This is a genomic window from Ureibacillus endophyticus, from assembly GCF_003628435.1.
In the GTDB taxonomy this organism is placed as follows: domain Bacteria; phylum Bacillota; class Bacilli; order Bacillales_A; family Planococcaceae; genus Ureibacillus; species Ureibacillus endophyticus.
In genome coordinates this window covers 1-57,671 of sequence record NZ_RBZN01000014.1, presented here as the reverse complement: position 1 = coordinate 57,671, position 57,671 = coordinate 1, and the positions used below count along the sequence as shown (strand labels likewise).

Sequence of the window (57,671 nt, the reverse complement as noted above, 5' to 3'; positions counted from 1 at the left end):
GTGTAACCACCTTGACGGTCAGTATAACGTGGTGCAACATCATTAAATAACTTTTGAAGTGCAAATGAAGTTGTTTCGTTACCTTCTTCGTCAGTAGTTGTTACTACTTCACGACGGATGAATGCAGCCGCTTGGCGACGAGCATGTAAGTCTCCACGCTTACCTAAAGTAATCATTTTTTCAACAACTGAACGTAATTCTTTCGCACGTGCTTCTGTTGTTTCGATGCGTTCGTTAATGATTAAGTCAGTAGCTAAATCACGTAATAACGCTTTACGTTGAGAACTTGTACGACCAAGTTTTCTGTAACCCATGGATGTTCCCTCCTTTATTTCAAAACTATCTATATAGATATAAATACTTGATTAGTCTTCTTTACGTAGTCCTAATCCAAGCTCTTCTAATTTCGCTTTAACTTCTTCTAGTGATTTACGACCAAGATTACGAACTTTCATCATGTCGTCTTCTGACTTATTCGCAAGTTCTAATACCGTATTGATACCAGCGCGTTTTAAGCAGTTGTAAGAACGTACAGAAAGATCTAGTTCTTCAATCGTCATCTCTAAAACTTTCTCTTTTTGATCCTCTTCTTTTTCGACCATGATTTCAGCAGTTTGTGCCTCATTAGTTAAGCCTACGAAGATGTTAAGATGCTCAGTTAAGATTTTAGCTCCAAGCGAAATCGCCTCTTTTGGACCGATGCTACCATCTGTCCACACATCAAGAGATAACTTGTCGAAATCAGAATTTTGTCCGACACGAGTGTTCTCCACTTGAAAATTAACGCGTGAAACTGGAGTGTAAATAGAGTCGATCGGGATCACGCCGATACTTAGATCCTCACGTTTGTTTTGATCAGCAGGAGTATAGCCACGGCCACGACGAGCATACATGCGCATACGTAGATGACCATTTTTAGCGATTTGTGCAATGTGTAGGTCTGGATTTAAAATTTCTACGTCACTGTCATGTGTTATATCTGCAGCTGTAACAGTCGCCTCACCTTTCACGTCAATCTCAATAACTTTCTCTTCGTCAGAGTAAATTTTCAGTGCCAGTTTTTTAATATTAAGAATGATTGAAGCAACGTCCTCTACAACACCTTCTACAGTAGAGAATTCGTGTAACACGCCATCAATTTGGATTGATGTAACAGCAGCTCCTGGTAAAGAAGACAGAAGGATACGACGTAAAGAATTACCCAAAGTGTTTCCATAGCCGCGTTCAAGCGGTTCTACAACAAACTTACCATATTTGGAATCTTCGCTGATCTCAACAGTTTCAATCTTTGGTTTTTCAATTTCGATCATTCAATTTACCCTCCTTCAAAACATCGAATGTATAGGTTCATAACATCATAATAGTCAAAAATTGTTGACTTTATAAAATTTGCACAAGATTTTTGTTTTGTACAAGCAATGATGAACTCAAATTAAATTTGAGATGCACCCATTACACACGACGACGTTTTGGCGGACGGCAACCATTATGTGGAACTGGAGTAACATCTTTAATTGCAGTTACTTCTAGTCCTGCAGCTTGAAGTGCACGAATTGCAGCTTCACGACCTGCACCAGGACCTTTAACAGTTACTTCCAACGTCTTCAGACCATGTTCAAGGGATGCTTTTGCAGCAGCCTCTGCAGCCATTTGAGCAGCAAATGGAGTAGATTTACGAGAACCTTTGAAACCAAGCGCACCAGCACTTGACCAAGATACTGCGTTACCTTGCATATCTGTAATCGTTACGATTGTATTGTTAAATGTAGAACGAATGTGTGCAATACCAGATTCGATATTCTTTTTCACACGACGTTTACGAGTTTGTTGTTTACGAGCCATGTTAAGAAGGAACCCCCTTTACTTATTATTTTTTCTTGTTCGCTACAGTTTTACGAGGACCTTTACGCGTACGCGCATTGTTTTTCGTATTTTGACCACGAACAGGTAAACCACGACGGTGACGGATACCACGGAATGAACCGATTTCCATCAGGCGTTTAATGTTAAGTGAAATTTCGCGACGTAAGTCACCTTCCACTTTGTATTTATCTAATTGTTCACGGATTTTGTTTAACTCATCTTCAGTAAGATCGCGAACACGTGTGTTTTCGTTAACACCAGCGTCAGCTAATACTTTTTGAGATGTTGTTTTACCAATTCCGTAGATGTAAGTTAATGAAATTACCACGCGTTTGTCACGAGGAATATCAACACCAGCAATACGTGCCATACTTTAAGTGCACCTCCTTCTAATTAACCTTGTTTTTGTTTGTGTTTAGGATTTTCACAGATTACCATTACTTTACCGCGTCGGCGAATTACTTTACATTTTTCGCAGATCGGTTTCACAGATGGTCTCACTTTCATCTAACCCAACCTCCTTAATAGTCCGGAGTGCAAAAGATTATTTAAAACGGTATGTGATACGACCGCGAGTTAAATCATATGGAGATAACTCGATAGTAACCTTATCTCCTGGTAAAATTCTAATAAAGTGCATACGAATCTTTCCAGATACGTGTGCCAGCACTGTGTGCCCATTTTCTAATTCTACCTTAAACATCGCGTTTGGCAAAGTCTCAACAACTGTTCCTTCGACTTCAATTACATCGTCTTTCGCCATCAATCCTGTCTCCCTTCTATATGCAATTCCCAATTCTCTAACTTACACGACATAGAGAACTATTGCAACTGTTTTCTTCCAGTAAGAAGCAACTACATTATAAACTTGGATTGTGAGAGATGTTCGAAAGACGCTCGTCTGGTTTCGCTTCACACAATCCAGGAACGACTAACCGCATTCGGAAAAGTCTTGGATGAGAGATTCATACCCTTTATACAGATGCTTCCACGAAACCCTAACACTTATTCAAAAGTTGATAAAAATTCCACTTTCGTTTCAGTGTATACCGGGCACAATATGCTTTTGCAACTCTCAAAATAATGTTTTAATGTTGCCCTCCGCACGTCTCCCAAGTAAAGCAGTTTGACTTTCGCCTAATGCCGGGTATCAGCTGCGGCTGCCCTGTAATAAAAGAGCGTCAAGATCAGCAAACACTTTATTAATGTCTTGCTGTCCATCTATATTTGTTAACACACCTTTAGCTTGGTAAAAATCAAGTAAAGGCTGAGCCTGATTCATATTTACTTCCAGACGGTTTGCAACAGTTTCAGGATTATCGTCCGCACGTGTATATAATTCGCCACCATCTTTATCACATTTACCTTCAACCGCTGGAGGGTTAAATAATACATGATATGATGCACCGCAAACTTTACAAATACGACGACCACTTAGACGTGCAACCAGTTCATCTTTTTCAACTTGGATATTAATTGTATGTTCAATTTTTTTCCCTAGTTCTTCTAAGATGTTATCCAGAGCTTCCGCTTGAGGAACTGTGCGTGGGAACCCGTCTAATAAGAACCCTTTTTCGCAATCTTTTTGTGAAAGTCGCTCACGAACGATGCCAATCGTAACTTCATCAGGAACTAATGCTCCTTGGTCCATATACGATTTTGCTTTTAAACCAAGTTCTGTGCCATCTTTAATTGCAGCACGGAACATGTCGCCTGTAGAAATATGAGGGATGTCGTACTTCTCAACAATTTTGTCTGCTTGAGTACCTTTACCAGCACCAGGCAAACCCATTAAAACGATATTCATACGTTTTGTCTCCCCCTAATACTGCGGGTTAAGGAAACATATCGTTTCCTAAAACCTGCATATTATTTCATAAAGCCTTTGTAATGACGTTTAACTAATTGTGATTCTAACTGCTTCATTGTTTCTAAAGCAACCCCGACTACGATAATAACACTAGTACCACCGATTTGCGCAGTAGCAGGTAGGTTCATGAAATTAATAAATAGTATCGGTAACACAGAAATTACAACTAAGAAGATAGCACCAACAAATGTTAAACGGTATAAAACTTTAGTTAAGTATTCTTGTGTATCATTTCCTGGGCGGATACCAGGAATATATGCACCTTGTTTTTTCAAGTTGTCAGTCAAGTTTTCAGGATTCACTTGAATAAATGCATAGAAGTATGTGAATAAAACAATCAATGCAATATAGATAATCATTCCAACAGGTTTAGTATAATCAAACGTGTTTTGAATGAATGTAGTGACATCATTTTGACCGAAGAATGTAGCTAAAGTTCGAGGTGTAACAATGAAGGCAACAGCAAAGATTACCGGAATAACACCAGCCGCATTTACTTTTAACGGCAAGTGAGTTTGTTGTCCACCGACTTGAGCAGTACGTCCCGCAACTCGTTTTGCATATTGAATCGGTATTTTACGCAACGCTTGTTGGAAGTAAATAACACCGACTACAACAGCTAGCATAATCAAAGCAAGTATTACTAGGATTGCAATTTTAATAAATAGCTGATCACCAGCATCCTCGATTTGTTGTGCATAAATTTGGTTCACAGAAGTTGGAAGTGCAGCAACAATACCCGCGAAGATAATGATTGAAATACCATTTCCAACACCATGAGAAGTTATTTGTTCTCCTAACCACAGTAGGAAAGCCGTACCACCAGTTAAAACAACAGCAATTGTTAAATATGATAAAACACTTGTGTCTTTAATTAACGAACCACCATACATTTGATTAAAACCAAACGACATAGCGAAAGCTTGTATGAATGCTAAAACAACAGTTAAATATCGTGTAAACTGTGCAAGCTTACGGCGACCAACATCACCTTGTTTTGCCCATTCAGCAAACTTTGGTACTACATCCATTTGTAGAAGTTGAACAATAATTGAAGCAGTAATGTAAGGCATAATTCCCAATGCAAAGATCGAGAAGTTTGACAGTGCACCACCGCCGAATGTATTAAGGAAGCCAATCAAATTAAATTCATCGGCTACCTTTAATACTTCTGAGTCAACGTTTGGTACCGGAATAAATGTTCCGATACGAAAAACGATTAACATTAAAAGAGTGAAAATGATTTTATTTCGTATATCTCGAACGCGCATGAAGTTTGAGATTGTTTGAAACATTAAATCACCTCAGTTGTTCCGCCAGCGTTCTCGATTGCTTCTTTAGCTGAAGCAGAGAACTTATGAGCTTTCACAGTAAGCTTTTTATTAAGAGTTCCGTTACCTAGAATCTTAATGCCAGCTTTTTCACTGCTAACAACTCCAGTTTCTAATAATAATGCAGGTGTTACTTCTGCACCATCTTCGAAACGATTTAATGCATCAAGGTTCAGGATAGCGTATTCTTTACGGTTAATGTTCGTAAAGCCGCGTTTTGGTAAACGACGGAATAATGGGTTTTGACCACCCTCGAATCCAGGGCGAACACCGCCGCCAGAACGAGCGTTTTGACCTTTATGTCCTTTACCTGCAGTTTTACCATTACCAGAACCGATACCACGACCAACACGGTTACGTTCTTTACGTGAACCTTCAGCTGGTTTTAACTCATGAAGTTTCATATTAGTGGCACCTCCTTGTTCAAAGTTTAAATATTATTTTTCGTTAACAGTAACTAAGTGAGCTACTTTAGTAATCATACCACGAATAGCAGCGTTATCAGCTTGTTCTACAGTAGAGTTTACTTTGCGTAAACCTAATGCTTCAATGATTTTACGTTGCCCTGGTTTTGTACCGATCAAAGATTTAGTAAGGGTAATTTCTAATTTGTTTGCCATTATAATTCCCCCCCTTAACCTAATAGTTCTTCCACTGATTTACCGCGAAGTTTTGCAACTTCCTCTGCGCGTTTTAATTCGTTTAAACCTGCGATAGTTGCACGCACCATGTTGATTGGTGTGTTAGAACCAAGAGATTTTGAAAGAATATCAGTTACACCAGCAAGTTCAAGTACTGCACGTACAGGACCACCAGCGATAACTCCAGTACCAGGAGCTGCAGGTTTGATTAAGATTTGACCTGCTCCGAAGCGACCAACCACGTCATGTGGAGTTGTTCCACCAACAAGTGGCACTTCGATTAAGTTTTTCTTCGCGTCTTCAACAGCTTTGCGGATTGCATCTGGAACCTCTTGAGCTTTACCAGTACCGAATCCTACATGGCCGTTTTTATCACCTACAACAACTAGTGCTGTAAAGCGGAAGCGACGTCCACCTTTAACAACTTTTGCAACGCGGTTAATCGTAACTACGCGTTCTTCAAGTTCAAGTTTGTTTGCGTCAATGCGACTCATGAAGTATGTCCCTCCTTCTTATTAAAATTCTAAGCCGTTTTCACGTGCAGCTTCTGCTAAAGCTTTTACACGTCCATGATATAAGTAACCACCACGGTCAAATACAACAGCAGTAATATTTTTTTCCGCAGCGCGTTTAGCGATTGTTTCACCGATTTTAGCTGCAGCTTCTACATTGCTACCTGCACCCTCAAAACCTTTTTCTTGAGTTGATGCACTAACAAGTGTTACGCCAGCAACATCGTCAATAATTTGCGCATAGATGTTCTTGTTTGAACGGAATACGTTTAAACGTGGACGCTCAGCAGTACCTGAGATTTTAGAACGAACACGCGCATGACGTTTTTTACGAACTTGATTTTTATCTTGTTTCGTAATCACAGAGGTCACTCCTTTCTAACGCTTCTAAGAGCATTATTTACCTGTTTTACCTTCTTTACGACGTACGTACTCACCTTCATAACGAATACCTTTACCTTTGTATGGCTCTGGTGGGCGAACGTCACGAATGTTAGATGCAAATGCACCAACACGTTCTTTGCTAATACCTTTAACAACTACTTTAGTGTTTGAAGGAACTTCAACTTCTAGACCTTCTTCAGGTGTGAACTCTACTGGGTGAGAGTAACCTACGTTAAGTACAAGTTTTTTACCTTGTAATTGCGCACGGTAACCGACACCGATAAGTTCTAGAGATTTAGAGAATCCTTCAGAAACACCAGTTACCATGTTAGCTAATAGCGCACGAGTTGTACCGTGGATAGTACGGTGTTCTTTTGATTCAGAAGGACGTACTACAGTAACAACGTTTCCTTCTTGCTCAATTTTCATATCTTTATTGAATTGACGAGTTAATTCGCCTTTAGGTCCTTTAACAGTAACTGTGTTGTCATCAGCAACAGTCACAGTAACGCTAGCTGGAACCTCGATTGGTTTTTTACCTACACGAGACATTTAGTTGCACCTCCATTCATATATTACTAATTACCAAATGTAAGCTAAGATTTCTCCGCCAACTTTTTTAGCACGTGCTTCTTTATCAGTTAATACACCTTGAGAAGTAGATACTAAAGCGATACCTAAACCATTAAGTACTTTTGGTACTTCGTTTGTTTTAGCGTATACACGTAAGCCAGGTTTTGAAATACGTTTTAAACCAGTGATAACACGTTCGTTATCTCTTCCATATTTTAAGAAGATACGGATGATACCTTGCTTATTATCTTCAACATACTCAACGTCACGAACGAAACCTTCACGCTTTAAGATTTCAGCGATTTCTTTCTTTAAATTAGAAGCAGGTACTTCTAATTTTTCGTGACGAACCATGTTCGCATTACGGATGCGAGTCAGCATATCTGCAATTGGATCTGACATTGTCATTGATTTTACCTCCTTCCCAATTTCGGGGATTACCAGCTTGCTTTTTTAACGCCAGGAATTTGTCCCTTATATGCAAGTTCACGGAAACAAATACGGCAAAGTTTAAATTTACGATATACTGAGTGTGGACGGCCACAGCGTTCACAACGTGTATATTCTTGCACTTTAAACTTTTGCTTACGTTGTTGTTTAACAACCATTGATTTTTTAGCCACGTTTTCGCCCTCCTTGTTTTATTACTTTTGGAACGGCATACCGAATTGTGTCAATAACTCGCGAGCTTCTTCGTCAGAATTCGCAGTTGTTACGATCACGATGTCCATACCGCGTACTTTTGAAACTTTATCGTAATCGATTTCAGGGAAAATTAATTGTTCCTTAACACCTAAAGTGTAGTTACCGCGACCATCGAATGATTTTTTAGAAACACCGTGGAAGTCACGTACACGTGGTAGTGCGATAGAAATTAATTTGTCCAAGAATTCATACATACGTTCACCACGTAATGTAACTTTTGCACCGATTGCCATACCTTCACGTAAGCGGAAACCTGCGATCGATTTTTTAGCTTTAGTTACAACTGGTTTTTGACCAGTGATGATTGTTAATTCTTCTACAGCAGCATCTAATGCTTTAGAGTTTTGTACAGCGTCACCAACACCCATGTTGATTACGATTTTTTCAACTTTTGGCACTTGCATTACTGATTTATATCCAAATTTGCTCATAAGAGCTGGAGAAACTTCTTTTGTATATTTTTCTTTTAGGCGGCTCATGTTCGTACCTCCCTTCTCAATTTACTTATTAGTCGATTACTGCACCTGATTTTTTTGCAACACGAACTTTTTTGCCGTTTTCGATTTTGTAACCTACACGAGTCGGCTCGCCAGATTTAGGATCGATTAGCATTACGTTCGAAACGTGGATTGCTGCTTCTTGGCTTACAATACCACCTTGAGGATTTAACTGGTTAGGTTTAACGTGTTTTTTAACAATGTTTACACCTTCAACAAGAACACGGTCTTGTTTTGGGAAAGCAGCTAAAACAACGCCTACTTTACCTTTGTCTTTACCAGTAATAACTTTTACTTTGTCACCCTTTTTAACATGCATTATGTGTCGCACCTCCTTGATTGGTACTCTCATGAAATTAAAGAACTTCTGGAGCTAATGAAACGATTTTCATGAAGTTGCTATCACGTAATTCACGAGCAACAGGCCCGAAAATACGAGTTCCGCGTGGTGACTTATCGTCTTTAATGATTACGCAAGCATTTTCATCAAATTTGATATAAGTACCATCTTTACGGCGTACACCAGATTTTGTGCGAACGACAACAGCCTTAACAACGTCACCTTTCTTGACAACGCCTCCTGGTGTTGCTTTCTTAACTGTAACAACTACGATATCACCGATATTAGCAGTTTTACGGCCAGAACCACCAAGCACTTTAATTGTTAAAACTTCACGTGCACCTGAGTTGTCAGCAACTTTCATACGAGTTTCTTGTTGGATCACTTAGGTTACCTCCCTTCGGAATTTAAATGTTTCCGAAATGTTATTAAATAATAACCGCTTTTTCTACAATTTCCACTAGACGGAAACGTTTAGTAGCTGATAGCGGGCGAGTTTCCATGATACGAACGATATCACCGATTTTCGCTTCGTTTAACTCATCATGAGCCTTGAACTTTTTAGAGTATTTTACACGTTTTCCGTATAATTTATGTTTCTTATAAGTTTCAACAAGAACAGTTACTGTTTTGTCCATTTTATCTGAAACGACACGGCCTGTGTAAACTTTGCGTTGGTTACGCTCAGTCATTATTTCAAACCTCCTTATCAGTTATTTGCGCTGATTTCTCTTTCACGAATCACAGTTTTCATGCGCGCAATCGCTTTACGAACTTCACGAATGCGAGCTGTGTTTTCTAATTGACCAGTCGCCAATTGGAAGCGAAGGTTGAAAAGCTCTTCTTTCAGTGATTTCACTTTTAATTCAATTTCAGAAGTGGCAAGGTCACGGATTTCATTAGCTTTCATTAGATTCACCACCAGTTTCTTGACGTTTAACAATCTTACATTTCACAGGAAGTTTGTGTGATGCTAAACGAAGTGCCTCACGAGCAATCTCTTCAGATACGCCTGCAACTTCAAACATTACTTTTCCTGGTTTTACTACTGCTACCCAACCTTCTGGAGAACCTTTACCAGAACCCATACGTACCTCTAGAGGCTTTTTAGTATATGGTTTATGTGGGAAAATTTTAATCCAAACTTTACCGCCACGTTTCATGTAACGAGTCATAGCGATACGGGCAGATTCGATTTGACGGTTAGTAACCCAGCTAGCAGTTGTAGCTTGTAGGCCCCATTCACCAAATGCTACTTCTTTACCGCCTTTAGCTTCACCACGCATGTTACCACGGTGTTCACGACGATATTTTACGCGTTTTGGTAATAACATAATTATTTGCCTCCTTCCACAGAGTTCTTCTTCGTAGGAAGGACTTCACCACGGTAGATCCATACTTTAACACCTAATTTACCATAAGTAGTGTCAGCTTCTGCGTGAGCATAGTCGATGTCAGCACGAAGAGTATGAAGTGGAACAGTTCCTTCGCTATAGTGTTCAGCACGCGCGATATCAGCGCCACCTAAACGTCCAGATACTTGTGTTTTAATTCCTTTTGCACCAGCACGGATTGTGCGTTGGATTGCTTGTTTTTGAGCACGGCGGAATGATACGCGGTTCTCAAGTTGACGAGCGATGTTTTCTGCTACTAAACGAGCATCAAGATCAGCTTTTTTGATTTCTACGATATTAATGTGTACACGTTTACCAGTTAAATCGTTAAGGTATTTACGTAAGTTTTCAACTTCTGTACCGCCTTTACCGATTACCATACCTGGTTTCGCTGTGTGAATTGTAATGTTTACGCGGTTTGCTGCGCGTTCGATTTCTACTTTAGATACAGATGCATCTTTTAAAGCAGCTTCGATATATTTACGAATTTTAATATCTTCGTGAAGTAATGTCGCATAGTCTTTTTCAGCGTACCATTTCGACTCCCAATCACGAATAATACCAACTCGTAGTCCTATTGGATGTACTTTTTGACCCACGGATTAACCCTCCTTCTTCTCAGATACCACAAGAGTGATGTGGCTTGTGCGTTTATTAATTGCGCTTGCACGTCCTTGTGCACGTGGACGGAAACGTTTTAATGTTGGACCTTCGTCAACAAAAACTTCAGAAACAACTAGGTTGTTTACATCTAATTCATAGTTGTGCTCAGCGTTAGCAACTGCAGATTTTAATACTTTCTCAACGACTGGAGACGCCGCTTTTGGAGTATGACGTAAAATTGCAACTGCTTCACCTACTTGCTTACCTCGGATTAAGTCTACTACTAGACGCACTTTACGAGGAGCGATACGCACTGTGCGAGCGATAGCTTTAGCTTGTGTCATTAGGATTTACCTCCTTCCAAAATTAGCGTCTTGTTTTCTTATCATCTGCACCATGACCTTTATAAGTACGTGTTGGTGCGAATTCGCCTAACTTGTGACCTACCATATCTTCTGTCACGTATACAGGAACATGTTTACGTCCATCATATACAGCGATTGTTAATCCGATGAAGTTCGGGAAGATAGTAGAACGGCGAGACCAAGTTTTGATAACTTGTTTTTTCTCAGAACTCTCTTGTGCTTCAACCTTTTTCATTAAGTGGTCATCGACAAAAGGTCCTTTTTTCAAGCTGCGACCCATTTAGGAACCTCCCTTTCGTGACTCACCACGGCACGACTAGCGAACCGTAGTACAATCACATTATTTTTTGCGAGAACGAATAATTAACTTATTAGTTTTGTTTTTCTTCTTGCGAGTTTTGTAACCAAGAGCTGGTTTACCCCATGGTGTCATTGGAGATTTACGTCCGATTGGAGAACGTCCTTCACCACCACCGTGTGGGTGATCGTTAGGGTTCATTACAGAACCACGAACTGTTGGGCGTTTACCTAACCAACGAGTACGACCTGCTTTACCAATGTGGATAAGTTCGTGTTGTTCGTTACCAACTTGACCGATTGTTGCACGGCAAGTAGCAAGTACTAGGCGAACTTCACCAGATTGTAGACGGATGATTACGTATTTGCCTTCACGACCAAGTACTTGTGCAGAAGTACCAGCAGAACGTACTAATTGACCGCCTTTACCAGGTTTTAACTCGATGTTATGGATTGTTGTACCCATAGGAATGTTTGCAAGTGGTAATGCATTACCTACTTTAATATCAGCATCTGGACCAGAAACGATTGTTTGACCAACTTCTAATCCTTTTGGAGCTAAGATGTAACGTTTTTCACCGTCAGCATAGTTGATTAATGCGATGTTTGCAGAGCGGTTTGGATCATATTCGATTGTGGCAACGCGTCCTGGAATACCGTCTTTAGTACGTTTAAAGTCGATGATACGGTATTGTTTCTTGTGGCCACCACCGTGATGACGAACAGTAATTTTACCTTGGTTATTACGACCAGCTTTGCGTTTTTTTGGTGCTAATAATGACTTTTCAGGCTTATTAGTTGTGATTTCCGCAAAGTCAGATGACGTCATATTACGACGACCATTTGAGGTTGGTTTATACTTTTTAATCGCCATTTATTTTCCCTCCTTCTTGAAAGTTAAAATCTACTTCATTATGTGAATTAGATATCAAAAATTTCGATTTCTTTGCTATCAGCAGTTAATTTAACGATTGCTTTACGACGTTTGTTTGTGTATCCGCCGAATTTACCAACACGTTTGAATTTACCTTTGTAGTTCATGATGTTAACTTTGTCAACTTTTACATCAAAGATTTCTTCAACTGCATCTTTAACTTGAGTTTTGTTCGCACGAACGTCAACTTCAAAAGTGTATTTTTTCTCAGCCATAAGCTCAGAAGAACGCTCAGTAATGACCGGACGTTTTAAGATATCACGTGCTTCCATTATCCAAGCACCTCCTCAACTTTTTCTACTGCAGCTTTAGTGAATACAACTTTCTCGTGACCTAATAGATCAAGAACGTTAATTCCGTTAGCTGTTAAAACAGTTACACCTGGGATGTTACGAGCAGATAATGCTACGTTTTCATTTAAATCAGCTGTAACGAATAATGCTTTTGTATCGATGTTTAGGTTACCTAAAATTGATACGAAATCTTTAGTTTTTGGTGCATCTAATTGTAATGCATCAAGAACTACGAAGTTTTGTTCTCCTACTTTAGCTGATAAAGCTGATTTAAGAGCTAAGCGACGAACTTTCTTCGGTAATTTGTAGCTGTAGCTACGTGGAGTTGGACCGAATACGATACCACCACCGCGCCATTGTGGAGAGCGGATTGAACCTTGACGTGCACGACCAGTTCCTTTTTGACGCCATGGTTTACGACCACCACCAGCAACTTCAGAACGGTTTTTTACTTTATGATTACCTTGACGTAGAGAAGCGCGTTGAGCGATTACTGCGTCGAATAATACTGCTTCGTTTGGCTCGATTCCGAAAATCGCATCGTTTAATTCGATTTCACCAACTGAAGCACCTGTTTGACTAAGTACAGATACCTTTGTCATTCCTGTTTCCTCCTTTCTTCGAGAAATTATTTAGATTTTACAGCTGTTTTAACTGTAACTAATGCTTTTTTAGAACCAGGAACATTACCTTTAACAAGTAGTAAGTTACGCTCTGCATCAACTTTTACGATTTCTAAGTTTTGGATTGTAACTACATTTCCACCCATTTGACCAGGTAATTTCTTTTGTTTGAATACGCGGTTCGGAGCAACTGGACCCATTGAACCAGGACGACGGTGGTAACGAGAACCATGGGCCATAGGACCACGAGATTGTCCGTGGCGTTTGATAACACCTTGGAAACCTTTACCTTTAGTAACACCTGTTACGTCTACTACATCGCCTTCTGCGAAAATTTCTACTTTGACTTCTTGACCAACTTCGTATTCTTCAACGTTTACGTTGCGGAATTCACGAATGAAGCGCTTAGGAGCAGTATTCGCTTTTGCTACGTGACCTTGTTCAGGTTTGTTTGAAAGCTTAACGCGCTTATCTTCGAAACCAACTTGGATTGCTTCGTAGCCATCAGTTTCAACAGTTTTCTTTTGAAGTACTACGTTTGCAGGAGCTTCAATTACTGTTACTGGGATTAAATCACCATTCTCAGCGAAAACTTGAGTCATACCAATTTTTCTACCTAAGATTCCTTTAGTCATTTGTCACACCTCCTGTGATATTTAAAAAGTTCTATTTGTTTTTACCATTAAAGTTTGATTTCGATATCAACGCCAGATGGTAAATCAAGTTTCATTAACGCGTCAACAGTTTGTGGTGTTGGGTTAATGATGTCGATTAAACGTTTATGCGTACGCATTTCGAATTGTTCACGAGAATCTTTGTACTTGTGAACCGCACGAAGAATTGTGTACACAGACTTTTCAGTTGGTAACGGAATCGGACCTGATACACTTGCACCTGAACGTTTAGCAGTTTCCACAATTTTCTCAGCAGATTGATCTAAAACACGGTGATCATACGCTTTTAAACGGATACGAATCTTTTGTTTTGCCATTATTTTCCCTCCTTCTCGCCTATTTTCTAGACATTCTCCACGAAAATTTCCCACACACGCGCCATGGCAAAGCGGCCGGGTGTGTCGGCAACCTCTCGCTTCATCGCAGTCAAAGACCAACATTCAACATTATATACAATAAAAAACGAATATGCAAGTCTTTTTTACATATTCATTTTTATTGTTTGTTTTTACATTTCGCTTTTTTCAAGCCGATATTTAGTATATAAGAATTTATAATGTATATCAATTAAAATCTACATTTTATTTTATGGTAATTCGAGTTTCGTTTTCCTTTTAAATGTAATGCTATAAAACGAACATTACTGCAATCCAACCAAAGATAACTAACGGTATGTTGTAGAAGATAAATGTAGGTACACAAGTATCCCAAATGTGATTATGCTGTCCGTCTACATTTAAACCTGCTGTTGGCCCTAAAGTTGAGTCTGATGCAGGAGAACCAGCATCTCCTAACGCTCCCGCTGTTCCAATCAGGCATATGATTGCGAGTGTACTTAAGCCAAGTTCTAAACTTAAAGGAACAAATATTGCAGCTATAATAGGAATGGTTGCAAAAGATGATCCAATACCCATCGTAATAATCAATCCAATTATAAGCATAAGCAATACTGCTAAGCTGACATTGCCATTTAATATACTTAAAGTCTCCTCAACTAATGATTCAACATCGCCTGTTGCATTAATAACTGAAGAGAACCCGTTAGCTGATATAATAACAAAACCGACAAAGGCCATCATACGCATTCCATCTGAGAGTATTACATCAGCTTCTTTCCATTTTAATGTGCCTGTAATATAAAGAATGAGAATCCCACTTAAAGCTCCTATAATCATAGAATCAGTATATATCTGTATAACTACTGCACCTATTAACGAAAGAATCGTAAATAGAATGTTTTTCTTGCTTACAATGACTTGATTCGCTTCTTGCTTAATATCCTTTTGAGTATATTTACGTGGTTTACGATATAAGAACATAGCTAAACCTAACCCAAAAATCATTCCTAATGCAGGTATCGCCATTGCTTTAGTAAAATCCGATCCTGCTATTTCTAAACCTGATAATCCAATTTGAGTAGCCACTATATCTCGATAAATTGCACCGAACCCATATGGTAGGAACATATACGGCATTACTAAACCGAATGTTAAGATACACGCTATTAAACGACGGTCCACTTCGAAATGATTTAAAATCTTTAATATAGGTGGAATTAATAATGGAATAAAGGCGATATGAATTGGAATTAAGTTTTGAGAGAAGATTGCCATTAATAGGATGAAGAAGAAAATAACCGCTTTTGCTAATGCTTTATTTTCAGAATCTCCTTTTGTTCGTACAATCTTCAAAACACCCTTGATAAGTAAATCTGGAATTCCCGTTTTTGATATGGCAACTGCAAATCCACCTAGTAAACCATAACTTAAGGCTACTTGTGCACCTCCACCTAATCCATCGTTAAAGGCAGCTATTGTTTCAGTAATCGATAACCCGCCTGTTAGCCCACCGATAACACCACCAATTACTAACGATAAGACAACGTTTACTCTGAGTAAACTTAACACTAACATTACGACAACTGCAATTATCACAGAATTCATAAAATATCCCTCACACTTTCATTTGCTAAACTGCTAAACTGACAACGTGTTAAAGTGTAACTGCTCAATTATCTAAAGTCAATGTAAAGAAAATCCACTATAAATTCCTGAAATATTCGGAATTTATAGTGGATTTCTTCTATTATAATGATTCTCTTACAACCCTTTTATAATATTGAATAGATAATATTGCAAACACCATATACATTGCAACATATAAACAGATTGTGATGACTAATGGTGCAACAAGTTCTGTTCCAAATAGCCACCAGCCAGATTTAACTGCAAAGTAACTATGGGATAATCCAATAACTAATGGTACTCCGAAATTAAATGCTTGCTTTGCATAGATCCCTTTCATTATATGTGAAGTTGAATAGCCAATCTTACGTAAGATTACATAAGAAGATTTTTCATCATCCGCTTCTGCCATTTGTTTAAAATAAAGAATACTTCCGGTAGTTATTAAGAAGGCTAATCCTAAGAAGGCTGTGACGAATATCGTAATACCTAAGCTAGCTACGTTCTCTTTTCGTTCTTCTTCAAAAGAATTGATTATGATACTGTATTCATTATCTAACATTACCTTTCTATCTTCAGAGAACTTTTTATAAAGCACTTCAGCCTTTTCCATATCATCTTTATCTTTAAGGTTAATACCTATTTGTGAATGAATATTTACTTGAGCTTTATTTTGCTCTTCAATCTCTTTAAAGAGATTATCTGGTACAACTAAAATTGGACTAGCATCTGAAGCATATTGTGATAACACGTAATCTTTACGAATATCTGTAATGTGCAGAGGAATTTCCGTTTCTCCGGATTTCACATTGACATCAACATCTTTTTGAAGCGGTAAAACTTCCGACAACACATTAGCATAGCTCGTTATCAACGCTTCCCCTTCTTTTAATGAAAAGTTCGGTTCTATTTGATGAAAATCACTAAGCGATACGACAGCAGTATCTACCTCTCCGTTAAATAGTAAAGGGCTATCCTGTAAATTTTCCGAAATCAAATCTTTAAGATTTAACTTTACATTGGAAATTTGATAAGTATCTTTTTTAAAATCAATTCCTTCTTGATATAAGGCATCTAAGAACTCTATACCTTGGTCGTTAAGTAAAATATAGTCATATGGTGATGCAAACCGTGCATTGGAACCTGATGAGTAATAAGCAATATAAGCTAAACTCATAATTCCTACTGCAAGTCCTGTTAAAGTTGTAATTAACGTTAAGGATTTTGAATTACTTTTCATTTTATGCATAATCGGTGTTACGGCTAAAACATCTGTTATTCGTAAATGTCCACTTTTACTAGCACGAACAATATTCATAATGAGGGAAACAGAATATCTAAAAAATAAGAACGTCCCTAATATTGTAGAGCCTAGTATAACGAGCATGTGTAAAAACAGATTATTATAAACACTCGCTTTTTCTACGTTAAATAACATTGTAGATTGATAATAGCCATAAATGATAAGCGCAACACCGATTAACCCCATTACCATCTGAAATATACTAAACCCTTTTATACGTTCGTCAGCTTTTTTTGCTGCAGTAAATAATGATAACAAAGATAACCTTCTAATCATCCATAACATTTGCAATAAAATAATTATAAGCAAAACAGAAAATAATAGTGCTGATTGTTGGAAAGCATCTAAGGAAAACTTTAATTGTACGATCATATCAATTTCTAATATCTTTAATAAGACCATTGCAAAAAAGCGTGAACTAAAATAGCCAATTACCATCCCTATCATTACTGCGAGTGAAAATAAAATGATGTTTTCTAAAGCAATTAAACGAAAAACTAAACCTTTCGTCATTCCAATTAATTGAAATAATCCAATTTCTTTACTGCGTCTTTTCATAAAGAGCTGGCTTGCATATAAGACAAAGAACGTGACGATAAAATATAATATATATGACGCTGCTTCAAAACCGGCTGTAGCTGTACCACTCTTTTTAAGCGCTTCTACTACTGATGGATTATACTGCAATGTCGTAAAGGAAAAGCATAATGTCACACTAAATATCAGTGCAAAGAAATATAAATAATATTGTTTAACGTTTTTCCTCATACTTCTAAATACTAACTTGCTAAGCGTCATACCCATCACCACCAAGCACACTTTGCGTATTTAATATTTGTTGGAATAATTGCTGACGAGTTTTATCACCTTTATATAATTCAGTATAGATTGCTCCATCCTTTAAAAATAGAACACGCGAACAAAAGCTAGCTGCCACCGGATCGTGTGTAACCATCATAATCGTTGCGTTTTTTTGTTGATTAATTGTTTCTAAATTTGTTAATAGCGCATTTGCTGATTTTGAATCTAGTGCCCCAGTTGGTTCGTCTGCAAAAACTAAAGTAGGATTCGCAATAAGTGCTCGTGCTGCAGAAGTTCTTTGTTTTTGTCCACCAGAGATTTCATTCGGATATTTATTTAAAATATCTGAGATGCCTAAAATTCCAACGAGTTCTTTTAGTCGACTTTCCACTACCGCTTTTGGCTGTTTACTTATCGATAACGGCAATAATATATTTTCCTTTACAGTTAAAGTATCAAGTAAGTTATAATCCTGAAAGATAAAACCAAGTTGTTCACGTCTAAAATTGGCTAATGCCTTTTCCTTCATCCCTCTTAAATTTTGTCCATTAATTTCAACAATACCTTCTGTTGGGTGATCAATGGAACATAGTACATTTAATAATGTTGTTTTCCCTGATCCAGAAGGACCCATGATTCCAACAAACTCTCCTTTTTGAACTTCTATATCAATACCCTTCAAAACTTCTTGAGCTGTTGATTTCTTTCCATATACTTTTCTTATTTTTCTACCGATTAAGACTGACAAACTTTTTCGCCCCTTTCTTTAACTATTTTCATTTTACAGTCGTTTCAACTTATCTTCCTTCGTTTAAGATGACAAAATAAAAAGGTAGGTGACGATTTTGTCATCTACCAAGTAATTTTCCATATTCATTTTCAGTAGGGAAAACTAAAGTAAACATTGTACCTTCATCTCTTTTAGAATGAACTGTAATTTGAATACCTAGCTTTTGCGCAGCGTTTTTGGCAAGATATAGACCCATGCCTGTTGATTGCACAGACTCACGTCCAATTGTACCAGTATAGGATTTATGAAAGATACGTGGTAAGTCTTCTTGTAGTATACCAACACCATAGTCTTGAAAATGAAGCAAAAGGTGTCCAGTATCATCTACTGATGTGAAAATATCGATATTTTCATTCTGATGACTATACTTTATCGCATTGGATAAAATCTGGCGTACTATAAAGGCTAACCATTTTTTATCGGTTGTAACTTCTTCTTCTAACTCTTCAACTTGAAAACCTATCCCTTTTTCCATACACCATGAATGAAACTCTCGAATCTCTTTATATACAATAGTGCGTAATGTCACCTTTTCTAATCGATTATCTTTTTCTATAAAAGCTAACCTCGTATTATGTAATTGTTGATCCAATAATAAGTGAATTCGCATCCATTCGTTTTCAAGTTTCTTTCGTAAACTTGTATCTTCTATTTGTTCAACCACTAACTTCATAGCTGTTAATGGTGTCTTCATTTCATGGACCCATGCTAATAAATCCTCTGAGTCCTCCTGAAGTTGAACTTTTGATTGATTTAATAAAAATTCTTTTTCTTCTAAAATAGATAACATTTCCTCTAAATATCTTTTTTGAAATGGTGAGAATCCAACATTTTCAGACAGGAGATCATATCTGTTCGACAAATTTCCCAGGAAATTTGTCAACTGATGTACTTCTTTTATATACCGCCAAAATAGGAACAAAACTGTAACAGATATGGTCAAGATATTAAAATAGCCTAAAGATATTCTAGAAAAGCCATAATCCAAGTAAAATAAAAGATTTATACATACCAGCAAGCCTACTATAAATAGTATCCATGTAATTCTTTCTCTTATAAATAATAAGAACATATGTCACCTCTATAATGTGATTGCCATATACCCTAGCCCCTTCTTAGTGACAATAACATTTTTCATTCCAATCTCTTCAAGCTTTTGTCTAAGTCGATTTACATTCACAGACAAAGTATTATCATTCACAAAGCGTTCATCATCCCATAACTTACGCATTAATTCATCCCTGGAAACAATTTTATCTATATGCTGTAAAAGTATTCGCAATATAAATAATTCGTTTTTTGTTAATTCACATGATTTATCATTATACATGATAACACCTTTAGTATAGTCGACAGTGGCCCCGTTCCATCTTGTTATTTCACTTTGCTCCTCAACATAATCATAAGTTCTACGGAGAATAGCTTGTACCTTCGCTAAAAGAACTTCCATGTGAAAAGGCTTTTGTATGAAATCATCCGCCCCCATTTGCATCGCCATTACCATATCCATCGGGTGATCACGCGAAGACAAGAAAATAATTGGCACCTTCGAAATTTCTCTAATTTCCCTACACCAATGAAAACCATCATATGCGGGAAGCTGTATATCTATAATGACTAATTGCGGCTTTATTTCTATAAAGGAGTCCATAACTTTATGAAAATCTAAAGGCCCTTCTACTGTTAAGTTCCACCCATTAAAACGTTCTTTTATCATTTCAAAAATAGAACTATCATCTTCAATTAAAAATATTTTCAAATTGCTCATTCCCTTCATAGAGATATGAATCTTCCTATAAAATCCAATTTTATTATACTATACTGTTTCAGATTCATCATAAAGGAAGGTTTTTATCCCGATACATCATTTTAAATGTATAATAGATTGAAAGAGTACTAACCAACGAGTGAGTCAATTATGTCGTAAAGGAGTTGCATCTTTTGGATATACGTCAGATTGAATACTTTTCGGAAGTTGCTAAACATTTAAGCTTCACAAAAGCCGCTTCAACTTTACATGTTTCACAGCCTTCTATCAGTAAGGCTATTCAAAATTTAGAAGCTGAACTGGGTGTCCCTTTATTTTATCGTTCTTCAAAACAATTAGAATTAACCGATGCTGGACGGGCAGTATTAGTAAATGCACAACATGTACTTGAGGCATTTAAAAATTTACGTTCAGAGTTAACAGATATAATGGAATTAAAAAAAGGACAAATTCGGATTGGTATCCCACCAATCGTAGGTTCCGAATTCTTTTCAAAATTGGTGAGCCAATATAAAGAGCAGTACCCTTATATCGAGCTTATCTTAACAGAGGTTGGCTCAAAAAAAATCCGTGCGGGTGTTGAAGCGGGTGAATTAGATATCGGGCTTATCTGTAATTTAAGTGTGGCAAATGAAAATTTAGAAGCAATCGGGATACTAAAAGATCCATTAATGCTAATTGTACATCGGGATCATCCACTGGCTAATCGCCCTTCTGTTCACTTAACTGAATTGGAGAAGGAATCCTTTATTATTTATCGGAATGATTTTACATTGTATGACCGAATTATAGATGAATGTTCGAAAAGCGGATTTTTCCCAACAATTGCATGTGAAACTTCACAAAAAGACTTAATCATAGAAATGGTTGCCGCAAAGCTTGGCATTGCGCTATTACCAAAAAGAATTTGTGAAAAAATACAATACGATACTATTGTGTCGGTACCTTTTAAGGAAGAAAAAATCTTCTTAGAGCTCGGAATGACGTGGAAGAAAAATAAATATCTATCCTTTGCTGTAAAGGAATTTATAAATTTAGCTCATGATTTTATTAAGCAGTAAGAGGCGTCTGAAAAGAGCGATTGAGCGTTTTTTTACGATTGTCGCTATCGGCTATCGTCACATATAAATTGCATTTAAGAAGGGCTATGTTAAAATTCAAATGAAATTTTAACATAGCCCTTTAATTTTATCTAATTAGTTTGCAACTACTGTACCATACTTTGCTTTTGCTTCTAAACGTTTTTTGTGTAAAATTGGCTCTGTATAACCATTTGGCTGTTCATAGCCTTTGAATACTAAGTCACATGCTGCTTGGAATGCAACTGACTCTTCAAAGTTTGGCGCCATTGGACGGTATTCAGGATCATCTGCATTTTGCCCATCAACCACTTTTGCCATGCGTTTCATTGTCTCTAATACTTGCTCTTTAGTACAAATACCATGGTGTAACCAGTTTGCAACGTGTTGACTTGAAATTCGTAACGTTGCACGATCTTCCATTAGACCAATATTGTTAATATCAGGTACTTTTGAACAACCTACTCCTTGTTCAACCCAACGAACAACATATCCTAATATACCTTGAGAATTGTTGTCTAACTCTTGTTGGATTTCTTCAGGACTCCAGTTTGTAGTAGGTGATACTGGGAATTGTAAAATTGCATCTTGGAAATCTTCTGAGCTAGATAATCCTTTTTGAACATCTTTAACATTTAATTGGTGATAATGTGTTGCATGTAATGTTGCTGCTGTAGGTGATGGTACCCAGGCTGTATTTGCACCTGCTTGTAAGTGACCAATTTTTTGATTTAACATTTCTGCCATTAAATCTGGCATTGCCCACATACCTTTACCAATTTGAGCACGACCTTGTAATCCACAGTCAAGACCAACTGTTACATTTGATTTCTCATATGATTGTAACCAAATAGAAGTTTTCATTTCATTTTTACGAATCATAGGTCCAGCTTCCATAGATGTATGGATTTCATCACCTGTACGATCTAAGAATCCAGTGTTGATGAATACTACACGGTCTTTAACTTCTTTAATACATGCTTTTAAGTTTAAAGATGTGCGACGTTCTTCATCCATTACACCAATTTTTAAAGTGAAGCGTTCTAAACCTAGTAAATCTTCGACACGTTCAAATAGTTTATTAGCAAATGCAACTTCTTTTGATCCATGCATTTTCGGCTTTACAATGTAAATTGAACCTTTTTGAGAGTTTTTATATTTCCCTGAACCTAAAATGTCGTGTTTTGCAATTAAGCTAGTAAACACACCATCTAAAATACCCTCTGGAACTTCGTCACCATTTTTATCTAGAATTGCGCTATTTGTCATTAAGTGACCTACGTTTCGAACAAACATTAATGAACGTCCTGGAAGTGTAATTGTTTCACCATTTAATCCTGTGTATGTACGATCAGGATTTAACGTACGTGTCATTGTTTTTGAGCCTTTTTCAAACGTTGCGGATAAATCACCTTTCATTAAACCTAACCAGTTGCTATATACTAGTACTTTATCTTCCGCATCAACAGCAGCAACAGAATCCTCACAGTCCATAATCGTTGTAATAGCAGATTCAAGTACGATATCTTTAATACCCGCAGCATCTGTTTTTCCAACTGGATGCTCACGATTAAATTGAATTTCAATGTGAAGGTCATTATTTTTAAATAATAAAACAGTTGGTTCTTCAAGTGAACCTTGGTAACCTACTAATTTTTGCTCATCAACTAGACCTGTAGATTCTCCATTTGCTAAAGTAGCCACTAGTTTATTATCAATAATTGAATATTTCACAATATCAATATGAGATGCATTCTTTAATGTAATTGCTTCATCTAATAGTTGTTTAGATTTAGTAATAACTTTTTCACCACGAACTGGGTTGTAGCCTTTACCGATAGTAGCACCGTCTTCTTCACTAATTGCATCTGTGCCATAAAGTGCATCATATAAACTTCCCCAACGTGCATTTGCAGCATTAATTGCATAGCGCCCATTATTTACAGGTACAACTAATTGTGGACCCGCTTGTACGGCAATTTCATCATCCACGTTCTCTGTCGAAATTTTAAAGTCTTCTACTTTTGGCTCAAGGTATCCAATTTCTTGTAAGAAAGTTTTATAATTATCAAAATTAAAGTTTTCTTTATTTTCTTTGTGCCAGTTATTGATTGCTTCTTGTATTTCATCACGTTTTTCTAACAACGCTTTATTTTCAGGTGTTAAGTCATGGATTAGCTGATCAAGTCCATTCCAAAACTGTTCCTGCTCTACTTTACTACCTGGTAATGCTTGATTATTAATAAAATCATATAGAACTGAAGCTACTTTAAGATTCCCCACTTGAATGTAATTTGTCATGAACATATCCCCCAATATATACAAGATTCAAGAAAGAGGTCATTTCCTCTAACTTTGCTTAGTCATAATTATAATAGGAAGACGGTACATAAATGAAATACATATTTTGAATATTCATTATTCTCTTTAGCTATAGTATAGAAACGATAGAAGAAAATTGAACAAAAAAAAACATCCTACAGGCGTCCCCATAGGATGTTTGTATTAGCAATAAGCTAAAATTATTTTTGGATAGAAGATACTACTCCAGCTCCAACAGTACGTCCACCCTCACGGATAGAGAATTTTGTACCTTCTTCAAGAGCGATTGGAGAAATTAATTCTACGTTCATTTCAATGTTGTCGCCAGGCATAACCATTTCTACGCCTTCTGGTAAGTTGATAACACCAGTTACGTCAGTTGTACGGAAGTAGAACTGAGGACGGTAGTTAGAGAAGAATGGAGTATGACGTCCACCTTCTTCTTTTGATAATACGTAAACTTCAGCTTTGAAAGTAGTGTGTGGAGTGATTGAGCCTGGTTTAGCTAATACTTGTCCACGTTGTACTTCTTCACGTGAAATACCACGAAGTAAAGCACCGATGTTGTCACCAGCTTCAGCATAGTCTAATAATTTACGGAACATTTCAACACCAGTTACAGTTGTTGATTTTGGCTCGTCAACGATACCAACGATCTCAACAACGTCACCAACTTTAACTTGACCGCGTTCTACACGACCAGTTGCAACTGTACCACGACCAGTGATAGAGAATACGTCCTCTACTGGCATCATGAATGGTTTGTCAGTTTGACGTTCTGGAGTTGGGATGTAGTTATCTACAGCGTCCATTAATTCAACGATTTTTTCTTCCCATTCTGGTTCACCTTCAAGAGCTTTTAAAGCAGAACCTTTGATTACAGGAACATCGTCACCTGGGAAATCGTATTCAGAAAGTAAATCACGTACTTCCATTTCTACTAATTCTAATAATTCTTCGTCATCAACCATATCACATTTGTTTAAGAATACTACTAAGTAAGGTACACCTACTTGACGTGATAATAAGATGTGCTCACGAGTTTGTGGCATTGGGCCGTCAGCAGCAGATACTACTAAGATACCGCCGTCCATTTGAGCAGCACCAGTGATCATGTTTTTAACATAGTCAGCATGTCCTGGGCAGTCAACGTGTGCATAGTGACGAGTAGCAGTTTCATATTCTACGTGAGAAGTGTTGATAGTGATTCCACGCTCTTTTTCTTCTGGAGCGTTATCGATATCAGCGTATGATTTTGCTTCCCCACCCATTTTTTTAGAAAGAACTGTAGCGATAGCAGCAGTTAAAGTAGTTTTACCATGGTCAACGTGTCCAATTGTACCAACGTTAGCATGCGTTTTCGAACGGTCAAATTTTTCTTTAGCCATTAGAGTTAGCCTCCTAAATATGTGTTTATTATTTTTTTTAGAATTTTTATATGTTATAACTGCTGGCTGGAGGGCCCTTCACAGCCAGTCAATCATAGCTTACAAATTATTTATACTTGAAGCAAGATGAAATTTCAATTATTCACCTTTATTTTTTTTGATGATATCATCTGCAATTGATTTTGGAACTTCTTCATAGTGATCGAATACCATTGAGAATACACCACGACCTTGTGTAGCAGAACGTAATGTAGTTGCATATCCGAACATTTCAGAAAGTGGAACCATTGCACGAACAACTTGTGCGTTACCACGAGCTTCCATACCTTCTACACGACCACGGCGAGAAGTGATGTTACCCATGATATCTCCAAGATATTCTTCAGGAATTACTACTTCTACTTTCATTACTGGTTCTAAAAGAACAGGGTTACATTTAGAAGCTGCAGCTTTTAATGCCATAGAAGCAGCGATTTTGAACGCCATTTCGTTTGAGTCAACATCATGGTAAGAACCATCGAATAATTTCGCTTTGATGTCGATTAATGGGTAACCAGCAACTACACCGCGATCAAGCGCGTCACGAAGTCCTGCTTCAACAGCTGGAATATATTCACGTGGTACTACCCCACCAACGATTGCGTTTTCAAATTCGAAACCTTTACCTTCTTCGTTTGGAGAGAATTCGATCCAAACGTCACCGTATTGACCACGACCACCAGATTGGCGAGTGAATTTACCTTGAACTTGTGCAGAGCTACGGAATGTTTCACGGTAAGAAACTTGTGGAGCACCTACATTACATTCAACTTTAAATTCACGTTTCATACGGTCAACTAGGATATCAAGGTGAAGTTCACCCATACCTGAGATGATTGTTTGACCAGTTTCTTGGTCTGTATGAGCGCGGAATGTTGGGTCTTCTTCTTGTAATTTTGCAAGAGCTTGTCCCATTTTGTCTTGGTCCGCTTTTGATTTTGGTTCTACAGATAAAGAGATAACTGGCTCTGGGAATTCCATAGACTCTAAAATAACGAAGTCTTTTTCGTCACAAAGAGTGTCACCAGTAGTAGTATCTTTAAGACCTACAGCAGCAGCAATATCACCAGCGAATACTTTTGAAATTTCTTCACGAGAGTTTGCGTGCATTTGTAGGATACGACCTATACGTTCACGTTTACCTTTTGTAGAGTTTTGTACGTATGAACCTGATTCTAAAATACCAGAGTACACACGGAAGAATGTTAATTTACCAACATAAGGGTCAGTCATAACTTTGAATGCAAGCGCTGCGAATGGCTCGTCATCGCTAGCATGTTTTTCAACTTCTTCACCAGAGTCATTAACACCTTTAATAGCTGGGATGTCAGTTGGTGCTGGTAAGTAGTCGATTACTGCATCAAGCATTAATTGAACACCTTTGTTTTTGAATGCAGTACCACAAATAACTGGGTAGAATTGAACTGATAGAGTAGCTTTACGGATACCAGCTTTTAATTCTTCGATAGTGATTTCTTCACCAGCAAAGTATTTCTCCATTAATTCTTCATCTAATTCAGCAACTGCTTCAACTAACTTTTCACGGTATTCTTCAGCTTGTGCTTTATATTCTTCTGGAATTTCACGTTCTTGGATATCAGTACCAAGGTCGTTTCCGTAGAAGATAGCTTTCATTTCAACTAAATCGATAATTGCTTCGAATTGATCTTCAGCACCGATTGGTAATTGAATTGGGTGTGCATTCGCTTGTAAACGGTCATGTAGAGTTCCTACAGAATATAAGAAATCTGCACCGATTTTATCCATTTTGTTAACAAATACGATACGTGGAACACCATAAGTTGTAGCTTGGCGCCATACAGTTTCAGTTTGTGGCTCAACACCAGATTGAGCATCAAGTACTGTTACTGCTCCGTCAAGTACACGTAATGAACGTTCAACCTCTACTGTGAAGTCTACGTGTCCTGGTGTGTCGATGATATTTACGCGATGACCTTTCCATTGAGCTGTTGTCGCAGCAGAAGTGATAGTGATACCACGTTCTTGTTCTTGCTCCATCCAGTCCATTTGAGAGGCACCTTCGTGAGTTTCACCGATTTTGTGAATCTTACCAGTGTAATAAAGGATACGCTCAGTTGTTGTTGTTTTACCAGCATCAATATGAGCCATGATCCCAATATTACGTGTATTCTCTAATGAGAATTCGCGTTTCATAGGAAATTTTCTCCTTCCATATTGGGTATAGACTAGTGTTGAAATATATATTTAAACCTACGTACTAGCTTGCCGCTAGCACGTAGTTTAAATTACCAACGATAGTGTGCAAATGCTTTGTTTGCTTCGGCCATTTTGTGCATATCTTCACGTTTCTTAACTGAAGCACCTGTATTGTTAGAAGCATCTAGGATTTCGTTAGCTAAACGCTCTTCCATAGTTTTTTCACCACGAAGACGAGAATAATTAACTAAATAACGAAGACCTAAAGTAATACGACGTTCTGGACGAACTTCAACCGGTACTTGGTAGTTAGAACCACCAACACGACGAGCGCGTACTTCAAGAACAGGCATTACATTATTTAATGCAGCTTCGAATACTTCTAAAGGTTCTTTACCAGAACGTTCTTTAACTAATTCGAACGCACCGTATAAAATCTTTTCAGAAGTACCTCTTTTACCATCAATCATCATTTTATTGATTAAACGAGTTACTAGTTTTGAATTATAAATTGGATCTGGTAACACGTCACGTTTGGAAACAGGACCTTTACGAGGCATGTGTTTTCCTCCTTTCAGAAATATTAACCATTTTAAGTAGTACTAAGTTGCTAAATGAATGTTTCAATTCTTTTTGAATGGTTGCGCGCATTAAGATCTCCACTCAAAATTCTTTGATTGTTCTATAGCTTCTTGCTTTTAATTATTTTTTCTCTTTAGGACGTTTTGTACCGTATAAAGAACGTGATTGCATACGGCCGTTTACACCAGCAGTATCAAGAGCACCACGTACGATATGGTAACGTACCCCTGGTAAGTCTTTTACACGTCCACCGCGGATTAATACTACGCTGTGTTCTTGTAAGTTGTGACCTTCACCAGGAATGTAAGCTGTAACTTCGATTTGGTTAGTTAAGCGTACACGAGCGTATTTACGTAACGCTGAGTTTGGTTTCTTAGGTGTCATTGTACCTACACGAGTACAAACTCCACGTTTTTGTGGGGAATTAACATTTGTTAAAGATTTTTTAAAGCTGTTATATCCCTTGTTTAACGCAGGTGAATTTGATTTCGTTACTTTGGATTTACGAGGCTTACGTACCAATTGGTTAATTGTAGGCATCGGTTTTTCCTCCCTTCATTTATTCCTTGTTAATACCACACATCCAGGTGGTTCATTTTTAGGGTAAAAACAAAGTCTTTGTGTTTACCACACAAAAACTAACTTGCAGCGATTGCAACAATCGCAGCACCAACATGAATACCACAAGCTTTGCCAAGTTCTTTTTTAGACTCAACGAGACTCACTGGTACGCCGACTTCTTTTGCAAGAACAATCACTGGATCGGTTACCCAATTGTCTGCATCAAGTGCAACAAAAAGCTCTTTCACTTGACCAGCACGAATTGCTTTCACTGCTTGCTTTGTACCTATGATTGTTTTACTAGCCTGTTTAACTTTATCATAAGACATTTTCATATCCTCCGAAGTACAGACAGTTAACTATCAACCTTAAGTATATTAACACTATCAATTTAAACTGTCAAATATTTTTTATGAATTTCCTCGAGAGATTTAAAAATCTCCCGAGAAAATTATTAATTGTTTATTCTACTGAAGCAAAATCTTCACTTAGATCCATTGGGTCTTCTTCAATTTGAATTTGACGATAACGTTGCATACCAGTACCAGCAGGAACTAGTTTACCGATAATTACGTTCTCTTTCAGACCTAATAGCTCATCGCGTTTACCTTTAATAGCGGCATCCGTTAACACACGAGTTGTTTCTTGGAATGATGCAGCAGATAAGAACGATTCAGTTTCAAGAGAAGCTTTTGTAATACCAAGGATAACAGGGCGACAAGTTGCAGGGATTTTCCCATTAACAATTGCTTCTTTGTTCGCTTCTGTAAATTGATGGATATCAAGTAATGAACCTGGTAATAACTCAGTATCACCTGCTTCAATTACACGTACTTTACGTAACATTTGGCGTACCATTACTTCGATATGTTTATCGCCAATTTCTACCCCTTGCATACGGTATACTTTTTGTACTTCTTTTAATAAGTACTCTTGAACAGTAGCTACGTCTTTTACTTTCAATAATTGTTTTGGATCGATAGAACCTTCAGTTAGAATTTGACCAGGTTTAATCGTATCACCTAATTGTACTTTTAAGCGTGCATTGTATGGCGCTTGGTACTTACGTGTTTCAATTTCACCTTGAATCGTTAATTCTTTTAATCCTTCTCGAATTTCCTCTATTTCAGAAACTACCCCTGAAATTTCAGAGATAACCGCTTGCCCTTTTGGATTACGCGCTTCGAAAATCTCTTGGATACGTGGAAGACCTTGTGTAATATCGTTACCAGCAACCCCACCAGTATGGAACGTACGCATTGTTAATTGCGTTCCTGGTTCACCGATAGATTGTGCAGCAATAATACCAACAGCTTCCCCTACTTCAACCTCTTCACCTGTTGCTAAGTTAATACCATAACATTTTTTACATACACCATGTTTTGTATTACATGTGAAGGCAGAACGAATCGTCACTTCAGTGATGCCTGCATTTTCGATTACACGTGCAGCATCTTGAGTGATTAAGTCATCACGGTTAAGAATTACTTCACCAGTCTCTGGATGACGAATTGTTTTCTTCGTATGACGACCAACAATACGCTCTTCTAGAGTTTCGATAACTTCTGTTCCTTCCATTAAAGCACCAATAGTTAAACCACGATCTGTTCCACAATCGTCTTCACGTACAATAACATCTTGTGCAACGTCTACTAAACGACGTGTTAAGTAACCAGAGTCGGCAGTTTTTAAGGCTGTATCAGCTAAACCTTTACGAGCACCGTGAGTAGAGATGAAGTACTCTAATACCGTTAAACCTTCACGGAAGGAAGATTTAATTGGAAGTTCGATAATACGACCAGCTGGGTTGGCCATTAACCCACGCATACCTGCTAACTGAGTAAAGTTTGATGCGTTACCACGGGCACCAGAGTCACTCATCATGAAGATTGGGTTTGTATCTGGTAGAGAGTCCATCAGTTTACCTTGAATTTCATCTTTTGCCGCAGACCAGCTTGAAATTACACGGTCATAACGTTCTTCTTCCGTAATTAAACCACGGCGGAATTGAACCATTACTTTATCTACTTTTTTCTGTGCTTCTTCTAGAATTTCAGTTTTCTCAGGTAATACCACGATGTCAGAAATCGCTACTGTAATACCAGCTTTTGTAGAGTATTTGAAACCTAGATCTTTCATTCGGTCAAGCATTTTTGAAGTTTCAGTAATGTGGAATCGTTTGAATACTTCTGCGATGATTTGACCTAAGAATTTTTTACGGAATGGGCTAATTGGTTTTACGTTTTCAAAGTGTTTTCTTAACACTGCTTGACGTTGTAACTCAATTTTTTCGCTTTCATCCGCGTTTTTATATTCATCTAATTGTTCTAGTTCTTGTAATGTTTCTTCATCGATTGTTAACGATGCGAAATATTTTTCTGGTGTTTCTTTTTCTAAGTTTGTTGAAGTAGGTTCATTAATGAATGGGAATGATTCTGGTAAAATTTCATTGAAAATTACCTTACCTACTGTAGTTAATAAGAACTTATTATTTTGTTCTTCAGTAAACGTTGGGTTATTTAATGAACTTGCTTTAATTGCAATACGAGTGTGTAAATGCACTTTCCCGTTTTGATATGCAATTAATACTTCATTTGGTCCGTAGAAGATAGAACCTTCACCACGGGCACCCGCACGTTCTAAAGTTAGATAATAGTTTCCTAAAACCATATCTTGAGATGGTGTAACTACTGGTTTACCATCTTTCGGGTTAAGGATATTTTGTGCCGCTAACATAAGTAGACGAGCTTCCGCTTGTGCTTCAGCAGATAATGGAACATGGACCGCCATTTGGTCACCATCGAAGTCAGCGTTATAAGCTGTACATACAAGTGGGTGTAGACGAATCGCACGACCTTCTACTAATGTTGGTTCGAAAGCTTGGATACCAAGACGGTGTAATGTCGGTGCACGGTTTAGTAAAACTGGGTGCTCACGAATTACATCCTCTAATACGTCCCAAACCTCATTGTGTAAACGTTCAATTTTACGTTTTGCAGATTTAATGTTGTGTGCTAAGCCACGCTCAACTAGTTCTTTCATTACAAATGGTTTGAATAACTCAATTGCCATTTCTTTTGGAAGACCACATTGATACATTTTTAAGTTTGGACCTACTACGATAACCGAACGACCAGAGTAGTCTACACGTTTACCAAGTAAGTTTTGACGGAAACGACCTTGTTTCCCTTTTAACATATGTGATAACGATTTTAATGGACGGTTACCAGGACCAGTAACAGGACGACCACGACGACCATTGTCGATTAGTGCGTCAACTGCTTCTTGTAACATACGTTTTTCGTTTTGTACGATGATGCTTGGTGCACCAAGGTCTAGTAAACGTTTTAAACGGTTATTACGGTTAATAACACGACGATATAAATCGTTTAAGTCAGAAGTTGCAAAACGTCCACCATCTAATTGCACCATTGGACGAAGCTCTGGTGGAATTACAGGTAGTACATCTAAAATCATCCATTCTGGTTTGTTTCCAGAGTTACGGAATGATTCAATTACTTCTAATCGCTTAATTGCACGTGTACGGCGTTGACCTTGTGCAGTTTTAAGCTCTTCTTTTAAAGCAACTGTTTCTTCTTCTAAATCAATTTGTTCTAGAAGTTTTTTAATTGCTTCTGCACCCATTGATGCTTCGAAGCCATTTCCGAATTTTTCACGGTATGCACGATATTCTTTTTCAGAAAGTAATTGTTTCTTTTCTAGTGAAGATTCACCAGCGTCGATTACAACATAAGATGCAAAGTAAATTACTTCTTCTAAAGCACGTGGAGACATATCAAGGATTAATCCCATACGACTAGGAATACCTTTGAAGTACCAAATATGTGATACAGGAGCAGCTAGTTCAATATGGCCCATACGTTCACGACGAACTTTTGCGCGTGTTACCTCAACGCCACAACGGTCACAAACTACGCCTTTATAACGAACACGTTTGTATTTACCGCAGTGACATTCCCAGTCTTTTGTTGGTCCAAAGATACGTTCACAGAACAAACCATCTTTTTCTGGTTTTAATGTACGATAGTTAATTGTTTCAGGTTTTTTTACTTCTCCATATGACCAAGAACGAATTTTATCTGGTGAAGCTAAACCAATTTTCATATATTCAAATTCATTAACGTCTATCAAGGAGCCTACCTCCCTTTAGTATAAGTCCTTTAACGACTTTCCGAAGCTCAACAATTAATTGTTTTATTTAAAAAGGGCAGGCAGTATATTACTCCTGCCCTACTAACCGATTATTCAGCCGTTTCTACAGCGTCTTCTTCTTTAGGTAAAATATTTAATGCATCAGTTGGTTGAAGTTCATCTTCATCATCAAGATCACGAAGTTCGACTTCTTCATCATTGATTGTAAGCATCTTCACATCTAAACCTAGAGATTGAAGTTCCTTAATTAATACTTTGAATGACTCAGGAACACCTGGTTCTGGTACACTTTCACCTTTAACAATTGCTTCATACGTTTTAACACGTCCAACAACATCGTCAGATTTAATTGTTAAAATTTCTTGTAATGTATAAGCGGCACCATATGCCTCAAGTGCCCAAACCTCCATCTCACCGAAACGTTGACCACCAAATTGAGCTTTACCTCCAAGTGGTTGTTGCGTAACTAATGAGTATGGTCCAGTTGAACGAGCATGAAGTTTATCGTCAACCATGTGAGCAAGTTTAATCATGTACATGACACCTACAGAAACACGGTTGTCGAATGGTTCACCAGAGCGACCATCATAAAGAATTGTTTTACCATCACGGTTCATACCCGCTTCTTCCATCGTTTCCCAAACATCTTCTTCGTTCGCACCATCAAATACTGGTGTAGCCATATGAACACCTAAATATCGAGCTGCCATACCTAAATGAAGCTCTAATACTTGTCCGATATTCATACGAGATGGTACGCCTAGTGGGTTTAACATGATGTCTACAGGTGTTCCGTCTGGCATAAATGGCATATCTTCTTCAGGTAAAATACGTGAGATTACCCCTTTGTTACCGTGACGTCCGGCCATTTTGTCCCCAACGCGGATTTTACGTTTTTGAACAATATAAACACGAACTAATTGGTTAACACCTGGTGGTAATTCATCGCCATCTTCACGATTGAATACTTTAACATCAAGAACGATACCGCCAGCTCCATGAGGTACACGTAACGAAGTATCACGAACTTCACGAGCTTTTTCACCGAAGATTGCATGTAATAAGCGTTCTTCAGCAGTAAGTTCAGTTACCCCTTTAGGAGTTACTTTACCTACTAAAATATCGCCATCACGCACTTCAGCACCGATACGGATAATACCGCGATCATCTAGGTTACGAAGAGCATCTTCCCCAACGTTTGGAATGTCGCGAGTGATTTCTTCAGGCCCTAGTTTTGTATCACGAGATTCTGATTCATATTCTTCAATATGAACTGAAGTATAAACATCATCTTTTACAAGACGTTCGTTCATAATAACGGCATCTTCATAGTTGAAACCTTCCCAAGTCATGAAGGCAACTAATACGTTACGACCTAAAGCAAGTTCGCCTTTTTCCATTGAAGGACCATCAGCTAAAATGTCTTTTGGTTTTACGCGATCGCCAACTTTAACGATTGGACGTTGGTTGATTGAAGTACCGTGGTTTGAACGAGTGAATTTTTGAAGTTTGTATTTCACTAATTCACCTTTTACTTCTTTACCATCAATCTCTTCGATACGACGAACATGAATAGAACGAGCTTCAACATGTTCAACAATACCGTGATGTTTATTAACTACAGCAGCACCTGAATCACGTGCATCTACGTGTTCCATACCAGTACCAACGAATGGTGCTTCAGGGTTTAATAAAGGAACCGCTTGACGTTGCATGTTCGCTCCCATTAGGGCACGGTTAGAGTCATCGTTTTCTAAGAATGGAATACATGCAGTAGCGGCAGATACTACTTGCTTAGGTGATACGTCCATGTAGTCCACACGTTCTCTTTTGAAAACAGTGTTGTCACCACGGAAACGACCTAATACTTCTTCGTTCGCAAACGTACCATCAGGATTTAATGGTGAGTTTGCTTGTGCAACAATGTAGTTATCCTCTTCGTCAGCAGTTAAGTAATCAATTTGATCAGTTACACGACCTGTTTCAGGGTCTACCTTACGATAAGGCGTTTCAATGAAACCAAATTTGTTTACTTTTGCATAAGATGATAACGAGTTAATTAAACCGATGTTTGGACCCTCAGGAGTCTCGATTGGACACATACGACCATAGTGAGAGTAGTGAACGTCACGTACTTCCATACCAGCACGTTCACGAGTTAAACCACCAGGCCCTAATGCAGAAAGTCGGCGTTTATGCGTTAATTCTGCTAATGGGTTTGTTTGGTCCATGAATTGCGATAATTGAGAGCTACCAAAGAACTCTTTAATTGATGCAATTACAGGTCGGATGTTAATTAATTGTTGAGGAACGATTGAAGCTGTGTCGTTAATAGACATACGTTCACGAACTACACGTTCCATACGAGATAAACCAATACGGAATTGGTTTTGTAATAATTCCCCAACAGAACGTAAGCGACGATTTCCTAAATGGTCAATATCATCCGTATTTCCTACGCCATATAATAAGTTGAAGAAGTATGACATTGAAGCAATTACATCAGCAGGAGTAATATTTTTCACTTCTTCATCAATATAAGCGTTTGAAATTACGTTGATTTCTTTTTGCGCTTCATCATTTGGAGCATAAATTTTAATTGATTGAATCGTTACATCATCTTCTAATACTCCACCTACTTGAGATAAAGTACGGAATCCGATGCCATTCTCTAAATAAGGAATGATACGGTCTAATGTACGACGATCTAACGTTGTACCTTTCTCAACTACAATTTCTCCAGTTTCAGGATCAACAAGTGTCTCTGCAATCGTTTGGTTAAATAAACGATTTTTAATATGAAGCTTTTTATTCATTTTGTAACGTCCAACGTTTGCTAAATCATAACGTTTAGCATCGAAGAAACGTGAATATAATAAGCTCTTAGCACTTTCTACTGTAGGTGGTTCACCTGGACGTAGACGTTCGTAGATTTCTAATAATGCTTTTTCAGTGCTGTCAGTATTATCTTTTTCAAGGGTATTACGTAAGTACTCGTTATCACCAAGAATATCGATAATTTCTGCATCTGAACCGAAACCTAATGCACGTAAAAGTACTGTTACAGGTAATTTACGTGTGCGGTCAATACGTACATAAACGACATCTTTCGCATCTGTTTCGTACTCTAACCAAGCACCACGGTTTGGAATTACTGTTGCACCAAAGCCTTTTTTACCGTTTTTATCTGTTTTATCATGGAAGTAAACGCTCGGTGAACGAACTAATTGCGAAACGATAACGCGTTCGGCACCATTGATTACGAACGTACCTGTTTCTGTCATCAATGGGAAATCACCCATGAAGACATCTTGTTCTTTTACTTCGTCTGTTTCTTTGTTATGAAGACGTACTTTTACACGTAATGGTGCAGCATAAGTAACGTCACGTTCTTTACATTCATCGACATCATATTTAGGCTCACCTAATGTATAATCGATGAATTCAAGAGATAGATTACCTGTAAAATCTTCGATTGGAGAAATGTCACGGAACATCTCTCTCAATCCTTCTTCAAGGAACCACTCGTAAGATGCTGTCTGAATTTCAATTAAATTCGGAAGCTCCAGCACCTCTTTAATACGCGCAAAGCTTCTACGCTGGCGGTGTTGTCCGTACTGAACTAGTTGACCTACCAACTCATTCACCCCTCATTAAAGCGATTATAGGTCTTTGCAAAACCAACTAAATAGTGTATGATTTCGAAAGACAAAAAGAAAACGAGTCTTTTCTTAGACGTCATTTTCGGTTAAACTTAACTTATTCATGGCAAGTATACCCACTGAAATGGCGTTGCATACAAAAGGGCAAACTCCCACAAAATAATATTTTTGCATTTTATTATGTTATCATAGCCGATTTGTCAAGTCAATAATTTATACATTCCATTATTTTTTGGCACGTATAATCCAATATCCCTTTTTCTTCTCAACTACTTCAACTTCTGCAAATTTTTCTTCTAAATGAACTACCGATGATGGCGCCCCTTGTTTCTTTTGAATTACAACCCACAATTCTCCACCTTGTGCTAATTTCTCATAAGCACCATCATAAATCTTAAAAACAGTATCTTTTCCTGCTCGGATTGGCGGATTTGTTAAAATTGCAGCGACTTGTAAATCATTCTCTACTTCAGCTAACCCATCACTTTCAAAAATTCGTACATTTTGAATTCCGTTTAATTGAGCATTCTTTTTCGCTAATGAAACTGCACGCTCATTAATATCCATCATATAAACAGTACGTTCTGGGTTGTCTTTAGCAATTGATAAACCAATTGGTCCATATCCGCAACCAACATCCAGTATTGCACCATTTAAATCAGGCAACTCAAAAGTTTCTATTAACACACGGGATCCAAAATCTACTTCGCTTTTACTAAACACTCCTGTATCCGTTTCAAATAAAAACGAATACCCTCGTAATGTAAATTTCCATTGGCGTGGTTTACTTTCAGTTTGAGGCTTCTTTGAATAATAATGTTCAGACATCTACGTGCCCTCCTCAAAGAAATGAAGAAAGCCCGTCAAAATAGACGAGCTTTCTTTATTTATTGAAAATAAGGTAAGAAAGAAATTATTTAACTTCTACTGAAGCGCCAACTTCTTCAAGTTTAGCTTTAATTTCTTCTGCTTCTTCTTTAGAAACGCCTTCTTTAAGTGGTTTTGGAGCGTTGTCTACTACTTCTTTAGCTTCTTTTAAGCCAAGACCAGTAAGTTCACGTACTACTTTGATAACTTTGATTTTTTGGTCACCAGCAGATGCTAGTACTACGTCAAATTCAGTTTTTTCTTCAGCAGCAGCTGCACCAGCGCCACCTACTACTGCTACAGGAGCAGCAGCTGTTACACCAAACTCTTCTTCGATTGCTTTTACTAAATCGTTTAATTCAAGAACTGTCATAGCTTTGATAGCTTCTAAGATTTGCTCTTTGTTCATTTTATTTTCCTCCTATATGGATGTTAGTTTTATTTTAGGCTATACGGCCAATTTGTGTTTTGAAGTCAGGCTTGTAATTACGCACCTTGTTCTTCTTTTTGTTCTGCAACAGCTTTTGTTGCAAGTGCGAAGTTGCGCACTGGAGCTTGAAGTACTGATAAAAGCATTGATAGTAAACCTTCGCGTGATGGAAGTTCTGCAAGTGCTTTAACATCATTAGCAGAAGATACGTTACCTTCAATGATACCAGCTTTAATTTCAAGCGCTTCGTTCTTTTTAGCGAACTCGTTGATAACTTTCGCTGGAGCTACTACGTCTTCTTTTGAGAACGCAACAGCATTTGGACCAGTTAAGAATTCGTTAATTCCTTCTACGCCAGCAATTTCTGCAGCACGGCGAGTTAAAGTGTTTTTGTATACTTTGAACTCAACACCAGCTTCACGTAGTTGTTTACGAAGTTCTGTAACTTGAGCAACAGTTAAACCACGGTAATCCACAACTACTACAGAAGCAGCAGATTGGAATTTCTCAGCGATTTCTTGTACTTGAACTTTTTTAGTTTCAATTGCACTAACGCTCATGTTTGACACCTCCTGATAGAATGGGTCATTTATACCGACAAAAGAAAAGCCTCTAGCCATAAAAGTAGACTAGAGGCTGGAAAATTCATCATCTAATAAGAATCCGATTTCGATGTCCTCGGTAGGATAATTAAGTACTATAATTAGCACCCCTACTGTCTACGGTACAAATGGATATTCACAACGTCATACATCATATCAAGGATATATGACGTTGTCAACAGTTTTATATTATATATTTATTATTTAACGCTAGCAACATCAATTTTCACTGATGGTCCCATTGTAGTTGTAACGTTAACTGATTTCATGTAAGTACCTTTAGCAGCTGCTGGTTTAGCTTTTTGAACAACTTCAAATACTGCTTTGAAGTTTTCAACTAATTTTTCGTCTTCGAAAGAAACTTTACCGATAGGAGCGTGGATGATACCAGCTTTATCAGCACGGTATTCTACTTTACCAGCTTTGATTTCTTCGATAGCTTTAGTTACATCGAAAGTTACAGTACCAGTTTTAGGGTTTGGCATTAAACCTTTAGGTCCTAATACACGACCAAGTTTACCAACTTCACCCATCATGTCTGGAGTAGCAACGATTACATCAAATTCGAACCAACCTTGTTGGATTTTGTTGATGTACTCTGCATCACCAACATAGTCTGCGCCTGCAGCTTCTGCTTCTTTAAGTTTTTCACCTTTTGCGAATACTAACACGCGTTGAGTTTTACCAGTACCGTTTGGAAGTACTACTGCACCACGGATTTGTTGGTCGTTTTTACGAGTGTCAATACCAAGTCTGAAAGCAACTTCAACTGTAGCATCGAAGTTAACTGTGCTTGTTTTTTTCGCTAAAGCGATTGCTTCTTCAGCTGTATATACTTTTGAACGGTCTACTAATTTTGCTGCCTCTTGCAGCTTTTTACCTTTTTTAGCCATTATAATTTCCTCCTTGATTGTGGTTATAGCGGATATTCCTCCCACGAATAGAGGTTGCGAGTCCCTAGGAACATACCGCAACCTCCAAAAACAAAAGCCTTCATCATCAAGTAAAATGGGAATTAGTCTTCGATAACAATACCCATGCTTCGTGCTGTACCTTCAACCATCGCCATAGCCGCTTCAACTGATGCAGCGTTTAGGTCTGGCATTTTTTGTTCAGCGATTTCGCGAACTTTATCACGTTTAACCGTTGCAACTTTTTTACGGTTTGGTTCACCTGATCCAGATTGGATACCTGCTGCTACTTTAAGTAACACTGCTGCAGGTGGAGTTTTTGTAATGAAAGTAAATGAACGGTCTTCGAAAACTGTGATTTCAACTGGAATGATTAAACCAGCTTGATCAGCAGTACGAGCGTTGAACTCTTTACAGAATCCCATGATGTTAACACCGGCTTGACCTAGTGCAGGACCAACTGGTGGTGCTGGGTTAGCTTTACCAGCAGGGATTTGAAGTTTTACAATTTTAATAACTTTTTTAGCCACGAGACACACCTCCTTAAGTCCGTGATGTGGTAATTGGGTTGCCCCTCCCACTCAATATCTGTCTGTCAGCTAATTGCTGATAACATTAAAAAATTAATTAATATAAGACAAACTATCTTTTGACAGTCTGACCTAGGAAATGATACCACTTTTAATTTAGTTGCGCAAGTATAAATATCAATCAAATATACTTACGGGTATTTTCCGTCTCTATTATCCCTATTACCAATAGAGTTTTAACATGGTTTAGAACTAAATTTTTTGGATTTGTTCAAAATCCAATTCCATTTTTGTTTCACGACCAAACATATCTACAATAACTTTTACTTTACCTTTATCAGCGTCTACTTCTTCAACTTTACCTTGGAAATGAGCAAATGGTCCATCTAATACTTCAACCACTTCTCCAACTGTAATATCTAACTCACCAACAGCTTTTTTATCGATACCCATTTGACGTAATAAACGTTCAACTTCCTCAGGTAATAATGGAGTAGGCTTTGCTCCACCACCAGAAGATCCAATAAATCCTGTTACACCAGGTGTATTTCGAACAACGTACCAAGATTCATCTGTTAAAATCATTTCCACTAAAACATAACCTGGAAATACTTTGCGCATTACTGTACGTTTTTTTCCATCTTTTAAATCTGTTTCTTCATGTTCTGGAACAATAACACGGAAAATGTTATCTTGCATTCCCATTGTTTCAACACGTTTTTCAAGATTTGCTTTAACGCGGTTTTCATACCCTGAATAAGTATGAACTACATACCATCTCTTCTCCATATTGTCACCGGACTAATAACGTCCGTCCCTCCTCACTAATCACTTGTGCGCTGGCGAAAATGAATTTAATAATACGATTATCACAAATTAATAAAAATAAACAAATGAAAAAAACCCGTAGAGTAAAAGACGGGCTATTTTCAAAAAGTATTAACATTTCTTAATTACGAATCCAAGTATAAACGGAATAGTTCTGAAATGCCTAAGTCAACTAGCACAAAAAATATTGCCATAAATATAACTGTCGTTACAACAACTACAGTATATTTTGTTAGTTCTTTACTTTTTGGCCAGCTTGTCTTTCTCATTTCTGACATTACGTTTGACAGAAACCCTTTAATCTTGCCCATTATAGCTTAACCTCCGAACAAATCATCTATTCTATGTTCCAACTAAAACTATTAGTAAAATTATCTAGTTTGCTTATGCACTGTGTGTTCGTTACAATGGGAACAAAACTTTTTCAATTCAAGACGACTAGTTTCATTTGCTCTAGCAGGAACCGAATAGTTTCGGGATCCACATTTTTCACAGCATAAAACAATTTTTTTAGACATATATGAAAATTCACCTATTTCGGCTTTTTATCTTCTAAAGACTAACACCTAAAGAAGATGATGTCAACAAGCTTAATATATACGAGATTAACTTATTTCTCCAAATGCCAGATGACGTTCAAGTTTACGTTTTACACGTTGAAGGGCATTATCAATCGATTTGACATGACGGTTAAGTTCCTCTGAAATTTCATTATAAGATTGTCCATCCAAATATAAAGCAAGCACTTGTTGTTCTAGTTCACTTAATATTTCTCCAATTTTCTCCTCTAAATGAGAGTATTCCTCGCGATTAATCATTAAATATTCTGGGTCTTCCGATTCAGAGCTTGTAATGATATCCATTAATGTGCGATCGGATTCTTCATCATAAATTGGTTTATCAAGAGATACATAGGAATTAAGCGGTATATGTTTTTGACGTGTTGCTGTTTTAATAGCGGTAATGATTTGACGTGTGATGCACAGCTCCGCAAATGCACGAAATGAAGATAGTTTATCACCCTTAAAATCTCTTATCGCTTTATATAAACCTATCATTCCTTCTTGAACAATATCTTCCTTATCTGCACCAATTAAAAAGTAAGAGCGTGCTTTCGCTTTGACAAACATTCGATATTTCGTTATTAAATAATCTAACGCTTCTGTATTACCTTGATGTACTTGTTCGACCAGTTGTTCATCTGCAAAATCCTCAAAACGTTGTAACACCTGTGTTTGATTACTACTTAGCAACGTTCTCACCCCAGTAACGTTCTATTTGTATGATAGCAACAGTATAACGGAATTGGAAAATATAGGTCAAATAGTTATTTCAAACCCCGTCTCATTTTCTCAAAAGCTAGTTCAACTTCTTTCGATAATTGAATTCTAGATTTAGGCTTTTCTTCGTGTTTCACCTTAACTTCTTGTGCAATGTTTGACTTAACAATTTGCATATCAATTTCTAATTCGCGTGCTGACTTTCGCAATGCACCTTGTCCAAATATTACATTTTGCTCTGTCATATCGGATGTAGCTACATAGATTTGTATTTTTCTGCCCTTTAATTCATTTGTTAACTTTTCTATTTGTTCATCAGCAGTTTCGTTTTTTCTAGTATATATAATTTCTACACCATTTTGAACATAAGTCTGTTGCACACCTGGAACTAAGTGAGCATCAAATACAACAATTACTCGCCACCCCATGGCAGCTTTAAATTCTGCCATGAGTTCTAGCAAGCGATTACGGGCTTCTTCGAAATTCGTATCTTTTAAAGGACGTAATTCCTTCCAAGCTCCAATCATATTGTAGCCGTCAACAATTAAAATGGTTTGCATGTTTATTCATTCTTTTCTTGACGTTTTCTATATACTTCATACATTAAAAGCGCTGCAGCAACCGAGGCATTTAATGATGTAACATGTCCAATCATTGGTAAGTGGTAAAGGAAATCACATTTATCTCTTAACAATCGGCTCATCCCTCTACCCTCACTACCGATAATGACTGCTAACGGTAAAGTAGCATCCATCTTTCTGTAATCCACTGAGCCTTTCGCATCTGTTCCAGCAATCCATACACCACGATCTTTTAGTTCGTCCACAGTTTGCGCTAAATTTGTAACTCGCACTACCGGAACATGTTCAATCGCCCCTGTAGATGCTTTTGCGACAACAGCTGTTAACCCTACCGCGCGACGTTTCGGAATAATAATGCCATGTACACCAATTGCATCTGCTGTACGCATAATCGAACCCAAATTATGTGGATCTTCTAACTCGTCTAAAATAATAAAGAATGGATCCTCATTTTTTTCCTTCGCTGCATTAAATAAATCCTCTAGCTCCGCATATTTATAAGCTGCTACAGAAGCAACGATACCTTGATGATTTGCATCAGATAATTGGTCTACTTTTTTCTTTGGGACAAATTGAACAAGCACACCACGCTCACGAGCTAAATCAAGAACTTCATTAATTCCCGTCTTTTTTACACCTTCAGCAATCCATAATTTATTAATTTCTCTACCTGAACGCAAAGCTTCAAGCACCGGATTTTTTCCAGCAATCATTTCACCTTGTTGCTCACTCAAGTTATGATCCTCCCTTTGATTGTTCAACAATTTCTATTGCGTAATCAATGATTTCGTTAACACGTGTATATTGCTTCGTTAAATATAGGCTTCCTAATACCGCTTCAAACCCCGAACTATTTCGATAGGTTTGAACATCAGTATTTTTTGGAATTGAACCAGATTTAGCATTTCGCCCTCTTTTAAAAACCGCTACCTCTTCCTCAGTTAAGTAATTTTCATCCATCATTTTATGGACGATCATCGATTGAGCTTTTGCAGAGACATAACTAGTGGCTTCTTTATGAAGACGATTTGGTTTGGCTCTTCCATTTAGGAGGAGATGCTCTCTCACTCTTTGTTCAAGAACAGCATCTCCCATATAAGCTAGAGCTAATGCATTTAACTGCTTTACATCTTCTATACGAAGTTGAGACATTCTTATAACCCTCGTTTCCAACGTGTACCTTGGCGTGTATCTTCTAATATGATGTTCATACTTAATAGTTGGTCGCGAATTTCATCAGAACGTGTAAAATCACGATTTTTACGAGCTTGATTACGCTCTTCAATCAAAGCTTCAATTTCCTCGTCTAATAATTCTGCCTCCACTTTAAACTGAATACCTAAAACATCTCCAAGTTGATTGAACGTTTGTAGGAACGCATTTAATACACGTTCTTCTGTATTAGTTTCGTTTAAATATGTGTTAGCAAGTTTAGCTAATTCGAATAGAGAAGAAATTGCGTTTGCTGTATTGAAGTCATCATCCATTGCTTCTTCAAAGGATTTCTTAACCTCTTCTATTTTCGCTAAATATGATTCACCATTGTCAGTAAGATTCGTTGCAGCATTTAAACGATATTCCACATTTGAATAAGCTGTACGAAGTCTTTCTAAACCAGCACGAGCAGCCTCTACTAAGTCTTGTGCAAAGTTGATTGGATGACGGTAATGTACTGATAACATAAAGAAACGTAACACTTGTGGATCAATTTGCTTACGGATATCATTTACTAACACGAAATTGCCAAGGGATTTTGACATTTTTTCATTATCGATATTAATGTATCCATTATGCATCCAATATTTCGCAAAAGTTTTTCCTGTATACGCTTCTGATTGAGCAATTTCATTTTCATGGTGTGGGAAAGTCAAATCTTGACCACCCGCATGAATATCAATTGTGTCACCTAAATGTTCTCTAGCCATAACCGAACATTCAATATGCCATCCTGGACGACCTTCACCCCATGGACTTTCCCATTTAATCTCGCCTGGTTTTGCTGCTTTCCATAACGCAAAATCAAGTGGATCTTCTTTTTTCTCACCAGCTTCAATACGAGCTCCAACCTTTAGATCATCAATTGATTGATGAGAAAGTTTGCCGTAACCATCAAATTTACGTGTACGATAATATACGTCCCCTTGTGATTCGTAAGCAAATCCTTTTTCCACTAAAACTTTTATAAATTCAATGATATCATCCATATGATTTGTAACTCGAGGATGAACATCTGCTTTTTTACAGCCCAGTGCTGTGATATCTTCAAAATAAGCGTGAATAAAGCGCTCTGTTAATTCAAAAACTTCTTCGCCAAGTTCATTAGCAGCTTTAATAATTTTGTCATCTACATCAGTGAAGTTCGAAACATATTTCACATCGTAACCTTTATATTGAAAATAACGGCGCACTGTATCATACACAATAACAGGACGAGCATTCCCAATATGAATAAAGTTGTATACTGTTGGACCACATACATACATTTTTACTTTCCCTTCTTCAAGAGGGATAAACTGCTCCTTTTGTCGTGTTAAAGAGTTAAAAATTTGAATCGCCATACTTACTCTCTCCTTTTGAGATTCCATAAATTATTTAAATAAAAAACGTCTCTATCATTCCACTATGAAATGACAGAGACGCATTAAAGCGCGGTTCCACTCTGATTGAAAGCAAAGTTATGCCTTCCGCTTGCAGTCCGTTAACGAGGACGAATCGACTTGCCTACTCAAATTTTCAGCACAGTACTCGAAAGGTGCATTTCCGTAAAATAGAGGTTTAGGTCATTTTCAGCCAATGATGACCCTCTCTATAAAACATATTTTACGTACTTCTCCTTCTCAACGCTTTAAAAATACTTACGCTCTAGTCGAATAAAGTTAAATTCATTTTACAATAGGCTATTTAAAAGTCAATTAATAACAATCGGTTATTTTACGTATTTCTCAATACGAGCAATGGCTTTTTCTTTACCAATTAATGCAATTGCATCTGCTAATTCTGGACCATGAGTTTGACCAGTTGTTACGACACGAATTGGCATAAATAAATTTTTCCCTTTGTGTCCAGTTTCTTTTTGAACAGCTTTAATCGCAGCTTTAATAGATGCTGGATCGAATGATTCAAGGGCTTCAAGTTGAGCTTTAAATGACGTCATAACTTCAGGAATTTGTTCGCCAGCTAATACTTCTTTCGCTTCTTCATCATATACAATTTCCTCTGTGAAGAATAAACTTGATAACTCAACAATTTCCGCACCATAGCTCATTTGATTATGGTAAAGACCAATTAACGCTGTAGCCCATGCTTGTTGCTCTTCGTTTAATTCTGCTGGAAGTAAGCCTGCTTTTTGTAAATGTGGTAAAGATAATTCCACAACTTGTTCAAGTGAAAGCTTTTTAATATATTGGTTGTTCATCCATGTTAGTTTATTTTTATCGAACATAGATGGTGACTTCGAAAGACGCTTTTCATCAAAAATTTCAATGAATTGTTCTTTTGTAAAGATCTCCTCTTCACCCTCTGGAGACCATCCTAAAAGTGCAAAGAAGTTAAACATTGCTTCTGGTAAATACCCAAGATCTTTATATTGAGAAACGAATTGAATAATTGATTCATCACGTTTTGATAATTTCTTATGATCTTCATTTACGATTAATGTCATATGACCATATTGTGGATATTCCCAACCAAATGCATCAAAGATCATCATTTGTTTAGGCGTATTTGACAAATGCTCTTCTCCACGGAAAACATGTGTAATATCCATGAAATGATCATCTAGTACTACGGCATAGTTATATGTTGGGATACCATTTGCTTTTACAAGTACCCAATCTCCAATATCTTTTGATTCAAATGTAACTTCACCGCGCACAAGGTCAGTGAAATTATATGTTGTGTTTTCAGGTACACGCATACGAATTGTGTAAGGAATACCTTCCGCTTCTTTAGCAGCTACCTCTTCTGGAGTTAAATGACGACATTTACCGTTATAAGTAGGTGCAGCAACGCCACGTGCACGTTGCTCTTCACGAGAAGCTTCTAATTCCTCAGATGTACAGAAACATTTATAAGCAATGCCGCGTTCTAAAAGCTCTTCTGCATGTTTTTTATAAATGTCTAGACGTTCCATTTGGCGATATGGTGCGTATGGCCCACCGATATCAATTGACTCATCAGGTGTAATGCCTAACCAACGTAAGTTATCTAGTTGTGATGCTTCTCCGCCCTCAACATTACGCTCGATATCTGTGTCCTCAATACGTACGATAAATTTCCCATTATGATGTTTTGCAAATAAATAGTTAAATAACGCTGTACGAGCACCACCAATGTGTAAAAATCCTGTTGGTGACGGCGCATAACGAACGCGAACTTCTTTTGTCATTATATAAGTGCCTCCTATATGTTAAAAAATCACTTTGTCAATTTTACCACTCTGTTGATGGAAATAAAAGCTGGCATACTTAGTTTCCTGACTTGGTGTACTATTTACCAAATAGAGCTAATTATCCGTCTATTTTTATTTCTTAATTAACAAGATTGTTGCCATTGCAGCAATACCTTCTTCACGACCAGTAAAACCAAGCTTTTCAGTTGTTGTTGCTTTTACATTCACTTGAGATGCTTCTGCATTTAATAATTCTGCAATTCGATTACGCATTGGTTCAATGTAAGAAGCTAATTTCGGTCGTTGTGCCATAATCGTACAATCAACATTTCCAAGAACATAGCCCTTTTCCTCAACAATTTTCCAAATGTGTTGCAATAATTTTGCACTGTCAGCATCCTTAAACGCTGGGTCTGTATCTGGGAAATGGTGACCGATATCTCCTTCTCCAATTGCGCCAAGTGCTGCATCAGTTACAGTATGTAATAAAACGTCAGCATCTGAGTGCCCTAAGAGACCACGATCATGAGGAATAGTAATGCCACCTAAAATTAAAGGACGTCCTTCTGCAAATGCATGAACGTCAAAACCTTGTCCAACTCGAAACATATACTAGCTGTTGTAATCGTCTACAGCGACACAAACAGCCTTCACCGTCCTTTACATATAATTTAACTTAATTTTACTCTACATATATTAACATATTTCCAATTATGTTTGATTGTAAGCAGGAATTTACGTTATTTAAATCGTATGTAATTAATTGTGGTAAATTATTACATATCAGGGGGAGAATAAATGTTCGAATTAAAAGATAAAGTTGCTATCGTTACTGGTGGATCTTCAGGTATTGGATTAGCAACTGTAAAAGCATTTGTAGCAAAGGGTGCAAAAGTGGTTCTTTCAGATATTAATACAGAAGCAGGTAAGCAACATGTCGCTTCCATTCGTGAAAACGGTGGAGACGTAACATTTTTCGAAGCAAATGTTGCAGAGGAATCTGCTGTACAAGCACTTGTTCAATTTGCTGTTGATACTTATGGCAAGGTAGATATCATTGTGAACAATGCAGGTATTGGTGCATTAGCCTCTACACATGAACTAGACTATGAAGATTATCAACGTGTCATTAAAGTTAACCAAGATAGTATTTTCTACGGCAGTAAATATGCAATCCAAGAATTTTTGAAAGCCGGTAATGGTGGTGCAATTGTTAACGTAGCTTCAATTTTAGGAACAGTAGGTGAAGCTGGTGCATTTGCATACAACGCTTCAAAAGGGGCTGCAAACCTTATGACTAAATCATTAGCTGCAGAATATTCCGGTAGAGGAATACGAATCAATTCCGTATGCCCTGGTTATGTAGAATCTGGTATGGTGAACAAAGAAGCTTTAGGTGATTTCTATGATGGATTAGTTGCTCGCCATCCTGTTGGTCGTCTTGGTCAACCAGAAGAAATTGCTCATGCAATTGTCTTCTTATGCGAAAATGAATTTGTAACAGGTTGCAACCTATTAGTAGATGGTGGATATACTGCAATATAAAAGAACACCCGAGGGCAAACATTGCCACTCGGGTGTTTTAAATGAAATAATTAAAAACATTAACTATTAATGCCGCGCTTTTTGAGTATTGCTTCGCCCAACACTAAATCTTCTTTAGTTGTCATTTTTAAATTATCATAGCTTGCTTCTACGATATGAACGGGATAACCAAGTCGCTCAACTAGCATAGCTTCATCTGTACCTAGAAAACCAACTTTTTCAGCTACATCCTCTGCTTCTGCTAGTAAGTCATATCGAAATGCTTGTGGTGTTTGAATCATCCATAAACTTTCGCGGTCCACCGTTTCAACGATGATGCCATCCTTTACTTTCTTCATCGTGTCTTTGGCTTTCACCCCTGCAATAGCTGCACCCTGTTCAATTGCACGCTTAACAAGAGAAGCAATGATGTTTTGTGTAATAAAAGGCCTTGCCGCATCATGAACTAAGACTATTTCTACTTGTTCCATCTCTTTGATACAGGAGTGAACAGAATGTTGTCGTTCCTCGCCTCCATCAGGTAAACCCTTTACTTTTGTAATTTGATATTCCCTTAATAATTGCTGAATAAATTCCCGTTCTTCAGGTTTTACTGCTAACCAAATTCCTGTACAATTTTCATCTTGTTCAAATACTTCAAGAGTATGAATTAATATCGGTTTATTTGCTAGCAATAAAAACAATTTATTTTGACCTGCACCCATGCGTTTTCCACTTCCTGCTGCAGGCAATACTACTTCATATTGCACATCGTCACATCCTACTCCAACCACTTAAGCTACCTGTTCATCCTTTGGTTTTGCAAAAATCATTCGACCTGCAGAAGTTTGTAATACGCTTGTTACTGTAACTGTAATGGATTGACCTATAAACGATCGGCCACCTTCTACAACAATCATTGTACCGTCATCTAAATATGCGACACCTTGATTATGTTCTTTTCCATCTTTAATCACAACAACTTGCATGTCTTCTCCGGGTATAACGACAGGTTTTACAGCATTTGCTAAGTCATTAATATTTAATACTTGCACATGATGCAATTCACACACCTTATTCAAATTAAAATCATTCGTTAAAATTTGTGCGTCCATCTTTTTTGCAAGTCGTACTAATTTTAAATCTACTTCATTGATGTCTTCAAAATCAACTTCAGAAATTTGAACGGTTGTTGCACGTTCGTCTTGAAGTTTTTTCAAAATATCTAAGCCTCTTCGTCCACGTGTTCTTTTTAAGGTGTCGGATGAATCTGCGATATGTTGAAGTTCTGTTAAGACAAACTGTGGAACAACTAAAACACCCTCAATAAAACCTGTAGACGAAATATCAGCAATTCGTCCATCTATGATGACACTTGTATCCAGCAATTTGTATAATTGTTTTGGTTCACTGGCAGGAATAATGCCTACATCCGTACCTTTCTTTTTTGCATTTGGCCCGGATTTTGTAAACATTTGAATCAATTCATCTCGTTTTGTGAATCCTACTCGGAAACCGAGATAACCAAGAATAATAGATAATAATATTGGGATAACTTCAGAGACAATTGGAATCTGAATACGCTCTACTGCAAAACCTATTAAGTAAGCAAGAATCAAACCAATAATTAATCCAAGTGTACCAAAGATTAGATCGGCTGCAGGAATTTTAACTAAAACGCCTTCCATCCAAACAATCAACTTCACAAAATAGTCCGACAATGAAAATGATAAAAGGAATAATAAGATTGCACCTAATGCTACCGAAACATATGGATTGTTAAGCCATGGATTAGATGATAAATTAATAAATTCGTATAATGGCGGTAAAAAGACAAAACCTAACGCTCCTCCGATAAATAAAAATGCAATTTGAATCACTCTTTTTAGCATATTTCCACCTCCTTTTCCTTCTTATGTTAATTATACAGTGTTCGAAACTAGTTTGCCTAAATTACATCTCCATAATTTAATAAACAGTACTAGCTCCCCATTTTACATAAGTCTATATAACAACTTATGTTTTATTTTTACCCATAATTAAAAAGAAAAATGCCCATATAATAAAAAGTTTATATGAGCTCTAAATGAAATATTATAAATCGTTAAAGCATGCTCTCAATGCTTCATTTATGGTTTCACAACCGATGATTTGAATGTCCTCTGGATAATCCCATCCACCTAGGTTTGATGCGGGAATAAAAATTCGTTTAAATCCAAGTCTTGCAGCTTCTTGAACGCGTTGTTCAATTCTTGAAACACGGCGTACTTCTCCAGTTAGTCCAACTTCACCTACAAAGCAATCTGTCCCTTTTACAGGTTGATCTTTATAACTCGATACTATAGACGTTAAAACAGCTAAATCGATAGCAGGTTCGTCTAATTTTACTCCACCCGCCACTTTTATATAGGCATCTTGCGCTTGCAACAGCATACCCATTCGTTTTTCTAGTACAGCCATTAATAATTGTACGCGGTTTTGGTCTACACCCGTTGCCATTCGTTTTGGATAATTAAAGCTGGTCGGAGTAACTAATGATTGAATTTCAACTAAAATCGGTCGAGTCCCTTCCATAGATGCTACAATTGTTGAGCCTGCTGCATCATGGGACCTTTCCTCCAAAAACAACTCAGATGGATTTAACACTTCTTTTAATCCTGAATGAATCATCTCAAAGATGGCAATTTCATTTGTGGAACCAAAGCGATTTTTCTGACTACGTAATATACGGTACGTATGATGACGTTCACCTTCAAAATAAAGAACGGTATCAACCATATGTTCTAGTAATCTAGGTCCAGCGATTTGGCCTTCTTTCGTAACGTGACCTACTAAAAAGATAGCAATACCTTTTGTTTTGGCTATTCGCATAAGTTCTGCTGTACACTCTCTTACTTGTGATACACTACCAGGTGCACTAGTTACCTCAGGGTGATGGATTGTTTGAATTGAATCGACAATAACAAATTTCGGTCCAACTTCTTCAATCGTTTTATGAATTAATTCTAAATTCGTTTCAGAGTAAATATATAACTCGGGTGACTGCACACCAAGTCGCGATGCACGAAGTTTCGTTTGACGCATCGACTCTTCACCAGATATGTACAATACACGATGATTTCTATTAGAGAGTAATGCAGATACTTGCATTAGCAATGTGGACTTTCCAATACCCGGATCCCCTCCAATTAATACGAGAGAACCTGGCACTATCCCCCCACCTAATACTCGATTTAGTTCGGACATTTCTGTAAGAACACGTGGCTCTTCTTGTGTTTCGACATGAATAATAGGAGTTGCTTTTTGACTAACACTATTGGAATGCTGGAATGCACCTCGAGGGCCTTTTGTTACCACTTCTATTTCTTCTACAAACGTATTCCATTCACCACACCCTGGACAGCGCCCCATCCATTTCGGCGATTCGTATCCACAAGAATTACAACAGAATTTTGTTTTTTTCTTTGCCATGAAATTCTCCTTTAAATTCTTTCTAGTAAATTTATTGTACAAGAGAACATACCAAAGAGCACATGATAAGAAATATATCCTCAACCCTTAAAACGACTGAGAGTTCCTAAAATCAACATTAAAACATAAAACTCAACAATCCTCGCTATCAAAATCCGTCATTATGAAAATTTGGAAATACTCTAAACCTTATTAGCCTGTTAAAACAAAGAGAAAAAGCGTGAAAATGTCTAATTTAACATTTTCACGCTTTTTTGACATGTTTCACATGAAACATTTTTCGACTACTTCGGACATCATTTTATGACGAATGCCGTTACATTTTGTTATTTTGAAGCTACAGCATTTTTAGATTTTACTACGAACTCGCCATCAACATAATCGAATACCACATGGTCTCCTGGAGAAACTGTTCCTTTTAGTAGTTCTTCAGATAAGCGGTCTTCCACATGTTTTTGTAATGAACGACGTAATGGACGTGCTCCATATTGTGGATCATAGCCTTCTTCAGAGATTTTCTCTAATGCTGCATCTGTTAATTCTAACTCGATATGGTTTTCTTTTAAGCGAGCAGTTAAAGAGTTAGCCATTAATGAGATAATTTGTTTTAACTCTTCTTTTTCTAAAGAGTGGAACACAATCATATCATCAATACGGTTTAAGAATTCAGGACGGAATGCTTTTTTCAATTCTTCTAGCATTGTGCCTTTCATATCTTTATATTTGCTCTTATCATCGCCCGTACCGAAACCTAGGCTCTTACGGTATTTCAATGCATCGGCACCGACGTTAGATGTCATAATAACCACCGTGTTACGGAAGTCTACTTTTCGACCTTTTGAGTCAGTTAAACGACCGTCATCTAATACTTGAAGTAAAATATTGAATACGTCCGGATGTGCTTTTTCAATTTCGTCAAATAGCACAACTGAATATGGCTTACGACGAACTTTTTCTGTTAATTGACCACCTTCATCGAATCCAACATATCCTGGAGGTGAACCAACTAAACGAGAAGTCGAATGTTTCTCCATATATTCTGACATATCAATACGGATCATCGCATCCTCATCGCCAAACATTACTTCTGCAAGGGCACGAGCTAGCTCAGTTTTACCTACACCTGTAGGACCAAGGAAGATGAATGAACCGATTGGACGTTTAGGATCTTTTAAGCCTGCACGAGCGCGGCGGATTGCACGAGAAATTGCTTCTACTGCTTCACCTTGACCAACCACTCGTTTGTGTAACTCTTCTTCAAGGTTAAGAAGTTTTGCAGATTCTTCTTGTGCAATTTTTGATACAGGGATTCCAGTCCACATCGAAACAACTTGTGCAATATCATCCACTGTTACTTTCGATTCTTCTTTACCTTGTTTTTCTTTCCAAGTTTTCTTTGTTTGTTCTAGTTCATCTTTAATTTTTTGTTCTGTATCTCGTAATGCTGCTGCTTTTTCAAACTCTTGAGAAGATACAGCGGCATTTTTCTCAGAACGAACACCTTCTAATTTATCTTCTAACGCTTTTAAGTTTGGTGGAACCGTGAATGAACGTAAGCGTACTTTTGAACCCGCTTCATCAATTAAGTCAATTGCTTTATCTGGTAAGAAACGATCTGAAATGTAACGGTCTGATAATTTAGCAGCTGCTTCAACCGCTTCATCCGTAATTTTTACTCGGTGATGTGCTTCATAGCGATCGCGCAATCCATTGATAATTTGTATTGTTTCTTCAACAGTAGGCTCATCTACTTGAATTGGTTGGAAACGACGCTCTAGGGCAGCGTCTTTCTCAATGTATTTACGGTATTCGTCTAGGGTAGTTGCACCGATACATTGTAATTCACCACGAGCTAATGAAGGTTTTAAGATGTTGGATGCATCAATTGCACCTTCTGCACCACCAGCACCAATTAATGTGTGAAGCTCGTCAATGAAAAGAATAACGTTACCTGCTTGGCGAATTTCATCCATAACTTTTTTCAGACGGTCTTCAAACTCACCACGGTATTTAGTTCCTGCAACAACTGTACCCATATCTAAAGTCATTACACGTTTATCACGTAATGTTTCAGGTACTTCATTGTTTACGATTTGTTGTGCTAAGCCTTCAGCAATTGCCGTTTTACCAACACCTGGTTCACCAATTAATACAGGGTTGTTTTTCGTACGACGAGATAACACTTCGATAACACGTGTAATTTCTTTGCTACGACCGATTACCGGATCAAGAGAACCTTCACGAGCAATTGCAGTTAAGTCACGAGCTAATCCATCTAAAGTTGGTGTATTAACAGATTGTGTTGGATTTGCTGAACTTTGAGCAGCATCGTTATTACCTAACAATAACAACACTTGTTGACGTGCTTTATTTAAACTTACTCCTGCATTTGCTAATACACGAGCAGCTACACCTTCACCTTCACGGATAAGGGCAAGTAAAATATGCTCTGTTCCGATATATGCATGACCAAGCTTTCTTGATTCATCAACAGACAATTCAATAACTTTTTTTGCTCTTGGTGTATAATGCACGATTGGACCTACATCTTTTTGTCCTTTACCCACTAGTTCCTCTATGCCAGATTCAATAATTTGCGGACTTACATCAATTGCTTCTAATGCTTTTGCAGCAATTCCGCCACCTTCACGAATCAAACCAAGTAAAATGTGCTCTGTACCTATTGATTCGTGTTTCCAACGAATCGCTTCTTCTTGAGCTAGTTGCAACACTTTTTGTGCTCTTTGAGTAAATCGGTTAAACATCATATCTTTCCTCTCCTTTTTCCAATGAGTTTTGACTATTTAAATTGAGTTTTTCGCGTAATAATTTTGCTCTAAAGATGTCGCGCTCAGTTGGTTGTAAAGTTGTACCTGCATACTGTTGCACAAAACCTGGTTGAATTAAAATCATGCATTCATTCAATATATTCAATGGAACATCTTTAATGATGCCCAAATCAACACCAAGTCGAACATTTGATAAACAAGATGCCGCTTCTTCACTCGTCATTATCCTCGCATATCGCAGAGTTCCTAATGAGCGGTTGAAACGATCTTCTAACACAATCCGAGAATTTTTAAGTAAGGATTGTCGTGCTCCTCTTTCATTTTGAATGATTTGAACGACCACGTTTTGTAAATCCTCGATAATCTCCTCTTCAGATTTCCCTAAAGTAACCTGATTGGAAATTTGATATATGTTACCTATATTTTCGCTACCCTCACCATAAATACCTCTTACAACCATGCCAAATCGGGCTAACATTTGCGTCACCGCTTTAATTTGTTTGGACATAGTAAGAGCTGGTAAGTGCATCATTACTGAAGCTCGTAGTCCCGTTCCTACATTTGTAGGACAACTTGTTAAATAACCAAAACTTTCATTAAAGGCATATGGTAAATGCTTTTCTAATTGACCATCGAGTTGATTTGCTAAAGTATAGGTTTCTGAAAGTTGAAGCCCCGGTAAAATACATTGAATACGTAAGTGATCTTCTTCATTGACCATTACGCTCATTGTTTCATCTTCCGAAAGTAAAACCGATGCATGTTTTTCCTTCTTAGCAAGTAATGGGCTAATTAAATGTTTTTCAACTAATACTTGCCTTTGTAACGCGGGCATTTCCTGTATAGTAAAATGAGAAAAAATCCGCTTATCTTTATTTATGTTTAATAGTGCCTGTGTTACCACTTCATCTACTTGTTTTGCTTCTTGTTCTGAAAAACTTAATGGGAATCGGTAGCCATCTAAATTTCTGGCTAATCTTATGCGAGTACTTAAAACAATATCTCCATCAAGACCTTTGCCATCCATCCATCCTGGCGCCTCACTTTTTAGAAAATGTTCTAGATTCATGGTGTATCAACACCCCCATGTTCCAGCTTACGTTCCAAATCTTTTATTTCGTCCCGCAGCTCTGCAGCATCTTCAAATCGTTCCTCCATAATTGCAGTTTGCAATTGCTCTCGAGTAGTCTCGATTTGTTTTTTAATCCAAGTATGATCATTCGATGGTTTTCCAGGTGCTTTACCACTATGCTTAGTGCCTGCTTGAATTTTAGTAAGAACTTGTGGAAGTTGTTTACTAAAGGTTTCATAACATTGAGAACATCCAAGTTTACCCTCATTCAAAAAGTGTCTGAAAGTAAAACCACATTTCGGACATTGGGATACCTTCTGAGTTGTCGTTTGAGTTTTCTCTTGAGTATTATTCCAAACTGGTAAACCAAATAAATTGGCCACTAGTTGATGGATTGGTATTTGATCTTCTTTATGAAAGTCGATGTTGAAAGGGTGAAATTGTTTCGCACATACTTCACAATAATGTCGTTCACTTTTTTGGCCATTAATTACTTGTGTTACCGTGACTGATGCCTGACGTTCTTGACAGTGCTCACAAATCATGACCAATCACCTCTTTTTAAGATTATATTGTTTTTAAAACTTGAAGAGTCGAGAAGATTTAACTAACTTTACTTATCATATTTTAAAGTCGTTAACATTGCTTTTAGAATGTTCGACCTCAGTTCATCTCTCGCAGGCAAATGCAATCTAAGAGTTGACCTATCCACAGCAGCTAACATTAATTTTGCTTCCCGTTTCGTTATCACCTCTTCATCGATTAGCCGATAAATAATATCTTCAGCCATCGATTGAGTTGCACCTTTTTCAATTTGACTTATCATATCTTCAAGTAAATCGATTTTCGAATTCGTTTTTACACGTAATATCCGAATATAGCCACCGCCTCCGCGTTTACTTTCAACTAAATAACCTCGTTCAGCCGTAAATCTTGTATTAATGACATAATTTATTTGTGAAGGTACACATTGAAACTTATCTGCCAGTTCACTTCGTTTTATTTCAATAAGTCCTTGACCACCTAATTCGATAACTTGCTTTAAATACCCTTCAATGATGTCAGATATATTTCTCATTTTTATACCTCACCTCACTTAATACTGACTTTGACTATCTTTGACTATATTATATAAACAGGAAAACCAAAATGCAATCAAAACGCCCACTATAATTTTTAATTTTATTTGACGTTTCATAAAGTTTCTTTCCTTTATATATGTATATGAGAGGAATACAGGTATAAAAAAATCGACATGCTGTATTAACCAGCTATGTCGATGTAGTATTCCCCTATTTTGCTGTAAATAACCTATATTTGCTATGTTTTACCAAAAAACTTATACCCATCGTCCAACAATTGGGTAATTCCAACTTGTTTCATTAAGAGCATTTACAATCCCAATGATTGGTACAACGATTGTCATAATACCAAAGATAATTAAGAATGGTATACCGATTAATACAAAGCTTAGTAGGGATGAAATAAAAATTAACACCCACATAACACCTTGGAATAGTAAAGCTTGAATAGAAATCCGTTTTACTTCTTCCTCAGAACTTAATAATAAAAATAAAATTGGTACTAACACCGGAGCAAAAAAAGCACTTGCATGTACAATTACTTTGGCCCATTTATTATCCATAACGCTTCAGCCTTTCGTCACTTTTTGTATAATACATATACGATTCACTTCTACTTTAGTTTCATTTGATACAAAAAAATTTTAAACATATTTTATTATTGTTATTTTAAAAAAAGCATGGATTCTGAACTGCACCCCAATTGTTAGACACAATCTAACAATTGGAGGTGTAGTTTTTTTATGACTAAATTTACTAGTGATATCAAGTTAGCTATAGTTCAGGGGTTTAATCCACATATGAT

The 57,671-nt window shown here is 37.4% G+C and carries 67 protein-coding genes and 2 other annotated features (1 of these 69 running past the window's edge); of the genes, 2 read left to right on the top strand and 65 right to left on the bottom strand.

Annotated features, from left to right (window positions below):
* The 34 genes from rplQ to D8M03_RS07615 all read right to left on the bottom strand — a co-directional run.
* Positions 1-314, bottom strand: partial view of a 50S ribosomal protein L17 gene (rplQ, locus tag D8M03_RS07780; protein ID WP_097073496.1) — the 5' portion only. The gene continues 67 nt to the left of window position 1, outside the view; the window shows 314 of its 381 coding nt (coding positions 1-314); the start codon lies at positions 312-314; the stop codon falls past the left edge of the window.
* Between the two features lie 51 nt (positions 315-365).
* A complete protein-coding gene (locus D8M03_RS07775; RefSeq protein WP_121214203.1) occupies positions 366-1,310 on the bottom strand; it encodes a DNA-directed RNA polymerase subunit alpha in 945 nt (314 codons plus the stop codon).
* 142 nt (positions 1,311-1,452) lie between these two features.
* Positions 1,453-1,842, bottom strand: coding sequence for a 30S ribosomal protein S11 (gene rpsK, locus D8M03_RS07770; RefSeq protein ID WP_097073494.1), 390 nt, complete (start codon positions 1,840-1,842; stop codon positions 1,453-1,455).
* 25 nt (positions 1,843-1,867) lie between these two features.
* Positions 1,868-2,233, bottom strand: coding sequence for a 30S ribosomal protein S13 (gene rpsM, locus D8M03_RS07765; protein ID WP_121214202.1), 366 nt, complete (start codon positions 2,231-2,233; stop codon positions 1,868-1,870).
* Positions 2,234-2,256: 23 nt separating this feature from the next.
* The gene (rpmJ, locus tag D8M03_RS07760; RefSeq protein WP_000868344.1) at positions 2,257-2,370 is read right to left on the bottom strand and encodes a 50S ribosomal protein L36; all 114 of its coding nucleotides are present in this window, start codon (positions 2,368-2,370) and stop codon (positions 2,257-2,259) included.
* A 37-nt stretch (positions 2,371-2,407) separates the two neighbouring features.
* The gene (infA, locus tag D8M03_RS07755; protein ID WP_016839390.1) at positions 2,408-2,626 is read right to left on the bottom strand and encodes a translation initiation factor IF-1; all 219 of its coding nucleotides are present in this window, start codon (positions 2,624-2,626) and stop codon (positions 2,408-2,410) included.
* A gap of 387 nt (positions 2,627-3,013) precedes the next feature.
* Complete coding sequence (locus D8M03_RS07750; RefSeq protein ID WP_121214201.1) at positions 3,014-3,670, bottom strand: adenylate kinase; 657 nt, start codon at positions 3,668-3,670, stop codon at positions 3,014-3,016.
* A 62-nt stretch (positions 3,671-3,732) separates the two neighbouring features.
* Complete coding sequence (secY, locus tag D8M03_RS07745; protein WP_121214200.1) at positions 3,733-5,028, bottom strand: preprotein translocase subunit SecY; 1,296 nt, start codon at positions 5,026-5,028, stop codon at positions 3,733-3,735.
* Positions 5,028-5,468, bottom strand: coding sequence for a 50S ribosomal protein L15 (gene rplO / locus D8M03_RS07740; protein ID WP_097073490.1), 441 nt, complete (start codon positions 5,466-5,468; stop codon positions 5,028-5,030). Before rplO ends, secY begins: the two co-directional genes overlap by 1 nt.
* A 33-nt stretch (positions 5,469-5,501) precedes the next feature.
* Positions 5,502-5,684: a 50S ribosomal protein L30 gene (gene rpmD, locus D8M03_RS07735; protein ID WP_121214199.1), complete on the bottom strand. Its 183-nt coding sequence runs from the start codon at positions 5,682-5,684 to the stop codon at positions 5,502-5,504.
* A gap of 14 nt (positions 5,685-5,698) precedes the next feature.
* On the bottom strand, positions 5,699-6,199 hold the full coding sequence (gene rpsE, locus D8M03_RS07730; RefSeq protein ID WP_097073488.1) for a 30S ribosomal protein S5: 501 nt from the start codon (positions 6,197-6,199) through the stop codon (positions 5,699-5,701).
* A gap of 21 nt (positions 6,200-6,220) precedes the next feature.
* The gene (gene rplR, locus D8M03_RS07725; RefSeq protein ID WP_121214198.1) at positions 6,221-6,580 is read right to left on the bottom strand and encodes a 50S ribosomal protein L18; all 360 of its coding nucleotides are present in this window, start codon (positions 6,578-6,580) and stop codon (positions 6,221-6,223) included.
* Positions 6,581-6,613: 33 nt separating this feature from the next.
* On the bottom strand, positions 6,614-7,153 hold the full coding sequence (rplF, locus tag D8M03_RS07720) for a 50S ribosomal protein L6 (RefSeq protein ID WP_121214197.1): 540 nt from the start codon (positions 7,151-7,153) through the stop codon (positions 6,614-6,616).
* Between the two features lie 30 nt (positions 7,154-7,183).
* On the bottom strand, positions 7,184-7,582 hold the full coding sequence (gene rpsH / locus D8M03_RS07715; protein WP_121214196.1) for a 30S ribosomal protein S8: 399 nt from the start codon (positions 7,580-7,582) through the stop codon (positions 7,184-7,186).
* A 29-nt stretch (positions 7,583-7,611) separates the two neighbouring features.
* Entirely contained in the window at positions 7,612-7,797 is a 186-nt protein-coding gene (locus tag D8M03_RS07710; protein WP_118876548.1) for a type Z 30S ribosomal protein S14, read from the bottom strand.
* 21 nt (positions 7,798-7,818) lie between these two features.
* Positions 7,819-8,358, bottom strand: coding sequence for a 50S ribosomal protein L5 (gene rplE, locus D8M03_RS07705; RefSeq protein ID WP_121214195.1), 540 nt, complete (start codon positions 8,356-8,358; stop codon positions 7,819-7,821).
* 28 nt (positions 8,359-8,386) lie between these two features.
* Complete coding sequence (rplX, locus tag D8M03_RS07700) at positions 8,387-8,695, bottom strand: 50S ribosomal protein L24 (RefSeq protein ID WP_121214194.1); 309 nt, start codon at positions 8,693-8,695, stop codon at positions 8,387-8,389.
* A 37-nt stretch (positions 8,696-8,732) separates the two neighbouring features.
* Entirely contained in the window at positions 8,733-9,101 is a 369-nt protein-coding gene (rplN, locus tag D8M03_RS07695; protein WP_097073481.1) for a 50S ribosomal protein L14, read from the bottom strand.
* Positions 9,102-9,144: 43 nt separating this feature from the next.
* On the bottom strand, positions 9,145-9,408 hold the full coding sequence (rpsQ, locus tag D8M03_RS07690) for a 30S ribosomal protein S17 (protein WP_036172453.1): 264 nt from the start codon (positions 9,406-9,408) through the stop codon (positions 9,145-9,147).
* Between the two features lie 17 nt (positions 9,409-9,425).
* Entirely contained in the window at positions 9,426-9,626 is a 201-nt protein-coding gene (gene rpmC, locus D8M03_RS07685) for a 50S ribosomal protein L29 (protein ID WP_004233646.1), read from the bottom strand.
* Positions 9,616-10,050 carry a 50S ribosomal protein L16 gene (rplP, locus tag D8M03_RS07680; protein ID WP_121214193.1) on the bottom strand — a complete coding sequence of 145 codons (435 nt, stop codon included), beginning with the start codon at positions 10,048-10,050 and terminating at the stop codon, positions 9,616-9,618. The genes rpmC and rplP overlap by 11 nt, the downstream gene beginning before the upstream one ends.
* 2 nt (positions 10,051-10,052) lie before the next feature.
* On the bottom strand, positions 10,053-10,709 hold the full coding sequence (rpsC, locus tag D8M03_RS07675; protein ID WP_097073479.1) for a 30S ribosomal protein S3: 657 nt from the start codon (positions 10,707-10,709) through the stop codon (positions 10,053-10,055).
* Positions 10,710-10,712: 3 nt separating this feature from the next.
* Entirely contained in the window at positions 10,713-11,057 is a 345-nt protein-coding gene (rplV, locus tag D8M03_RS07670; protein ID WP_121214192.1) for a 50S ribosomal protein L22, read from the bottom strand.
* A 22-nt stretch (positions 11,058-11,079) separates the two neighbouring features.
* Positions 11,080-11,358: a 30S ribosomal protein S19 gene (rpsS, locus tag D8M03_RS07665; RefSeq protein WP_036200750.1), complete on the bottom strand. Its 279-nt coding sequence runs from the start codon at positions 11,356-11,358 to the stop codon at positions 11,080-11,082.
* 60 nt (positions 11,359-11,418) lie between these two features.
* Positions 11,419-12,249, bottom strand: coding sequence for a 50S ribosomal protein L2 (gene rplB, locus D8M03_RS07660; RefSeq protein ID WP_121214191.1), 831 nt, complete (start codon positions 12,247-12,249; stop codon positions 11,419-11,421).
* 47 nt (positions 12,250-12,296) lie between these two features.
* The gene (rplW, locus tag D8M03_RS07655) at positions 12,297-12,581 is read right to left on the bottom strand and encodes a 50S ribosomal protein L23 (RefSeq protein ID WP_097073477.1); all 285 of its coding nucleotides are present in this window, start codon (positions 12,579-12,581) and stop codon (positions 12,297-12,299) included.
* Positions 12,581-13,204 (bottom strand): 50S ribosomal protein L4, encoded by a 624-nt coding sequence (rplD, locus tag D8M03_RS07650; RefSeq protein ID WP_121214190.1) that lies wholly within the window; start codon positions 13,202-13,204, stop codon positions 12,581-12,583. The genes rplW and rplD overlap by 1 nt, the downstream gene beginning before the upstream one ends.
* 26 nt (positions 13,205-13,230) lie before the next feature.
* Positions 13,231-13,860, bottom strand: coding sequence for a 50S ribosomal protein L3 (gene rplC / locus D8M03_RS07645; protein WP_121214189.1), 630 nt, complete (start codon positions 13,858-13,860; stop codon positions 13,231-13,233).
* A 47-nt stretch (positions 13,861-13,907) separates the two neighbouring features.
* Positions 13,908-14,216: a 30S ribosomal protein S10 gene (gene rpsJ, locus D8M03_RS07640; protein ID WP_036172433.1), complete on the bottom strand. Its 309-nt coding sequence runs from the start codon at positions 14,214-14,216 to the stop codon at positions 13,908-13,910.
* Positions 14,217-14,525: 309 nt separating this feature from the next.
* On the bottom strand, positions 14,526-15,842 hold the full coding sequence (locus D8M03_RS07635; RefSeq protein ID WP_121214188.1) for a Na+/H+ antiporter family protein: 1,317 nt from the start codon (positions 15,840-15,842) through the stop codon (positions 14,526-14,528).
* A gap of 142 nt (positions 15,843-15,984) precedes the next feature.
* Positions 15,985-17,964: an FtsX-like permease family protein gene (locus D8M03_RS07630; RefSeq protein WP_121214187.1), complete on the bottom strand. Its 1,980-nt coding sequence runs from the start codon at positions 17,962-17,964 to the stop codon at positions 15,985-15,987.
* Positions 17,954-18,715, bottom strand: coding sequence for an ABC transporter ATP-binding protein (locus D8M03_RS07625; RefSeq protein ID WP_121214186.1), 762 nt, complete (start codon positions 18,713-18,715; stop codon positions 17,954-17,956). The genes D8M03_RS07630 and D8M03_RS07625 overlap by 11 nt, the downstream gene beginning before the upstream one ends.
* Positions 18,716-18,815: 100 nt before the next feature.
* A complete protein-coding gene (locus D8M03_RS07620; RefSeq protein WP_245987505.1) occupies positions 18,816-19,640 on the bottom strand; it encodes a sensor histidine kinase in 825 nt (274 codons plus the stop codon).
* Positions 19,641-19,838: 198 nt separating this feature from the next.
* Positions 19,839-20,516 carry a response regulator transcription factor gene (locus D8M03_RS07615; protein WP_121214222.1) on the bottom strand — a complete coding sequence of 226 codons (678 nt, stop codon included), beginning with the start codon at positions 20,514-20,516 and terminating at the stop codon, positions 19,839-19,841.
* A 182-nt stretch (positions 20,517-20,698) separates the two neighbouring features.
* On the opposite strand from D8M03_RS07615, the gene D8M03_RS07610 reads away from it, so the two are divergent.
* A complete protein-coding gene (locus D8M03_RS07610; RefSeq protein WP_121214184.1) occupies positions 20,699-21,586 on the top strand; it encodes a LysR family transcriptional regulator in 888 nt (295 codons plus the stop codon).
* Positions 21,587-21,721: 135 nt separating this feature from the next.
* Here the strand turns inward: D8M03_RS07610 and D8M03_RS07605 are convergent, their stop codons facing one another.
* From D8M03_RS07605 to ispF, 23 genes are all read right to left on the bottom strand, one after another.
* Entirely contained in the window at positions 21,722-23,905 is a 2,184-nt protein-coding gene (locus D8M03_RS07605) for a malate synthase G (RefSeq protein ID WP_121214183.1), read from the bottom strand.
* 221 nt (positions 23,906-24,126) lie between these two features.
* Positions 24,127-25,314: an elongation factor Tu gene (gene tuf / locus D8M03_RS07600; RefSeq protein WP_121214182.1), complete on the bottom strand. Its 1,188-nt coding sequence runs from the start codon at positions 25,312-25,314 to the stop codon at positions 24,127-24,129.
* Positions 25,315-25,452: 138 nt separating this feature from the next.
* Positions 25,453-27,528 carry an elongation factor G gene (gene fusA, locus D8M03_RS07595; protein ID WP_121214181.1) on the bottom strand — a complete coding sequence of 692 codons (2,076 nt, stop codon included), beginning with the start codon at positions 27,526-27,528 and terminating at the stop codon, positions 25,453-25,455.
* A gap of 92 nt (positions 27,529-27,620) precedes the next feature.
* Positions 27,621-28,091: a 30S ribosomal protein S7 gene (gene rpsG / locus D8M03_RS07590; RefSeq protein ID WP_097073465.1), complete on the bottom strand. Its 471-nt coding sequence runs from the start codon at positions 28,089-28,091 to the stop codon at positions 27,621-27,623.
* A gap of 142 nt (positions 28,092-28,233) precedes the next feature.
* Positions 28,234-28,653: a 30S ribosomal protein S12 gene (gene rpsL, locus D8M03_RS07585; protein WP_121214180.1), complete on the bottom strand. Its 420-nt coding sequence runs from the start codon at positions 28,651-28,653 to the stop codon at positions 28,234-28,236.
* A 98-nt stretch (positions 28,654-28,751) separates the two neighbouring features.
* Entirely contained in the window at positions 28,752-29,003 is a 252-nt protein-coding gene (locus tag D8M03_RS07580) for a 50S ribosomal protein L7ae-like protein (RefSeq protein ID WP_121214179.1), read from the bottom strand.
* A gap of 133 nt (positions 29,004-29,136) precedes the next feature.
* Positions 29,137-32,826 carry a DNA-directed RNA polymerase subunit beta' gene (gene rpoC / locus D8M03_RS07575; protein WP_121214178.1) on the bottom strand — a complete coding sequence of 1,230 codons (3,690 nt, stop codon included), beginning with the start codon at positions 32,824-32,826 and terminating at the stop codon, positions 29,137-29,139.
* Positions 32,827-32,936: 110 nt separating this feature from the next.
* Positions 32,937-36,494, bottom strand: coding sequence for a DNA-directed RNA polymerase subunit beta (gene rpoB / locus D8M03_RS07570; protein ID WP_211330878.1), 3,558 nt, complete (start codon positions 36,492-36,494; stop codon positions 32,937-32,939).
* 240 nt (positions 36,495-36,734) lie between these two features.
* Positions 36,735-37,337 (bottom strand): class I SAM-dependent methyltransferase, encoded by a 603-nt coding sequence (locus tag D8M03_RS07565; RefSeq protein ID WP_121214176.1) that lies wholly within the window; start codon positions 37,335-37,337, stop codon positions 36,735-36,737.
* An 85-nt stretch (positions 37,338-37,422) separates the two neighbouring features.
* On the bottom strand, positions 37,423-37,785 hold the full coding sequence (gene rplL, locus D8M03_RS07560) for a 50S ribosomal protein L7/L12 (protein WP_121214175.1): 363 nt from the start codon (positions 37,783-37,785) through the stop codon (positions 37,423-37,425).
* 77 nt (positions 37,786-37,862) lie between these two features.
* Positions 37,863-38,366, bottom strand: a complete 504-nt coding sequence (gene rplJ, locus D8M03_RS07555) for a 50S ribosomal protein L10 (RefSeq protein ID WP_121214174.1) — start codon at positions 38,364-38,366, stop codon at positions 37,863-37,865.
* A gap of 33 nt (positions 38,367-38,399) precedes the next feature.
* Positions 38,400-38,549, bottom strand: a sequence feature (ribosomal protein L10 leader region).
* Positions 38,550-38,608: 59 nt separating this feature from the next.
* On the bottom strand, positions 38,609-39,301 hold the full coding sequence (gene rplA, locus D8M03_RS07550; RefSeq protein WP_121214173.1) for a 50S ribosomal protein L1: 693 nt from the start codon (positions 39,299-39,301) through the stop codon (positions 38,609-38,611).
* Positions 39,302-39,423: 122 nt separating this feature from the next.
* Entirely contained in the window at positions 39,424-39,849 is a 426-nt protein-coding gene (rplK, locus tag D8M03_RS07545) for a 50S ribosomal protein L11 (RefSeq protein WP_141396955.1), read from the bottom strand.
* Between the two features lie 252 nt (positions 39,850-40,101).
* Positions 40,102-40,638: a transcription termination/antitermination protein NusG gene (nusG, locus tag D8M03_RS07540; protein WP_121214172.1), complete on the bottom strand. Its 537-nt coding sequence runs from the start codon at positions 40,636-40,638 to the stop codon at positions 40,102-40,104.
* Between the two features lie 164 nt (positions 40,639-40,802).
* Positions 40,803-40,988, bottom strand: a complete 186-nt coding sequence (secE, locus tag D8M03_RS07535) for a preprotein translocase subunit SecE (protein WP_121214171.1) — start codon at positions 40,986-40,988, stop codon at positions 40,803-40,805.
* Between the two features lie 60 nt (positions 40,989-41,048).
* Complete coding sequence (rpmG, locus tag D8M03_RS07530; RefSeq protein WP_121214170.1) at positions 41,049-41,195, bottom strand: 50S ribosomal protein L33; 147 nt, start codon at positions 41,193-41,195, stop codon at positions 41,049-41,051.
* Positions 41,196-41,282: 87 nt separating this feature from the next.
* Entirely contained in the window at positions 41,283-41,930 is a 648-nt protein-coding gene (sigH, locus tag D8M03_RS07525) for an RNA polymerase sporulation sigma factor SigH (RefSeq protein WP_121214169.1), read from the bottom strand.
* A gap of 74 nt (positions 41,931-42,004) precedes the next feature.
* A complete protein-coding gene (locus D8M03_RS07520) occupies positions 42,005-42,517 on the bottom strand; it encodes an NYN domain-containing protein (RefSeq protein ID WP_121214168.1) in 513 nt (170 codons plus the stop codon).
* A 2-nt stretch (positions 42,518-42,519) separates the two neighbouring features.
* Positions 42,520-43,272, bottom strand: coding sequence for a 23S rRNA (guanosine(2251)-2'-O)-methyltransferase RlmB (rlmB, locus tag D8M03_RS07515; protein ID WP_121214167.1), 753 nt, complete (start codon positions 43,270-43,272; stop codon positions 42,520-42,522).
* 1 nt (position 43,273) lies between these two features.
* Complete coding sequence (locus tag D8M03_RS07510; RefSeq protein WP_121214166.1) at positions 43,274-43,690, bottom strand: Mini-ribonuclease 3; 417 nt, start codon at positions 43,688-43,690, stop codon at positions 43,274-43,276.
* A gap of 2 nt (positions 43,691-43,692) precedes the next feature.
* On the bottom strand, positions 43,693-45,096 hold the full coding sequence (gene cysS, locus D8M03_RS07505; protein WP_121214165.1) for a cysteine--tRNA ligase: 1,404 nt from the start codon (positions 45,094-45,096) through the stop codon (positions 43,693-43,695).
* A 71-nt stretch (positions 45,097-45,167) separates the two neighbouring features.
* Positions 45,168-45,388: a binding site (T-box leader), on the bottom strand.
* Between the two features lie 76 nt (positions 45,389-45,464).
* A complete protein-coding gene (gltX, locus tag D8M03_RS07500; protein WP_121214164.1) occupies positions 45,465-46,925 on the bottom strand; it encodes a glutamate--tRNA ligase in 1,461 nt (486 codons plus the stop codon).
* 135 nt (positions 46,926-47,060) lie between these two features.
* Complete coding sequence (ispF, locus tag D8M03_RS07495; protein ID WP_121214163.1) at positions 47,061-47,537, bottom strand: 2-C-methyl-D-erythritol 2,4-cyclodiphosphate synthase; 477 nt, start codon at positions 47,535-47,537, stop codon at positions 47,061-47,063.
* 189 nt (positions 47,538-47,726) lie between these two features.
* On the opposite strand from ispF, the gene D8M03_RS07490 reads away from it, so the two are divergent.
* Positions 47,727-48,473, top strand: coding sequence for an SDR family NAD(P)-dependent oxidoreductase (locus tag D8M03_RS07490; protein ID WP_121214162.1), 747 nt, complete (start codon positions 47,727-47,729; stop codon positions 48,471-48,473).
* Positions 48,474-48,532: 59 nt separating this feature from the next.
* On the opposite strand, the gene ispD is transcribed toward D8M03_RS07490, so the two are convergent.
* The 8 genes from ispD to D8M03_RS07450 form a co-directional block, all read right to left on the bottom strand.
* Positions 48,533-49,222, bottom strand: coding sequence for a 2-C-methyl-D-erythritol 4-phosphate cytidylyltransferase (ispD, locus tag D8M03_RS07485; protein WP_121214221.1), 690 nt, complete (start codon positions 49,220-49,222; stop codon positions 48,533-48,535).
* A gap of 24 nt (positions 49,223-49,246) precedes the next feature.
* Positions 49,247-50,344, bottom strand: coding sequence for a PIN/TRAM domain-containing protein (locus D8M03_RS07480; protein WP_121214161.1), 1,098 nt, complete (start codon positions 50,342-50,344; stop codon positions 49,247-49,249).
* A 202-nt stretch (positions 50,345-50,546) separates the two neighbouring features.
* A complete protein-coding gene (gene radA, locus D8M03_RS07475; protein ID WP_121214160.1) occupies positions 50,547-51,923 on the bottom strand; it encodes a DNA repair protein RadA in 1,377 nt (458 codons plus the stop codon).
* Between the two features lie 326 nt (positions 51,924-52,249).
* Positions 52,250-54,691 (bottom strand): ATP-dependent Clp protease ATP-binding subunit, encoded by a 2,442-nt coding sequence (locus D8M03_RS07470; RefSeq protein WP_121214159.1) that lies wholly within the window; start codon positions 54,689-54,691, stop codon positions 52,250-52,252.
* Complete coding sequence (locus D8M03_RS07465) at positions 54,681-55,781, bottom strand: protein-arginine kinase McsB (RefSeq protein ID WP_121214158.1); 1,101 nt, start codon at positions 55,779-55,781, stop codon at positions 54,681-54,683. Before D8M03_RS07465 ends, D8M03_RS07470 begins: the two co-directional genes overlap by 11 nt.
* Positions 55,778-56,329 (bottom strand): UvrB/UvrC motif-containing protein, encoded by a 552-nt coding sequence (locus D8M03_RS07460; RefSeq protein WP_121214157.1) that lies wholly within the window; start codon positions 56,327-56,329, stop codon positions 55,778-55,780. The genes D8M03_RS07465 and D8M03_RS07460 overlap by 4 nt, the downstream gene beginning before the upstream one ends.
* 68 nt (positions 56,330-56,397) lie before the next feature.
* Positions 56,398-56,862 (bottom strand): CtsR family transcriptional regulator, encoded by a 465-nt coding sequence (locus tag D8M03_RS07455; RefSeq protein ID WP_121214156.1) that lies wholly within the window; start codon positions 56,860-56,862, stop codon positions 56,398-56,400.
* 261 nt (positions 56,863-57,123) lie between these two features.
* Entirely contained in the window at positions 57,124-57,429 is a 306-nt protein-coding gene (locus D8M03_RS07450; protein WP_121214155.1) for a DUF4870 domain-containing protein, read from the bottom strand.
* Positions 57,430-57,671 lie beyond the last annotated feature (242 nt).

What these genes read in the sequence shown, in the direction of transcription:
- D8M03_RS07775 (WP_121214203.1), bottom strand. Translation starts at nt 1,310, where the DNA reads ATGATCGAAATTGAAAAACCAAAGATTGAAACTGTTGAGATCAGCGAA.
- rpsK (WP_097073494.1), bottom strand. Translation starts at nt 1,842, where the DNA reads ATGGCTCGTAAACAACAAACTCGTAAACGTCGTGTGAAAAAGAATATC.
- rpsM (WP_121214202.1), bottom strand. Translation starts at nt 2,233, where the DNA reads ATGGCACGTATTGCTGGTGTTGATATTCCTCGTGACAAACGCGTGGTA.
- rpmJ (WP_000868344.1), bottom strand. Translation starts at nt 2,370, where the DNA reads ATGAAAGTGAGACCATCTGTGAAACCGATCTGCGAAAAATGTAAAGTA.
- infA (WP_016839390.1), bottom strand. Translation starts at nt 2,626, where the DNA reads ATGGCGAAAGACGATGTAATTGAAGTCGAAGGAACAGTTGTTGAGACT.
- D8M03_RS07750 (WP_121214201.1), bottom strand. Translation starts at nt 3,670, where the DNA reads ATGAATATCGTTTTAATGGGTTTGCCTGGTGCTGGTAAAGGTACTCAA.
- secY (WP_121214200.1), bottom strand. Translation starts at nt 5,028, where the DNA reads ATGTTTCAAACAATCTCAAACTTCATGCGCGTTCGAGATATACGAAAT.
- rplO (WP_097073490.1), bottom strand. Translation starts at nt 5,468, where the DNA reads ATGAAACTTCATGAGTTAAAACCAGCTGAAGGTTCACGTAAAGAACGT.
- rpmD (WP_121214199.1), bottom strand. Translation starts at nt 5,684, where the DNA reads ATGGCAAACAAATTAGAAATTACCCTTACTAAATCTTTGATCGGTACA.
- rpsE (WP_097073488.1), bottom strand. Translation starts at nt 6,199, where the DNA reads ATGAGTCGCATTGACGCAAACAAACTTGAACTTGAAGAACGCGTAGTT.
- rplF (WP_121214197.1), bottom strand. Translation starts at nt 7,153, where the DNA reads ATGTCTCGTGTAGGTAAAAAACCAATCGAGGTTCCAGCTAGCGTTACT.
- rpsH (WP_121214196.1), bottom strand. Translation starts at nt 7,582, where the DNA reads ATGACAATGTCAGATCCAATTGCAGATATGCTGACTCGCATCCGTAAT.
- rplE (WP_121214195.1), bottom strand. Translation starts at nt 8,358, where the DNA reads ATGAGCCGCCTAAAAGAAAAATATACAAAAGAAGTTTCTCCAGCTCTT.
- rplX (WP_121214194.1), bottom strand. Translation starts at nt 8,695, where the DNA reads ATGCATGTTAAAAAGGGTGACAAAGTAAAAGTTATTACTGGTAAAGAC.
- rpsQ (WP_036172453.1), bottom strand. Translation starts at nt 9,408, where the DNA reads ATGACTGAGCGTAACCAACGCAAAGTTTACACAGGCCGTGTCGTTTCA.
- rpmC (WP_004233646.1), bottom strand. Translation starts at nt 9,626, where the DNA reads ATGAAAGCTAATGAAATCCGTGACCTTGCCACTTCTGAAATTGAATTA.
- rplP (WP_121214193.1), bottom strand. Translation starts at nt 10,050, where the DNA reads ATGTTATTACCAAAACGCGTAAAATATCGTCGTGAACACCGTGGTAAC.
- rplV (WP_121214192.1), bottom strand. Translation starts at nt 11,057, where the DNA reads ATGACACAAGCTAAAGCTATCGCTCGCACAGTGCGTATCGCTCCTCGT.
- rpsS (WP_036200750.1), bottom strand. Translation starts at nt 11,358, where the DNA reads ATGGGTCGCAGCTTGAAAAAAGGACCTTTTGTCGATGACCACTTAATG.
- rplB (WP_121214191.1), bottom strand. Translation starts at nt 12,249, where the DNA reads ATGGCGATTAAAAAGTATAAACCAACCTCAAATGGTCGTCGTAATATG.
- rplW (WP_097073477.1), bottom strand. Translation starts at nt 12,581, where the DNA reads ATGGAAGCACGTGATATCTTAAAACGTCCGGTCATTACTGAGCGTTCT.
- rplD (WP_121214190.1), bottom strand. Translation starts at nt 13,204, where the DNA reads ATGACAAAGGTATCTGTACTTAGTCAAACAGGTGCTTCAGTTGGTGAA.
- rplC (WP_121214189.1), bottom strand. Translation starts at nt 13,860, where the DNA reads ATGACTAAAGGAATCTTAGGTAGAAAAATTGGTATGACTCAAGTTTTC.
- rpsJ (WP_036172433.1), bottom strand. Translation starts at nt 14,216, where the DNA reads ATGGCAAAACAAAAGATTCGTATCCGTTTAAAAGCGTATGATCACCGT.
- D8M03_RS07635 (WP_121214188.1), bottom strand. Translation starts at nt 15,842, where the DNA reads ATGAATTCTGTGATAATTGCAGTTGTCGTAATGTTAGTGTTAAGTTTA.
- D8M03_RS07630 (WP_121214187.1), bottom strand. Translation starts at nt 17,964, where the DNA reads ATGACGCTTAGCAAGTTAGTATTTAGAAGTATGAGGAAAAACGTTAAA.
- D8M03_RS07605 (WP_121214183.1), bottom strand. Translation starts at nt 23,905, where the DNA reads ATGACAAATTACATTCAAGTGGGGAATCTTAAAGTAGCTTCAGTTCTA.
- tuf (WP_121214182.1), bottom strand. Translation starts at nt 25,314, where the DNA reads ATGGCTAAAGAAAAATTTGACCGTTCGAAAACGCATGCTAACGTTGGT.
- fusA (WP_121214181.1), bottom strand. Translation starts at nt 27,528, where the DNA reads ATGAAACGCGAATTCTCATTAGAGAATACACGTAATATTGGGATCATG.
- rpsG (WP_097073465.1), bottom strand. Translation starts at nt 28,091, where the DNA reads ATGCCTCGTAAAGGTCCTGTTTCCAAACGTGACGTGTTACCAGATCCA.
- rpsL (WP_121214180.1), bottom strand. Translation starts at nt 28,653, where the DNA reads ATGCCTACAATTAACCAATTGGTACGTAAGCCTCGTAAATCCAAAGTA.
- D8M03_RS07580 (WP_121214179.1), bottom strand. Translation starts at nt 29,003, where the DNA reads ATGTCTTATGATAAAGTTAAACAGGCTAGTAAAACAATCATAGGTACA.
- D8M03_RS07565 (WP_121214176.1), bottom strand. Translation starts at nt 37,337, where the DNA reads ATGTCTGAACATTATTATTCAAAGAAGCCTCAAACTGAAAGTAAACCA.
- rplL (WP_121214175.1), bottom strand. Translation starts at nt 37,785, where the DNA reads ATGAACAAAGAGCAAATCTTAGAAGCTATCAAAGCTATGACAGTTCTT.
- rplJ (WP_121214174.1), bottom strand. Translation starts at nt 38,366, where the DNA reads ATGAGCGTTAGTGCAATTGAAACTAAAAAAGTTCAAGTACAAGAAATC.
- rplA (WP_121214173.1), bottom strand. Translation starts at nt 39,301, where the DNA reads ATGGCTAAAAAAGGTAAAAAGCTGCAAGAGGCAGCAAAATTAGTAGAC.
- nusG (WP_121214172.1), bottom strand. Translation starts at nt 40,638, where the DNA reads ATGGAGAAGAGATGGTATGTAGTTCATACTTATTCAGGGTATGAAAAC.
- secE (WP_121214171.1), bottom strand. Translation starts at nt 40,988, where the DNA reads ATGGGCAAGATTAAAGGGTTTCTGTCAAACGTAATGTCAGAAATGAGA.
- rpmG (WP_121214170.1), bottom strand. Translation starts at nt 41,195, where the DNA reads ATGTCTAAAAAAATTGTTTTATGCTGTGAAAAATGTGGATCCCGAAAC.
- D8M03_RS07520 (WP_121214168.1), bottom strand. Translation starts at nt 42,517, where the DNA reads ATGCAAACCATTTTAATTGTTGACGGCTACAATATGATTGGAGCTTGG.
- D8M03_RS07510 (WP_121214166.1), bottom strand. Translation starts at nt 43,690, where the DNA reads ATGTCTCAACTTCGTATAGAAGATGTAAAGCAGTTAAATGCATTAGCT.
- cysS (WP_121214165.1), bottom strand. Translation starts at nt 45,096, where the DNA reads ATGGCGATTCAAATTTTTAACTCTTTAACACGACAAAAGGAGCAGTTT.
- gltX (WP_121214164.1), bottom strand. Translation starts at nt 46,925, where the DNA reads ATGACAAAAGAAGTTCGCGTTCGTTATGCGCCGTCACCAACAGGATTT.
- ispF (WP_121214163.1), bottom strand. Translation starts at nt 47,537, where the DNA reads ATGTTTCGAGTTGGACAAGGTTTTGACGTTCATGCATTTGCAGAAGGA.
- D8M03_RS07490 (WP_121214162.1), top strand. Translation starts at nt 47,727, where the DNA reads ATGTTCGAATTAAAAGATAAAGTTGCTATCGTTACTGGTGGATCTTCA.
- D8M03_RS07480 (WP_121214161.1), bottom strand. Translation starts at nt 50,344, where the DNA reads ATGCTAAAAAGAGTGATTCAAATTGCATTTTTATTTATCGGAGGAGCG.
- radA (WP_121214160.1), bottom strand. Translation starts at nt 51,923, where the DNA reads ATGGCAAAGAAAAAAACAAAATTCTGTTGTAATTCTTGTGGATACGAA.
- D8M03_RS07470 (WP_121214159.1), bottom strand. Translation starts at nt 54,691, where the DNA reads ATGATGTTTAACCGATTTACTCAAAGAGCACAAAAAGTGTTGCAACTA.
- D8M03_RS07465 (WP_121214158.1), bottom strand. Translation starts at nt 55,781, where the DNA reads ATGAATCTAGAACATTTTCTAAAAAGTGAGGCGCCAGGATGGATGGAT.
- D8M03_RS07460 (WP_121214157.1), bottom strand. Translation starts at nt 56,329, where the DNA reads ATGATTTGTGAGCACTGTCAAGAACGTCAGGCATCAGTCACGGTAACA.
- D8M03_RS07455 (WP_121214156.1), bottom strand. Translation starts at nt 56,862, where the DNA reads ATGAGAAATATATCTGACATCATTGAAGGGTATTTAAAGCAAGTTATC.
- D8M03_RS07450 (WP_121214155.1), bottom strand. Translation starts at nt 57,429, where the DNA reads ATGGATAATAAATGGGCCAAAGTAATTGTACATGCAAGTGCTTTTTTT.